Source organism: Roseomonas chloroacetimidivorans, assembly GCF_049629625.1.
In the GTDB taxonomy this organism is placed as follows: domain Bacteria; phylum Pseudomonadota; class Alphaproteobacteria; order Acetobacterales; family Acetobacteraceae; genus Roseomonas; species Roseomonas chloroacetimidivorans.
The window spans coordinates 165,180-222,030 of sequence record NZ_JBNBZS010000003.1 but is presented as its reverse complement, the minus strand read 5'-3'; the positions used below and the strand labels follow the sequence as shown (position 1 = coordinate 222,030).

The 56,851-nt window shown below is 69.2% G+C and carries 50 protein-coding genes and 1 other RNA gene (1 of these 51 running past the window's edge); 38 read left to right on the top strand and 13 right to left on the bottom strand.

Annotation, left to right across the window (positions count from 1 at the left end; all coding sequences use genetic code 11):
• Positions 1 to 97 precede the first annotated feature (97 nt).
• Entirely contained in the window at positions 98 to 1,702 is a 1,605-nt protein-coding gene (locus ACO1BU_RS03285) for a fumarate hydratase (protein WP_424134604.1), read from the top strand.
• Positions 1,703 to 1,775: 73 nt separating this feature from the next.
• Here ACO1BU_RS03285 and ACO1BU_RS03280 read toward each other — a convergent pair whose 3' ends face one another.
• The gene (locus tag ACO1BU_RS03280) at positions 1,776 to 1,970 is read right to left on the bottom strand and encodes a hypothetical protein (RefSeq protein WP_424134464.1); all 195 of its coding nucleotides are present in this window, start codon (positions 1,968 to 1,970) and stop codon (positions 1,776 to 1,778) included.
• Positions 1,971 to 2,243: 273 nt separating this feature from the next.
• On the opposite strand from ACO1BU_RS03280, the gene ACO1BU_RS03275 reads away from it, so the two are divergent.
• The 5 genes from ACO1BU_RS03275 to ACO1BU_RS03255 are packed head-to-tail and all read left to right on the top strand — an operon-like array spanning position 2,244 to position 5,872.
• A complete protein-coding gene (locus tag ACO1BU_RS03275) occupies positions 2,244 to 2,633 on the top strand; it encodes a RidA family protein (RefSeq protein WP_424134463.1) in 390 nt (129 codons plus the stop codon).
• Positions 2,634 to 2,643: 10 nt separating this feature from the next.
• A complete protein-coding gene (locus ACO1BU_RS03270) occupies positions 2,644 to 3,048 on the top strand; it encodes a VOC family protein (protein ID WP_424134462.1) in 405 nt (134 codons plus the stop codon).
• Positions 3,045 to 4,166 carry an alanine racemase gene (locus ACO1BU_RS03265; protein WP_424134461.1) on the top strand — a complete coding sequence of 374 codons (1,122 nt, stop codon included), beginning with the start codon at positions 3,045 to 3,047 and terminating at the stop codon, positions 4,164 to 4,166. Before ACO1BU_RS03270 ends, ACO1BU_RS03265 begins: the two co-directional genes overlap by 4 nt.
• 55 nt (positions 4,167 to 4,221) lie before the next feature.
• Positions 4,222 to 5,640 carry a class II fumarate hydratase gene (locus ACO1BU_RS03260; RefSeq protein ID WP_424134460.1) on the top strand — a complete coding sequence of 473 codons (1,419 nt, stop codon included), beginning with the start codon at positions 4,222 to 4,224 and terminating at the stop codon, positions 5,638 to 5,640.
• 13 nt (positions 5,641 to 5,653) lie between these two features.
• Positions 5,654 to 5,872, top strand: a complete 219-nt coding sequence (locus tag ACO1BU_RS03255) for a ribbon-helix-helix domain-containing protein (protein WP_424134459.1) — start codon at positions 5,654 to 5,656, stop codon at positions 5,870 to 5,872.
• 30 nt (positions 5,873 to 5,902) lie between these two features.
• On the opposite strand, the gene ACO1BU_RS03250 is transcribed toward ACO1BU_RS03255, so the two are convergent.
• The gene (locus tag ACO1BU_RS03250; RefSeq protein ID WP_424134458.1) at positions 5,903 to 8,737 is read right to left on the bottom strand and encodes an AsmA family protein; all 2,835 of its coding nucleotides are present in this window, start codon (positions 8,735 to 8,737) and stop codon (positions 5,903 to 5,905) included.
• Between the two features lie 236 nt (positions 8,738 to 8,973).
• Here ACO1BU_RS03250 and ACO1BU_RS03245 point away from each other — a divergent pair, with 236 nt between their 5' ends.
• The 24 genes from ACO1BU_RS03245 to ACO1BU_RS03130 all read left to right on the top strand — a co-directional run bounded on the left by ACO1BU_RS03245 (position 8,974) and on the right by ACO1BU_RS03130 (position 36,076).
• On the top strand, positions 8,974 to 9,747 hold the full coding sequence (locus ACO1BU_RS03245) for a TerB family tellurite resistance protein (RefSeq protein ID WP_424134457.1): 774 nt from the start codon (positions 8,974 to 8,976) through the stop codon (positions 9,745 to 9,747).
• Positions 9,748 to 9,757: 10 nt separating this feature from the next.
• Complete coding sequence (locus tag ACO1BU_RS03240) at positions 9,758 to 10,552, top strand: N-acetylmuramoyl-L-alanine amidase (RefSeq protein ID WP_481133208.1); 795 nt, start codon at positions 9,758 to 9,760, stop codon at positions 10,550 to 10,552.
• Positions 10,553 to 10,696: 144 nt separating this feature from the next.
• Complete coding sequence (locus ACO1BU_RS03235) at positions 10,697 to 11,638, top strand: ABC transporter substrate-binding protein (RefSeq protein ID WP_424134456.1); 942 nt, start codon at positions 10,697 to 10,699, stop codon at positions 11,636 to 11,638.
• A 155-nt stretch (positions 11,639 to 11,793) separates the two neighbouring features.
• An RNA gene (rnpB, locus tag ACO1BU_RS03230) (RNase P RNA component class A) lies at positions 11,794 to 12,194 on the top strand.
• A gap of 281 nt (positions 12,195 to 12,475) precedes the next feature.
• Positions 12,476 to 12,925: a division/cell wall cluster transcriptional repressor MraZ gene (gene mraZ / locus ACO1BU_RS03225; protein ID WP_424134455.1), complete on the top strand. Its 450-nt coding sequence runs from the start codon at positions 12,476 to 12,478 to the stop codon at positions 12,923 to 12,925.
• Positions 12,922 to 13,899, top strand: a complete 978-nt coding sequence (rsmH, locus tag ACO1BU_RS03220; RefSeq protein WP_424134454.1) for a 16S rRNA (cytosine(1402)-N(4))-methyltransferase RsmH — start codon at positions 12,922 to 12,924, stop codon at positions 13,897 to 13,899. Before mraZ ends, rsmH begins: the two co-directional genes overlap by 4 nt.
• Positions 13,896 to 14,873, top strand: a complete 978-nt coding sequence (ftsL, locus tag ACO1BU_RS03215; protein ID WP_424134453.1) for a cell division protein FtsL — start codon at positions 13,896 to 13,898, stop codon at positions 14,871 to 14,873. The genes rsmH and ftsL overlap by 4 nt, the downstream gene beginning before the upstream one ends.
• Positions 14,874 to 14,880: 7 nt before the next feature.
• Complete coding sequence (locus ACO1BU_RS03210; RefSeq protein WP_424134452.1) at positions 14,881 to 16,983, top strand: peptidoglycan D,D-transpeptidase FtsI family protein; 2,103 nt, start codon at positions 14,881 to 14,883, stop codon at positions 16,981 to 16,983.
• Positions 16,970 to 18,433, top strand: a complete 1,464-nt coding sequence (locus ACO1BU_RS03205) for a UDP-N-acetylmuramoyl-L-alanyl-D-glutamate--2,6-diaminopimelate ligase (RefSeq protein ID WP_424134451.1) — start codon at positions 16,970 to 16,972, stop codon at positions 18,431 to 18,433. The genes ACO1BU_RS03210 and ACO1BU_RS03205 overlap by 14 nt, the downstream gene beginning before the upstream one ends.
• A complete protein-coding gene (locus ACO1BU_RS03200) occupies positions 18,430 to 19,815 on the top strand; it encodes a UDP-N-acetylmuramoyl-tripeptide--D-alanyl-D-alanine ligase (RefSeq protein ID WP_424134450.1) in 1,386 nt (461 codons plus the stop codon). The genes ACO1BU_RS03205 and ACO1BU_RS03200 overlap by 4 nt, the downstream gene beginning before the upstream one ends.
• Positions 19,812 to 20,897: a phospho-N-acetylmuramoyl-pentapeptide-transferase gene (mraY, locus tag ACO1BU_RS03195; RefSeq protein ID WP_424134449.1), complete on the top strand. Its 1,086-nt coding sequence runs from the start codon at positions 19,812 to 19,814 to the stop codon at positions 20,895 to 20,897. Before ACO1BU_RS03200 ends, mraY begins: the two co-directional genes overlap by 4 nt.
• A gap of 5 nt (positions 20,898 to 20,902) precedes the next feature.
• Entirely contained in the window at positions 20,903 to 22,249 is a 1,347-nt protein-coding gene (gene murD / locus ACO1BU_RS03190; RefSeq protein WP_424134602.1) for a UDP-N-acetylmuramoyl-L-alanine--D-glutamate ligase, read from the top strand.
• Entirely contained in the window at positions 22,246 to 23,415 is a 1,170-nt protein-coding gene (locus ACO1BU_RS03185; protein WP_424134601.1) for a peptidoglycan glycosyltransferase FtsW, read from the top strand. Before murD ends, ACO1BU_RS03185 begins: the two co-directional genes overlap by 4 nt.
• 5 nt (positions 23,416 to 23,420) lie before the next feature.
• Positions 23,421 to 24,542 (top strand): undecaprenyldiphospho-muramoylpentapeptide beta-N-acetylglucosaminyltransferase, encoded by a 1,122-nt coding sequence (murG, locus tag ACO1BU_RS03180; protein ID WP_424134600.1) that lies wholly within the window; start codon positions 23,421 to 23,423, stop codon positions 24,540 to 24,542.
• Between the two features lies 1 nt (position 24,543).
• Positions 24,544 to 25,986, top strand: coding sequence for a UDP-N-acetylmuramate--L-alanine ligase (gene murC, locus ACO1BU_RS03175; RefSeq protein WP_424134448.1), 1,443 nt, complete (start codon positions 24,544 to 24,546; stop codon positions 25,984 to 25,986).
• Entirely contained in the window at positions 25,983 to 26,888 is a 906-nt protein-coding gene (gene murB, locus ACO1BU_RS03170) for a UDP-N-acetylmuramate dehydrogenase (RefSeq protein WP_424134447.1), read from the top strand. The genes murC and murB overlap by 4 nt, the downstream gene beginning before the upstream one ends.
• The gene (locus tag ACO1BU_RS03165) at positions 26,885 to 27,838 is read left to right on the top strand and encodes a D-alanine--D-alanine ligase (protein ID WP_424134446.1); all 954 of its coding nucleotides are present in this window, start codon (positions 26,885 to 26,887) and stop codon (positions 27,836 to 27,838) included. Before murB ends, ACO1BU_RS03165 begins: the two co-directional genes overlap by 4 nt.
• Positions 27,828 to 28,718: a cell division protein FtsQ/DivIB gene (locus tag ACO1BU_RS03160; RefSeq protein WP_424134445.1), complete on the top strand. Its 891-nt coding sequence runs from the start codon at positions 27,828 to 27,830 to the stop codon at positions 28,716 to 28,718. Before ACO1BU_RS03165 ends, ACO1BU_RS03160 begins: the two co-directional genes overlap by 11 nt.
• Complete coding sequence (ftsA, locus tag ACO1BU_RS03155) at positions 28,715 to 30,043, top strand: cell division protein FtsA (protein WP_424134444.1); 1,329 nt, start codon at positions 28,715 to 28,717, stop codon at positions 30,041 to 30,043. Before ACO1BU_RS03160 ends, ftsA begins: the two co-directional genes overlap by 4 nt.
• 58 nt (positions 30,044 to 30,101) lie before the next feature.
• Positions 30,102 to 31,676 carry a cell division protein FtsZ gene (gene ftsZ, locus ACO1BU_RS03150; protein WP_424134443.1) on the top strand — a complete coding sequence of 525 codons (1,575 nt, stop codon included), beginning with the start codon at positions 30,102 to 30,104 and terminating at the stop codon, positions 31,674 to 31,676.
• 222 nt (positions 31,677 to 31,898) lie between these two features.
• Positions 31,899 to 32,858: a UDP-3-O-acyl-N-acetylglucosamine deacetylase gene (gene lpxC, locus ACO1BU_RS03145; protein WP_424134442.1), complete on the top strand. Its 960-nt coding sequence runs from the start codon at positions 31,899 to 31,901 to the stop codon at positions 32,856 to 32,858.
• A gap of 181 nt (positions 32,859 to 33,039) precedes the next feature.
• Entirely contained in the window at positions 33,040 to 33,891 is an 852-nt protein-coding gene (locus ACO1BU_RS03140) for an outer membrane protein assembly factor BamD (RefSeq protein WP_424134441.1), read from the top strand.
• A gap of 20 nt (positions 33,892 to 33,911) precedes the next feature.
• The gene (recN, locus tag ACO1BU_RS03135; protein ID WP_424134440.1) at positions 33,912 to 35,588 is read left to right on the top strand and encodes a DNA repair protein RecN; all 1,677 of its coding nucleotides are present in this window, start codon (positions 33,912 to 33,914) and stop codon (positions 35,586 to 35,588) included.
• Entirely contained in the window at positions 35,585 to 36,076 is a 492-nt protein-coding gene (locus ACO1BU_RS03130; RefSeq protein WP_424134439.1) for a GNAT family N-acetyltransferase, read from the top strand. The genes recN and ACO1BU_RS03130 overlap by 4 nt, the downstream gene beginning before the upstream one ends.
• A gap of 7 nt (positions 36,077 to 36,083) precedes the next feature.
• Here ACO1BU_RS03130 and nfi read toward each other — a convergent pair whose 3' ends face one another.
• Positions 36,084 to 36,797 (bottom strand): deoxyribonuclease V, encoded by a 714-nt coding sequence (nfi, locus tag ACO1BU_RS03125; RefSeq protein WP_424134438.1) that lies wholly within the window; start codon positions 36,795 to 36,797, stop codon positions 36,084 to 36,086.
• Between the two features lie 85 nt (positions 36,798 to 36,882).
• On the opposite strand from nfi, the gene ligA reads away from it, so the two are divergent.
• Both ligA and ACO1BU_RS03115 read left to right on the top strand, forming a co-directional pair.
• Complete coding sequence (gene ligA, locus ACO1BU_RS03120; RefSeq protein WP_424134437.1) at positions 36,883 to 39,054, top strand: NAD-dependent DNA ligase LigA; 2,172 nt, start codon at positions 36,883 to 36,885, stop codon at positions 39,052 to 39,054.
• Positions 39,055 to 39,416: 362 nt separating this feature from the next.
• Positions 39,417 to 40,001 (top strand): hypothetical protein, encoded by a 585-nt coding sequence (locus tag ACO1BU_RS03115; protein ID WP_424134436.1) that lies wholly within the window; start codon positions 39,417 to 39,419, stop codon positions 39,999 to 40,001.
• Positions 40,002 to 40,164: 163 nt separating this feature from the next.
• Here ACO1BU_RS03115 and ACO1BU_RS03110 read toward each other — a convergent pair whose 3' ends face one another.
• The 3 genes from ACO1BU_RS03110 to ACO1BU_RS03100 form a co-directional block, all read right to left on the bottom strand.
• On the bottom strand, positions 40,165 to 40,416 hold the full coding sequence (locus ACO1BU_RS03110) for a hypothetical protein (RefSeq protein ID WP_424134435.1): 252 nt from the start codon (positions 40,414 to 40,416) through the stop codon (positions 40,165 to 40,167).
• Between the two features lie 192 nt (positions 40,417 to 40,608).
• Positions 40,609 to 41,016 (bottom strand): hypothetical protein, encoded by a 408-nt coding sequence (locus ACO1BU_RS03105; protein ID WP_424134434.1) that lies wholly within the window; start codon positions 41,014 to 41,016, stop codon positions 40,609 to 40,611.
• A 325-nt stretch (positions 41,017 to 41,341) separates the two neighbouring features.
• Complete coding sequence (locus ACO1BU_RS03100; protein ID WP_424134433.1) at positions 41,342 to 42,673, bottom strand: MFS transporter; 1,332 nt, start codon at positions 42,671 to 42,673, stop codon at positions 41,342 to 41,344.
• 210 nt (positions 42,674 to 42,883) lie between these two features.
• On the opposite strand from ACO1BU_RS03100, the gene ACO1BU_RS03095 reads away from it, so the two are divergent.
• Positions 42,884 to 43,516 carry a LysE family translocator gene (locus ACO1BU_RS03095; RefSeq protein ID WP_424134432.1) on the top strand — a complete coding sequence of 211 codons (633 nt, stop codon included), beginning with the start codon at positions 42,884 to 42,886 and terminating at the stop codon, positions 43,514 to 43,516.
• On the opposite strand, the gene ACO1BU_RS03090 is transcribed toward ACO1BU_RS03095, so the two are convergent.
• A complete protein-coding gene (locus ACO1BU_RS03090) occupies positions 43,433 to 44,425 on the bottom strand; it encodes a LysR family transcriptional regulator (protein WP_424134431.1) in 993 nt (330 codons plus the stop codon). The genes ACO1BU_RS03095 and ACO1BU_RS03090 overlap by 84 nt on opposite strands.
• A gap of 105 nt (positions 44,426 to 44,530) precedes the next feature.
• Between ACO1BU_RS03090 and ACO1BU_RS03085 the strand changes: the two genes are divergently transcribed.
• Entirely contained in the window at positions 44,531 to 45,181 is a 651-nt protein-coding gene (locus ACO1BU_RS03085) for a cupin domain-containing protein (protein ID WP_424134430.1), read from the top strand.
• A 43-nt stretch (positions 45,182 to 45,224) separates the two neighbouring features.
• Here ACO1BU_RS03085 and ACO1BU_RS03080 read toward each other — a convergent pair whose 3' ends face one another.
• Both ACO1BU_RS03080 and ACO1BU_RS03075 read right to left on the bottom strand, forming a co-directional pair.
• Complete coding sequence (locus ACO1BU_RS03080; protein ID WP_424134429.1) at positions 45,225 to 47,105, bottom strand: FUSC family protein; 1,881 nt, start codon at positions 47,103 to 47,105, stop codon at positions 45,225 to 45,227.
• Between the two features lie 80 nt (positions 47,106 to 47,185).
• Positions 47,186 to 48,955 (bottom strand): aminopeptidase P family protein, encoded by a 1,770-nt coding sequence (locus tag ACO1BU_RS03075; RefSeq protein ID WP_424134428.1) that lies wholly within the window; start codon positions 48,953 to 48,955, stop codon positions 47,186 to 47,188.
• Positions 48,956 to 49,136: 181 nt separating this feature from the next.
• Between ACO1BU_RS03075 and ACO1BU_RS03070 the strand changes: the two genes are divergently transcribed.
• Complete coding sequence (locus ACO1BU_RS03070; protein WP_424134427.1) at positions 49,137 to 49,502, top strand: DUF1127 domain-containing protein; 366 nt, start codon at positions 49,137 to 49,139, stop codon at positions 49,500 to 49,502.
• A gap of 143 nt (positions 49,503 to 49,645) precedes the next feature.
• On the opposite strand, the gene ACO1BU_RS03065 is transcribed toward ACO1BU_RS03070, so the two are convergent.
• Both ACO1BU_RS03065 and ACO1BU_RS03060 read right to left on the bottom strand, forming a co-directional pair.
• Positions 49,646 to 50,551 (bottom strand): 50S ribosomal protein L11 methyltransferase, encoded by a 906-nt coding sequence (locus ACO1BU_RS03065; protein WP_424134426.1) that lies wholly within the window; start codon positions 50,549 to 50,551, stop codon positions 49,646 to 49,648.
• Between the two features lie 31 nt (positions 50,552 to 50,582).
• Positions 50,583 to 52,832, bottom strand: a complete 2,250-nt coding sequence (locus tag ACO1BU_RS03060) for an ATP-dependent helicase (RefSeq protein ID WP_424134425.1) — start codon at positions 52,830 to 52,832, stop codon at positions 50,583 to 50,585.
• A gap of 77 nt (positions 52,833 to 52,909) precedes the next feature.
• On the opposite strand from ACO1BU_RS03060, the gene ACO1BU_RS03055 reads away from it, so the two are divergent.
• Entirely contained in the window at positions 52,910 to 53,863 is a 954-nt protein-coding gene (locus tag ACO1BU_RS03055; protein ID WP_424134424.1) for a bile acid:sodium symporter family protein, read from the top strand.
• Here ACO1BU_RS03055 and metF read toward each other — a convergent pair.
• On the bottom strand, positions 53,860 to 54,786 hold the full coding sequence (metF, locus tag ACO1BU_RS03050; RefSeq protein ID WP_424134599.1) for a methylenetetrahydrofolate reductase [NAD(P)H]: 927 nt from the start codon (positions 54,784 to 54,786) through the stop codon (positions 53,860 to 53,862). The two genes, ACO1BU_RS03055 and metF, sit on opposite strands and share 4 nt — an antisense overlap.
• Before the next feature lie 190 nt (positions 54,787 to 54,976).
• Here metF and ACO1BU_RS03045 point away from each other — a divergent pair, with 190 nt between their 5' ends.
• Positions 54,977 to 55,804, top strand: coding sequence for an MlaA family lipoprotein (locus tag ACO1BU_RS03045; protein ID WP_424134423.1), 828 nt, complete (start codon positions 54,977 to 54,979; stop codon positions 55,802 to 55,804).
• Between the two features lie 143 nt (positions 55,805 to 55,947).
• The gene (locus ACO1BU_RS03040) at positions 55,948 to 56,574 is read left to right on the top strand and encodes an MlaC/ttg2D family ABC transporter substrate-binding protein (RefSeq protein ID WP_424134422.1); all 627 of its coding nucleotides are present in this window, start codon (positions 55,948 to 55,950) and stop codon (positions 56,572 to 56,574) included.
• A gap of 149 nt (positions 56,575 to 56,723) precedes the next feature.
• Here the strand turns inward: ACO1BU_RS03040 and ACO1BU_RS03035 are convergent, their stop codons facing one another.
• A protein-coding gene (locus tag ACO1BU_RS03035; RefSeq protein ID WP_424134421.1) for a hypothetical protein crosses the window boundary here: on the bottom strand, positions 56,724 to 56,851 show its final stretch. Its footprint extends 625 nt past the window's final position; the window shows 128 of its 753 coding nt (coding positions 626-753); its start codon lies beyond the right edge, outside the window; its stop codon occupies positions 56,724 to 56,726.

The following is a 56,851-nucleotide window of genomic DNA, read 5'->3' as shown; positions in this document are numbered from 1 at the left end:
CCCCACGGGGGTGACGCCGGCCGCGACCCATGCTGGCGCGGAGGCGGATGCCGGCACCCCCACCTCCCAGCGCGGCGCGGGCTTCCTGTTCAGCCCGATGTTCCCGCTGGCAGAGGACACCACCCCCTACCGCAAGCTGGACATCCAGGGTGTCTCCACCATCGAGGTGGAGGGCAAGACGGTCCTGAAGATCAAGCCGGAGGTGCTGGAGCAGCTCGCCTTCCAGGCCTGCAAGGACGTCTCCCACCTGCTGCGCCCCGGCCATCTGCAGCAGCTCGCGAACATCCTGAAGGACCCCGAGGCGTCGGCGAATGACCGCTTCGTGGCGCTCGACCTACTGAAGAATGCGAGCATCGCCGCCGGCGGCAAGCTGCCCATGTGCCAGGACACGGGCACGGCCATTGTCTTCGGCAAGAAGGGCCAGCGCGTCTGGGTCGAGGGCGACGAGGAGGAGGCACTCTCCTATGGCGTCCACCGCACCTATACCGAGACCAATCTGCGCTACTCGCAGATGGCGCCGCTCACGATGTATGACGAGGTGAACACCGGCAACAACCTGCCGGTGCAGTTCGACATCTACGCTTCCCCCGGCGACTACCATGCCGATGAGTTCAGCCTGCAGTTCATCCTCAAGGGCGGCGGATCGGCCAACAAGACCTTCCTCTTCCAGCAGACGCGCGCGGTGCTGAACAAGCCGAAGCTGCTCGCCTTCCTGGAGGAGAAGATCAAGACGCTGGGGACCAGCGCCTGCCCGCCCTACCACCTGTCGATCGTCATCGGCGGCACCTCTGCCGAGACGAACCTCAAGACGGTGAAGATGGCCTCCACCCGCTATTACGACACGCTGCCGGAGAAGGGCAGCAAGGCGGGGCATGCCTTCCGTGACCGGGAGCTGGAAGCCGAAATCCACAAGCTGACGCAGAATATCGGCATCGGCGCGCAGTTTGGCGGCAAGTATTTCTGCCACGACGTCCGCGTGATCCGCCTGCCGCGCCACGGCGCCTCCCTACCCATCGGCATCGGCGTGTCCTGCTCGGCCGACCGGCAGATCAAGGCGAAGATCACACCCGAAGGCGTGTTCCTGGAGCAGCTCGAGACCGACCCGGCGCGCTTCCTGCCCGACCAGACCGAGGGCCTGGAGGAGAGCGGCGAGGTCGTGAAGATCGACCTGAACCAGCCGATGGATGCCATCCGCGCGGAGCTGTCCAGGCACCCCGTGAAGACCCGCGTGTCGCTCACCGGCACCATCGTCGTGGCGCGTGACATCGCCCATGCGAAGCTGAAGGAGCGGCTGGATTCGGGCCAGGGCCTGCCGGACTACATCAAGAACCACCCGGTCTATTACGCCGGCCCGGCGAAGACGCCGGAGGGTATGCCCACCGGTTCCTTCGGCCCGACGACGGCGGGGCGCATGGACTCCTATGTGGCGGAGTTCCAGGCGGCCGGTGGTTCGCTGGTGATGCTGGCCAAGGGCAACCGCTCCAAGGCCGTGACCAATGCCTGCAAGCAGTATGGCGGCTTCTATCTCGGTTCCGTGGGCGGCCCGGCGGCGCGTCTGGCGCAGGACTGCATCAAGAAGGTCGAGGTGCTGGAATATCCGGAGCTCGGCATGGAGGCCGTGTGGCGGATCGAAGTGAAGGACTTCCCGGCCTTCATCGTGGTCGATGACAAGGGCAACGACTTCTACGATGGGCTTGAGTAAGCAGCGAATCAGCCCCCATTATCCGGGGCAAGGGCCGGGGTTTTCCCCGGCCCTTTTGTTTTAGGGCGGGGGGTTAGCGACGCCGGAACCAGACCATCAGGTCATGGACGACCCACTCGACCTCCTCCACGGCATCCATCACTCCCAGGATGACGCGGTTGGCTCGGTCCACCCACAGCTCGACGCGGTCACCCCAGACGCTGTCCAGGCCCGGCTCACGCGCCGCAGCTTCGAGTCCGAGCCACAGATCCGCCTCTTGCTGTTCCATACACCGCTTCCGGCCGCTATGCGCTCGGATGAAGACGCACCCGGGCCAGCAAAGGTTGCTCGAGTGGAAGTTGTCTTGTTCGTGAGCCCCCCCCCCCAGAGGTGGCTCTGATCTTGATCTGGGCAGAGCGCTCCGCGGCGCCGGCCCGGTCCGGCACTTACCTGGCAAGGGGCCGAAGGACCGGCCATTGACCGCCTCCCCCCTTGCCTGCCATCAGCGCCACGCGCCGACGCACGCTTCCGCGCGACCACATGCCACCGCAAGGCCGAGACGATGCGACGCCTCATCTCCTCCGGTTCGTCCTTCGAGCGAGAGATCGGCTACTCACGCGCCGTGGTGGATGGGGACACGGTCTTCGTCTCTGGCACCACTGGCTACGACTACGGCACGATGACGATCGCGGAGGACGTGCAGACGCAGTGCGAGCAGGCCATCCGCAACATCGCCGCCGCCCTGGCCGAGGCCGGGGCCGGGCTGGAGGATGTGGTGCGGCTGCGCTTCATCGTGCCGGACCGGGCGGATTGGGAGCCCTGCTGGCCCGTGCTGCGCCGGTATTTCGGGGAGATCCGCCCCGCCGCTACCCTCATCCATGCCGGGTTGCAGACGGATGCGATGAGGATCGAGATCGAGGCCACCGCGCGCCTCCGTACCCGCAAGCCGTAAGGAGACACCGATGCGCTTCGCCGTGGACCGCCTGGATCACCTGGTCATGACCTGCCGCGACGTGGAAACCATGGCGAGCTGGTATCAGCGCGTGCTGGGGATGGAGCGGGAGGATTTCGGCCCAAGCAACCGGACCGCGCTACGTTTCGGCGGTCAGAAAATCAACCTACGCCCAGAGACGGCAACCCAGGAGGAGTGGTTCACTGGCCATTGGGCGGCGCCCGGGGGACATGACCTCTGCTTCATCGTGACAGTCATGGCCGAGGATGTGGTGTCGCATCTGAAAGATTGCGGCGTGACCGTCGAGCGGGGGCCGGTGGAGAAGGCCGGGGCGCTGGGGCCGATCATCTCCGTCTATTGCCGCGACCCCGACGGGAATCTGGTGGAAATTTCCTCCTACGGCGACCGCCTGTGAGCGAGACGCTCGACACGCCCCGGCTGCTGCTTGACCGGGCGAAGCTGGAAGCCAATGCGAAGAAGCTGCGCGATCGCGCGGCGGCGCTGGGGGTGACCTTCCGGCCCCATTTCAAGACCGCGAAATCCGTGGAAGTGGCGCTGATCTCCACTGGCGGGGTGCCGGGGCCGGCCACGGTCTCCACCATGAAGGAGGCGGAGGCACTGGCAGCCTCCGGTGCCTCCCGCGACATCATGCTGGCCGCCACCATCATCCCCGCCAGACTGCCACGGGCCGAGGCGGTGGTGCGGAATCACGGGGTCCGGCTGCTGCTGGTGGTGGACAGCCCGGAGATGGTTGGGCTGCTGGACTCCGCCGCCTCGGCGCCGAGCGAGGTGCTGGTGGAGGTGGATAGTGGCGAGCACCGCGCCGGCGCGCCGCCGGAAAAGGCGCTGGCCGTGGCGCGGGCCATCCATGGCTCGCGCAACCTGCGGCTGGCGGGTGTGATGACCCATGGCGGCCATTCCTACGGCACGAAGGACCTGGAGCGCATTGCGGACATCGCGGAGCAGGAGCGGGCCGCCGCGGTCGGCGCGGCCGAGGCGATCCGCGAGGCCGGGATGCCGGCGGAGGTGGTTTCCGTGGGCTCCACCCCTACCCTGCTGCATGCACGCCACCTGAAGGGCGTGACGGATGCGCGGGCGGGGGTCTCGCTCTTCTGGGACCTGGCGCAGATGTCCAAGGGCATGTGTGGCTGGGACGAACTGGCGCTCTCCGTTCTCTCCACTGTCATCGGGCACAACCGGGCGACCAATGCGCTAATCCTCGATGCCGGGGCGCTTGCGCTGTCCAAGGATATCTCGGCCAACACATTCGCCCCGGGCACGGCTTATGGGACGCTGGCTGATGCTGAGACCGGGGCGGCGCTGCCGCTGCATGTCACCATTGTCCACCAGGAGCATGGGACGGTGCCGCTGCCAGATGAATCCTGGTTCGCGCGCTTCCCGATCGGCTCCCGGGTGCGGGTCTATCCCAATCACGTCTGCATGACCGTGGCCGGCGGATATGGCGCCTATGACGTGCTGGATGGGACGGGGCAGCGAGTCGGGCGGTGGACGCGCGTCGATGGCTGGCACTGAGGCTTTGTTCCCCGGGGGCTAGGAACCGGCCCGCGGGCTGCCCAACTCGCGACACATGGCGAACGCTGAACAGACCCGCACCGAAACCGACTCTCTCGGTACGATCGAGATCCCGGCCGAACGGCTTTGGGGACCGCAGACCGAGCGGGCCCGGCGATTGTTCCGCATCGGCTCGGAGCATTTTCCCCCCGCGCTGATCCGGGCGGTGGGCCTGCAGAAGCAGGCCGCCGCCGAGGCGAACAAGGCTCTTGGCGAATTGCCGGCCGAGATCGCCGACCCGATCATTGCTGCTGCCCGGGAAGTGGCCGCGAATGAGCGGGATGCCGACTTCCCCCTGCCCGTCTGGCAGACCGGCTCGGGCACCCAGACCAACATGAACGCGAACGAGGTCATCTCTAACCGCGCGAACCAGATGCTCGGCCAGCCGCTGGGGAGCCGGAAGCCTGTGCATCCGAATGACCATGTGAACCGCGGCCAGTCCTCGAACGACAGCTTTCCGACGGTGATGCATGTGGCGGCCGCCGAGGCCGTGACGCGCCGGCTGATCCCCGGGCTGGAGGTGCTGCATGCCAGCCTCGCCCGCCGGGCGCAGGAATGGGGCGATATCGTCAAGCTCGGGCGCACCCATCTGATGGATGCGGTTCCCGTCACGCTCGGCCAGGAATTCGCGGCCTGGGCGGGCATGGTGGAGGCCGATATCGCGCGGGTGAAGGCGGCGGTGCCGGACCTGCTGCAACTGCCGCAGGGTGGCACGGCGGCGGGCACGGGGCTGAACACCCATCCCGATTTCGCCCGGGCCTTCGCGGAGCGGATGGCGGCGCTGACCGGCCTGCCCTTCACGGCGCATCCCAACCCCTTCGTCGGCATGGGCGCGCATGACGCCTTCGTGGCGCTTCAGGGCGCGATGAACACCGTCGCCGTGTCGCTGAACAAGATCGCCAATGATGTGCGCCTGCTCGGTTCCGGCCCGCGCGCCGGCTTCTCGGAGCTGGTGATCCCGGCGGACGGGCTTTCCTCCTCCATCATGCCCGGCAAGACCAACCCGACCCAGGCGGAGGCCATGACCATGGTGGCGGCCCAGGTGATGGGGAACACCACGACCGTCACCATTGCCGGCACCCAGGGGCATCTGGAGCTGAACGTCTTCAAGCCCGTCATCATCCAGGCCGTGCTGCAATCCGCGACGCTGCTGGGCGACGTGGCCGAGAGCTTCGCGCACAACATGGTGGAGAAGCTGGAGCCCGCCCGCGACCGCATCGCCGAGAACCTGGCGAAGTCGCTGATGCTGGTGACGGCGCTGAACCCGAAGATCGGCTACGACAAGGCCGTGAAGATCGGGAAGAAGGCCCTGGCGGAGAACCTGACCCTGCGCGATGCCGCGGAGCAGCTTGGCTTCGTGAAGCCGGAGGATTTCGACCGCTGGGTGCGGCCGGAGGAGATGACCCGCCCCGGCGCGACCCTCGCCGGGGGCTGATAGCCCCTTTTCTATGGCAGGGCATCTCGTCAAGCGCTCCTTCACCCTGGCCGGTCACCGAACCTCCGTGGCGCTGGAGCCCGAATTCTGGGCCGTGCTGGAGGAAGAGGCTACGCGCCGCGGCGAGCCCTTGCTCCGCTTGGTCGCCGCGGCCGACGCCGCCCGCGACGACCCCACCCTCCCCCTCGCTTCGGCTCTGCGCGTGCTGGCCCTGGGCGTCGCACGGCGCTGATCCCGGGGCTCGAAGGCGTAGCTCCCGGGGTCAGTGCTCCGCCCGCCAGCGCAGCCAGGCCGAGAGATCCGGAACACGGCGGATCTGGGAGGCAGGACCGGTCAGGCGGATTCCGACCTCGGGCACGGGGTCGGCAGGCTTTTCCGTAACGGTGAGGTCCAGGGCGGCACGGGCGGCGTCCAGTTCGCCGCGCAGGTTCAAGGCGACGCCGGAGGCAGCGGCAGTGCCCTCGGTCAGGGTAGCGCGGCCGGCGGTGAGGCTGGCGCGGAGCGAAAGAGCATCGAAGGTGGTGGTGCCGTCCTGTAGCGCGGCGCGGAGGGCGGCCTCGTCCCCGGCAGTGGCCGCGCGGCCGGCGGCGGCGGCGTCCAGGCCGACCAGTGTCCCGTGGCGGGCAGTCAGCGCCGCCTCGCCGGACAGCGTGGCAAGGAGGGCGGCAGGGCTGCTGCCGACGGCTTCAAGACGGGCATCGGCATCGGCTTCCCCGGTTGTCAGGTTCAGGGGCAGGTCGAGGAGCGGGCCGGTAATTGCAGCGTTGCGCAGATTGGCCGAGAGGGCGACACGGGGCGTCTCGCCCGTGCTGGCGAAGGTCAGGCTTCCACGCAGCGCGCCATTGCTCAACACAGCCTCGATCGCGTCCAATGTCAGGATGCCGGCGTTAAGGCGCAGTCGGGTGCGCAGATCATGCAGGGTCGGCAGGCCGAGCGGGTCGAGCTGGGTGGCCGAAAGGGTCAGGTCGGCATCGGCGGCGCGTAGGGCAGCGATGGGCAGGGGGTTGCGGCTGCGCCAGTCAAAGGCGGGCAGCATGACGGTTTCGGCGGCAATGCGACCGGTCAGGCGCGGACGAGCATCGAGCGCAAGGGCGAGCTGACCGCTGGCGCGCAGCGCACCGGCCACAAGGTCGAAGCGTTCGGCCGTGACGCCCTGGGGACCAGCGGAAAGCGCGGCAACAAGTGAGAGCGAGCCTTGGCCGATCCAATCCGTGAGCGAGGCACCGAGCGTGTCGTTCAGAAGACGCGGGGCGCCTGGATGACGAAGGGTGACATTGCCGCTGCCGCGGTTACCCGGGATGTCGAGCGTGCCGGCGGCCTCAAGCCGGGCCTCGCCCAGATCAGCGCTGCCCTGGATCGCGAGGGCCTCGGGCGGGCCATTGCCCGTGGCCCGCAAGGTCAACGCCTCATTGGCCAGGCGCGTGCCGTCGGGCCAATTGCCGGGCAGCAGGGTCGCGAGAGGGCGGGCGCTGGGGGTGGAAAGCTCCAGCGTGGCATCGGAAAGGCGCGGACTGGGGCCGAGGAGCGCCGTGCCGGAGGCCACGAGATCGGCCCCGGCGAGCTGGCCGGCGAGGCGACGCAGGGTGAGGCGGCCATTCTCCAGCGCGGCGTCCAGGGAGGCGCGTTCCAGCGTGGCACCGCGCCAGTTGGCGCGCTCAGTGGCCAGGCGGAGATTGGCATCGATCGCGCCGAGAAGACGGCTGGCCGTGGGCCAGTCCAGCCCGGGCCGGAGCCAGCCTTCCAGGTCCAGCGTGTCGAGGGTGAGGCCGAGGCCAAGAGCAGGGCGGTTGCCGAAGCGCAGCACTCCGGCCCCCGAGATGCGGGTGCCGTCGAGGGTCGCGGAGAGTTCGGGGACAGCGACCGAGCCAGGTTCGAGAACGAGGCGGGCCCGTCCCTCCCCCCGGCTTGGCCGGTTGGGGGCGAGCCAGCCGGCATCGAAGCCGAGCGAGGCGCCGAGAGCGTCGATCGTCCCCCGCAGGTCGGTGCCGGAGAAGCGAAGGCCGGCCTCCAGCCGCTCGCCTGCCGTGGCGCCGTTCAGTTCCACATTCGTGTTGCCGGCGAGGATGGCCGACACGTCGGAGAGGGTCAGACGTTCGGCGTCACGGGAGACTGCAGCGCGCAAACGACGGAGCGGAACGCCGCGGAAGGTGGCCGCCTCGGCGGAAATATCCAGGCCGATAGGCAGCGTGGGCCGGCGGCCGCGCAGGGCGGCCAGCCAGGGGTCGAGATCCAGCCGCCCGGCAGTCAGCGCGGCATCCAGGCGCGGCGTGGGGGAGAGGCGGAGCGTCAGGGCGCCGCGGGCGGGGCTTCCCGCGATGTCCAGGGTCAGATCGTCCGCGGCCAGGAGGTCGGAGGCGACTGTCATGCGGCCGCGGGCACGGAAAGGGCCGGGCGGGCCGGGAATGAGGAGGGAGAGGTCGGGGCCGGAGGCCTCCATGCTGCCCTCCAACGTACCATCCGGCGTCAGCACGCCGCGCGTGGAGGCGGAGGCGTTGCCCATCGCCACCCGAAGGTCGAGGGGGGTGTAGCCGTCATAGCCCGGACGGCCGAGATTGCCCTCGAAGCGCCATTCCAGCCCACCCCAGGCGAAGCGCCCCTCGGCGTGAAGGCCCTGGAGAGCGTCACCGGCGGTCAGCCGGGCCTGGACCGCATCCAGCCGCACACCGCCGATGATAAGGCGGCTGTCCACCAGCTCCGCCGAGAAGCCGGAAAGGCTGTAGGGGAGGAAAGCGGCGTCGGAGGGAGGCCAGGGCACGCGCAACTCGGCGCCGACAATCGCCATTTCCCGCGGGGCGACCCGGCCGAGGAGGAGGGCGCCACCATCCAGGCGCAGGCGCAGGGAACGGGCGGAGAAGGCGAGGCTGTCGCCGGCGGCGCCGAGAATAACGCCTTCGGCCTCGATCACCGGATAGGGCAGCAGGCGGAGGCGAACGGGGCCATGCAGGGTGACAGGGCGACCAATGCGGTCGGAGGCAAGCTCGGCCAGCTGGTCGCGCCGCACGGTCCAGTCAGTAAAAAGTGGGGCGGCGTAAAGGGCGGCGAGAAGCAGGACCAGGAAAATGGCCAGGGCACCGCCGGCGATCAGGAGGCGACGCATCTCAGCCTTCCCGGCGGGGACCACGGCGGGCGCATTTCGCGCTGCCCCGTGCCGTTCCGTTCATGCCCCCGTGCCCGGACAAATGACCTCCACACCGCCGGGGATGCCCCGATTCCCTCGCGGGCGACCATGCTTGAGGCGAAGCCGGGGGGCAAGGAAGCGCGGCGCTTCCGGCCGGGCCCGATTCGGGGCATAGGCTCCGGCATCTCGCTGAACGGAGTGGCCTAGGCCTGAACATGGGTTTCTGGGGCAAGATCATCGGCGGCGCGGTCGGGTTCGCCATGGGCGGGCCGGTCGGCGCCATGCTGGGCAGCGCTCTGGGGCATGCGGCCGACGAAGGTACGCTCGGCAAGGCGATCCCTGGGCTGGATGGGGCGCAGGTCGCGGCCATGATGGGCTCGCGCGAAAGCCTGTTTGCCGTGTCGGTTGTGGTGCTCTCGGCGAAGCTGGCTAAATGCGATGGGCCTGTGCAGCGGTCGGAAATCGACGCCTTCAAGCTGATGTTCCGCATTCCGCCGGAGAGCCTGAAGGAAGTGGCGCAGCTTTTCGATCGGGCGCGCGAGACCCCGGAAGGGGCGGAACCTTTCGCCGACCGCCTGGGCGCTGCCTTCGCCGATGACAAGAAGGTGCTGGAGGATGTGCTGGGCGCGCTGTTCCGCATCGCGGAGGCGGACGGTCCGGTGAACCGTGCGGAAACCACCTTCCTGGCCGGGCTGCATTCCCGCATGGGGCTGGACAGCGCAGCCTGGAACCGGGCCCGGCATGGGCAGCCAAACCCGGAGAACCCAAGGCTGGAGCCGCAGGGGCCCGACCCCTATGCGGTGCTTGGGCTGACGCGCGGATGTTCTGACGAGGAAGTGCGCGAAGCCCGCAGGCGCCTGATGCTGGAGAACCATCCGGACAAGCTGATGGCCAGGGGCGCGCCGGCCGAAGCCGTTGCGCAGGCCTCTGGCAAGGTGGCCGACATCAATGCGGCATGGGACCGGATCAAACGGGAGCGCGGGCTGTGAGGCAGAAAACGTGACAGCCCGTCGCGGCCCCCTGCCCGGCCAGCCCGGAGCGCGGCGCAGCGCGGCCGCCGTGCCGCCGCTGGTTCCGAACGAGGCCGGGCTGGCGATCACCGATCTGCCCAGCCCGAACCAGGACGACCGGCCCGAAGGCGTGCCGATCGACACTCTCATTCTTCACTACACGGATATGGAGACCGGCGAGGCGGCCATCGCGCGGCTGCGCGACCCCGTGGCGCGGGTCTCCTCCCATTATGTGGTGGAAGAGGACGGGCGGATCTTCCGGCTGGTGCCAGAGAAGCGCCGGGCTTTCCACGCCGGGGTGTCGCACTGGCGCGGGCATGACCTGCTGAATGCGCGCAGCATCGGGATCGAGGTGGTGAATCCCGGCCATTCCTGCGGTTATCGCTCCTTCCCCGCCCTGCAGATGGCGGCGCTGGCAGATCTGTGCCTGGACATCCTGGCGCGGCATGCCATCCCCGCGCGGAATGTGGTGGCACATAGTGACGTAGCGCCGGACCGAAAGCGTGATCCCGGGGAACTGTTCGACTGGCGCGGACTAGCCTCGCTCGGGATCGGCCTATGGCCGGAGGGGGTGGATGGCGGTGACCTTTCCCCTGTGCCGGGCGGCATGGAGCGCGCGGCGGAGCTGCTGCGGCGGATCGGCTATCCAGTGGATCCGGCGCGGCCGGATGTGGCCCTGATCGCCTTCCAGCGACACTGGCGGCAGGAGGAATGCGGCGGGCGAGCCGATGCCGGCACGCTCGCCCGGCTGGAGGCTGTGGTGGCGCTGGCCGAGGGCGGCTGAGGCCGGTTCCGGCAGGCCATCGGGGGCATGGAAACAAGCGTCCTGCCGGGGCGATCCAGCGCAGCATAACCTTCTGCTTTCCTGGAATATTTCGCCCAAAAGCCTCCCTTTCATAGGGATCCCTGCGCGGGACAGGATGGAGGCATGACGCAAATGCCCTTTCCCCGCCGTTCGCTCCTCCTGGCCTCGGCCGGCCTGCTTGCCACACCGGCCATCACCCGCGCCGCGCCGCCCGCCCTGCGGGTCGGCAACCAGAAAGGTGGGCTGCGCTCGCTGCTCGATGCCTCCGGCGCCGCCAAGGACCTGCCATTTCCGATCGAATGGAGCGAGTTTCCGGCCGCGGCGCCGCTGCTCGAAGCCCTGTCAGCCGATGCGCTGGATGTGGGAACGATGGGCGACCTCGCCTTCCTCAGCGTCTTCGCCTCCGGGGCGCCGCTCCGCGCCTATGCCGCGACGCGGGCAGACCCGAAGTCCCAGGCCATCCTGGTACGAGGCGACTCGGCGTTCCGCAGCCTGGCGGATCTCCGGGGCAAGCGGGTGGCCGGCAATCGCGGCGGCTGGGGGCAGTTTCTCGTCCGCGCCGCCCTGAAGCGGGCGGGGCTGGAAGCGGGAGCGGTCGAGCATGTCTTTCTAGGGCCTGCGGAGGCAGCGCTTGCCTTCCGCTCCGGCTCGGTTGACGCCTGGGCGATCTGGGAACCCTATGTCTCGATCGAGGTGGAGCGCTTCGGGGCGCGGGTGTTGCTGGACGGCACCGGGCTGACACCCACCATCAGCTTCCTGGCCGCGCATGAGAACGCCCTGCGCAACCGTCGCCCCCAACTGGCCGAGTTGATGCAGCGGCAGCGGGCCGGCTGGGCCTGGGCGGATGGCCATATCCCGGAATACGCCGCCACCAATGCCCGGCTGACCCGGCTGCCGGAGGATGCGGTGCGGCGCGCCTTCAATGTGCAGCGCACGCGGGCCATTCCATTGGATTCCGAGGTGGTTGCCGAATTGCAGGATGCGGCGGATCGATCGGTGGAGTTCGGGCTGCTGCGGGAACGGCTGGATGTGACGCGCGCCCTGGATACCGGTTTCGCGCTCTGAGGCGATTCGCGCGCCGGAGCCTTCATCGCGCGGGCTCCGGGCGCTCACGGGCTGGGCGGCCTCGCCCTGCGCCGGGCTGGCTGCTCAAGGGTCCGTGAGCATTTTGGCACCCCGGCGGCTTGACCCCGATTCCGCCGAGTCGCATATCGCTTCCGCCAGACGGCCGGGCGACCGCTGCCAGCCCCGAAAGGGGCGGTGGAGGAAAGTCCGGGCTCCACGGGAAAACGGTGCCGGCCAACGGCCGGCGGGGGCGACCCCAGGGACAGTGCCACAGAGAACAGACCGCCCACACCGCTGAAAAGCGTTGCGGGCAAGGGTGAAACGGTGGGGTAAGAGCCCACCGCGCCCCTGGCGACAGGGGCGGCACGGCAAACCCCACCGGGAGCAAGGCCGAATAGGGATGGCCGGAGAGGATTCGCGAGAATCCGTCGCCAGGGGCTTTCCCGCCCCGTCATCCGGGTTGGCCGCGAGAAGTCCCTGGTGACAGGGACTCCAGAGGAATGGTCGCCCGGCCCGCAAGGGCCGACAGAACCCGGCTTACAGGCCGTCTGGCATTTTCCTACGATTTTATCTTAGAAAAATCGGGTAACTCCCTGATAACCCAGGGAGTACGCTGCGTTGCTTGTGAGCAACACTCCGTCGGCTCACTGCAATCATGCTTGTTGGCCCATCCTGGCCCATGTTATCCCACGGCATCCCGCAAGGGCCCGGACCTGAGGGGGGCGAGGGGCTGGCGGGATGGTCGGGTGAGCCGGTGGGGTCGGGGGGCCTCACCGGCCCATTCAAAGGGGAACCATAGTCGCCCAGAGCGGCCGCGAGGGGGCGGACGTCCAGCGGATGACCCATTTCATGGGCGCCTTTACGGGGAAGCTGGACAAGAAGGGACGGGTCTCCGTCCCGGCGTCCTTTCGCTCCGCCCTGGAACGCCTGGGAACGCTGGAGCTGGTTCTGCGCCTTTCGCACCGCGATCCCTGTGTCGAGGCCTGGCCGCTTCCGACCTTCGAGACAATGGCCAGCGGGCTCAACCAGCTCGATGTCTTCTCCGACGCGCATGACGACCTGTCTCTCGCGCTTTTTGCCGATGCCTTCCCGATGCGACCGGATGGGGAGGGCCGCGTGGTGCTGCCGCAGGAGATGATCGAACATGCCGGGCTCACCGAGGCCGTGACCTTCGCCGGACGCGGCAATTCCTTTCAGCTCTGGGAGCCGGAGGCGCTGAAGGCGCGCCTGGCCGCCGCGCGCGAGCGGTCCCGTGCCCTGAGCGTGCCGGCTGCGGTGCGCGCATGAGCGAGCATCCCTCCCCCATGGTCGCGCCTGACCCCACCGAGGGAGGCCACGTGCCGGTGATGCTGGCGGAGGTGCTGGCGACGCTCGCCCCCCGTGACGGCGCCACCTATCTCGACGGCACCTTCGGCGGCGGCGGCTACAGCGCCGCCATCCTCTCGGCCGCGAACTGCACCCTCTATGCCGTGGATCGCGACCCCGACGCGATCGCCCGCGGCGCCAGCCTGGTCGCGCGCTTCGCCGGGCGCCTGCACCTGGTGGAGGGGCGCTTCGGCGACATGCTGGACCTGATGGCCGCGCGCGGCGTGGCGGAGCTGGACGGCGTGGTGCTCGATCTCGGCGTGTCCTCCTACCAGATCGATCAAGCGGAGCGTGGCTTCTCGCTGCGGACCGACGGGCCGCTCGACATGCGGATGGAGAAGTCCGGGCCCACCGCCGCGGAACTGGTGAACACCCTGCCGGAGCGTGAGCTGGCCGACCTGCTCTGGGAGCTTGGCGAAGAGCGGTATTCGCGGCGGATCGCGCGCAAGATCGTCGCAGCGCGGGGCGATGCGCCCTTCGAGACGACGCTGCAGCTTGCCGAGGCCATCCATTCGGTGATGCCTCGCGACCCCTCCGGCATGGACAGCGCCACGCGGAGCTTCCAGGCGCTGCGCCTGAAGGTGAATGACGAGCTGGGCGAGGTAGAGCGCGGGCTGGAGGCAGCGGCGAAGCTGCTGGCGCCCGGCGGCCGGCTTGTCGTCGTCTCCTTCCATTCGCTGGAAGACCGGATCGTGAAGCGTTTCATGCGCGACGCGGCGGGGCGGGCTCCGGGCGCGTCGCGCTTCGATCCGGCATCGCTGCGAAATGTCGCAAAACCGGCGGAATTCCGCCTGCTGACCACCACCGCTCTGCGACCTTCTCAGGCAGAGTCCCAAACGAATCCACGCGCGCGGTCTGCCCGGCTGCGCGCCATCGAGAGGCGTGCCGCCGCATGATCCGCCCGCTCACCTTCCTCTCGCTCGTCGCCGCCGCCGGGGCGGGGCTTCACCTGTATTCGGTGAAGCACGAGGTCGCAGAACTCGAGAAGACGCTGCGTGAGACCGTGCGCCACACCGAGCAGGCGCGCGAGCGCACGGCCGTGCTGCGCGCCGAATGGGCCCTGCTGAACGAGCCGGAGCGGCTGCGTGCCGCCGCGACGCGCAACCTGCCGCTGGAGGTGATGCAGACCAGCCAGTTCGTGCGCGCCAGCGAGTTGGAGCGTCGCCTGCCGCCGGCCGTTGCCTTTGCGGGAGCACCGAGCCTCTTCGCACCGATCAAGGGGGAGCGCGCTGGCGAAGTGGCGGTGGCCTCCGCTCCGGCGGAGACGGCTCCTGCGCCGGCAGCCGCGGCGGCCAATGCGGCCCCGCGCACCACAACGACGCCCATGGCGGCGAATGCGAGTGCCCTGGCCGCCGCCGCGACCGGCGCGGTGGCGCGGCTGGCACAGGCCGTGGCGCCCGCCGCCCAGGCGGCCTCGCGCGCCCCCGTTCAGACCGCTGCCGCGTCGCGCCCGGTGCCTGCGGCGGTGGAGCATGCGCCGGTTGCCGAGCGTTCCGTGGCCGAGCGCACGACACCGGCCCGGGTGACGCCATCCCATCAGCCGCAGGTGGCCGCCCTGCGGGCGGCGGAGCCGCGCGCCACCGAGGCCCGCGCCGAAGTCAGCGTGGCCGAGGCATCCCGGCCCGCGCGCCGGCCCGTCCGGCCAGCCGAAACCACGCGGGTGGCCGAGCGCGAGGTCGATCGCGGCATGAACCTGGCCGCCCCGCCGCAGAGGGCCGCGCTGCTGCGGACCGCCATGCATCTGCGTAACCCGGCCCCGCCAGCGGCGGAGATGCCGGTCGCCACGGGCTCCCTGCTCGGCGGGATCGGGCGGCCGACGCTGGCTCCGCCCGTGCCGGTGGCGAGCGCCAGCGCCGCGACGCTCCGCTGAGGCTGGAATGATCGATCCCGCCGCTCCCGATCCGAACGCCACGATCGCCTACCACCTGCGCGAGCCGGTCCGGGCTGCGCGGGTGGCCGATTACCGCGCCACGCGCACAGGTCAGCCCGACCTGGCGCGCCGCGCGGTGCTGGAGAAGAGCCGGGGCCGTCTGGTGCTGGCCGCGGCCGGTTTCGGGATGCTGTTCGGGGCGGTGGCGCTAAGGTTGACCTTCGCGACGGTGCTGGACCCGCGGGAGCCGCGGCGGATGCCTCGCGAGGTGGCCTCGGCGCCCGCACCTGAGCCGGTGACGAGCCGCGCGACGATCACGGACCGCAACGGGGAGATCCTGGCAGTCTCGCTGCCGGTGACGGCTCTCTATGCCAATCCCCGGCAGATCGAAAATCCGGAGGAAGTGGCCACGCGCCTGTCGCGCGTGTTGCCGCAACTCGAACGGGATCGACTGGTCGGGCGGCTCTCCGGCAACCGGCAGTTCTCCTACATCGCCCGCGCTCTGACCCCGCGGGAGAAGCAGTTGGTGAACGACCTGGGCATCGCCGGGTTGTATTTTGAGGAATCGGAGCGCCGCTATTACCCGCAGGGCCGGGCGGCCGTGCATGTGCTGGGCAATGTGGACGTGGACGGCACCGGCCTTTCGGGCATGGAGCGCTACCATGACGAGCGGCTGCGGGCGCGGCCGCAGGAGCCACTGCGGACCTCCATCGATATTCGCGTGCAGCTCGCGCTGCGTGACGCGGTGGAGAAGGCGATCCAGGACTTCTCAGGCATTGGCGGCGCGGGGGTGGTGCTGGACATCAACACGGCCGAGGTGATGGCCATGGTCTCCCTGCCCGATTACGATGCGGGGGATATCGGGGCGGCCACGCCGGAGCAGCGCTTCAACCGCGTGACGGTGGGCACCTATGAGCCCGGTTCGACCTTCAAGCTGCTGACCGCCGCTGCCGCGCTCGAATACGGCACGGCGAATGTCTACACGAGCAGCTTCGACGCCTCGCGCCCGATCCGCTTCGGCCGCTTCACCATCACGGACTACAAGGGCAAGAACCGCTGGATCACCTTCCCTGAGGTGCTGGCCTACTCGTCCAATCTCGGCGCCGCCCATATGGCGCAGACCTTCGGACCGCAGCGGCAGCGCGAGTTCCTGCAGCGGATGGGCATGCTGTCGCGCCAGCAGATCGAGATCACCGAGACGGCGCTTCCGATGGTCCCGCCTGCCAGTGGCTGGAAGGAGATCAACATGTTCACGATCTCCTATGGCCACGGCATCGCGGTAACGCCCCTGCATGTGGTGACCGGCATTTCCGCCGTCGCGAATGGCGGTATCCTGCGCCAGCCGACTTTGCTGGCCCAGCCACCCGGCACGCGGCGCGAGGGCGTGCGCGTGATCAGCGAGCGCACATCCGAGACCATGCGGCGGCTGATGCGGCTGGTTGTGACGGATGGCTCGGGCAAGGGTGCGAATGTTCCGGGCTATTTCGTCGGCGGCAAGACGGGCACGGCACAGAAGACCGGGCCGCGCGGCGGCTACCTGCCCAACAAACGCATCGCCGCCTTCGTCGGCGCCTTCCCGATGAACGCACCACGCTATGCGCTCTACGTGATGGTCGATGAGCCAAACCCGAACGCGAAGTCGCATGGCTATGCGACGGCGGGCTGGGTGGCCGCCCCGGCGGCGGGCACTGTGATCTCACGCATCGCTCCCGTGCTCGGCCTGGTGCCGGAGGATCCGCAGAATCCGGAGATTGTCGCGGCCACCAGCATTCCACTGCAGCCCGGACGGCCCACGCCACGTCCGACCGCCTCGGCGACTCCGGCCGTGCGTCCGGCCGCGCGTCCCGCCGCAACGACCACCCCGCCCGCCATGCCGGGACGCCCGGTCACGACACCGGCAGTCTCGCCGCGTCCGGCCGTGCCGCAGACGGCGCCCGGCGCGCCAACCCTTTCGGCGCCCGTGCCGCTGCGGGTGACGGAGCTGGAGGTGATGCGGCAGCAAGCGGTGAGCAGGGTCCGCTTCTCAATGGCGGCCCAGGCGGCGACACTCGATCCGCCAGCCGTCTCTGATCAGGCATCACGGATGCCTTCGAGCCATGAGGCTCGATGAACTCATGGCCCGGCTGAATGCGATCACCACGCGTTTCGATAGCCGGCCCGAGATCACGGGACTGACGGCGGATAGCCGGCAGGTTGTGCCCGGCGCGCTTTTCGCGGCGCTGCCGGGGGCGCGCACCGATGGGCGCGCACATATCGAGGAGGCCGTGCGCCGCGGCGCGGCGGCGGTGCTGGCGCCGGAGGGAACGGAGTGGCCGCCGGGCGTGCCGCCACGGCCACTGATGACCGCGCCCGATGCAAGGCGGGCGTTGGCGCTGATGGCCGCGCGCTTCCACAGCGTGCAGCCCGGCACCGTGGTGGCCGTGACCGGCACCAACGGAAAGACGAGCACGGCGGATTTCCTGCGGCAGATCTGGGCGGATGCAGGCTCGCGCGCGGCCTCGATGGGCACGCTGGGGCTGGTGGCCGATGGATTTCCGCCCGGGCCTTCGCTGACCACACCCGATCCGATTTCCCTGCACGCCACCCTGGCCGCGATCGCACGTGCCGGGGTGACGCATGCCGCGCTGGAGGCGTCCTCCCACGGTCTGGACCAGCGGCGGCTGGACGGGGTTGTGCTGGCGGCGGCCGGCTTCTCGAACCTGACGCGCGACCACCTGGATTACCACGGGGATATCGATAGCTATCGCCGCGCGAAGCTGCGGCTATTCGACACGCTGCTGGAGAGCGGGCGTCCGGCGGTCGCGAATGCGGATATGGACGCGGCGACGCTGGCGGCCATCCGCAGCATCGCGGCGTCGCGCCGGCTGCGGCTGTTGACGGTGGGCGAGGCCGGGTCTGATCTCCGGCTGTTGCGCCACACGCCGCAGGCGGATGGGCAAGAGCTGGAGCTTTCTGTCTTCGGACGGCGCGAGACGGTCCATCTGCCGCTGGTCGGGCGGTATCAGGCGGACAATGTGCTGGTGGCGGCGGCGCTGGCGGTGGCCACGGGAATGGCGGGCGATCGCGTTCTGCGCGCCCTCCCCCATCTCGCCGGCGTGCGCGGGCGCATGGAGCTGGCGGCGCGGCTGCCCAACGGGGCCGCGGTCTATGTCGATTACGCGCATACTCCGGATGCGCTGGAGCGGCTGCTGGCGGCGCTGCGGCCGCATGCGGCGCGGCTGCATGTGGTGTTCGGCGCGGGTGGCGACCGTGACCCCGGCAAGCGGCCCTTGATGGGTGCCGCGGCCGCTGCGCATGCGGACCGGGTGGTGGTGACCGATGACAACCCGCGCAGCGAGGATCCGGCGGCGATCCGCGCGGCAGTGCTGGGCGCATGCCCCGGAGGGATTGAGATCGGCGGGCGCGAGGCGGCCATTGCCGAGGCCATGGCGGCCCTTGGCCCCGGTGACGTGCTGGCGGTGGCTGGCAAGGGGCATGAGAGCGGGCAGACCATTGGCGGGGTGACGCATCCCTTTGACGACGTGGCGGTGGTGCGGCGCCTCGCGGGGACCGGGGCGTGAGCGCCGTCCTGTGGGATTCGGCCTCGCTGCGTCAGGCGACAGCCGGGGTGGTGCCGGACGGCGTGGCCGTCTCGGGCGTTTCCATCGACAGCCGTGGGGTCGGCCGGGGTGAACTGTTCATCGCGCTGCGCGATGTGCGGGACGGGCATGACTTCGTGGCCGACGCGCTGGCGCGCGGGGCGGGCTGCGCGATGGTGGATCGCGACCTGACCGTGGATGGCCCGCTGCTGCGCGTGGACGATACGCTGGCGGGGCTGACGGCGCTGGGGGCGGCTGGGCGGGCGCGCTCCCCTGCCCGCTTCGTCGCGGTGACGGGCAGCGTGGGCAAGACCAGCACGAAGGAAATGCTGGCGGCCGGGCTTTCCGCGTGCGGGTCCGTGCATGCGGCCGCGGCCAGCTACAACAATCATTGGGGCGTGCCCCTCACCCTTGCCCGGATGCCGGTTTCCGCCGAATTCGGCGTGATCGAGATCGGGATGAACACGCGGGGCGAGATCGCGCCGCTGTCGCGCCTGGCGCGGCCGCATGTGGCGGTGATCACCACCATCGCGCCGGCGCATCTCGGGCGGCTGGGCTCCATCGAGGCCATCGCGGAGGAGAAGGCGGATATCGTGCTCGGGCTGGAGCCGGGCGGGGTAGCGGTGCTGCCGGCCGAGGCACCGCAAGCCGCGCTGCTGCGCCGGCGAGCGGAGGCAGCCGGAATTGGTGTTGTCTCCTTCGGCGAAGGGCAGGATACGGAGGCGCGGCTGACCGGCTGGCGGGGCGGCGCGGATAGCCAGTCCTTCCAGGTGGTGCTGGGTGACAGGGAATATGCGGTGTCGCTGCCCGTCCCCGGGCGGCACATGGCGATGAATGCCGTCGCGGCTATGGCGGCGGCGCGGGCGCTCGGGGCCGATCCCCAGCGCTTCGCGGAAGGGCTGGCGGGGTTTGCCGCGCTGGCTGGGCGGGGGGCGCGCGTCGCGATCCCTGTGGCGGGCGGCACGGTGCTGCTGCTCGATGAATCCTACAATGCGAATACGACCTCCATGCGTGCGGCCCTTGCCGTCCTGGCGGCTCAAGAAGGAATGCGGCGCGTGGCCGTGATGGGCGATATGTTGGAACTGGGTAACGAGGGCGTCGCGATGCATGCGGCGCTTGCGGCCGATGCCGCGGCAAGTGCGGATCTGGTCTTCACTTGCGGGCCGCAGATGGCGGCGCTGCATGGGGCGCTGCCGGCCGGGAAGCGCGGGGCGCATGCGGCGGACAGTGCGGCGCTGGCGCCCATCGTAGCGGATGCGCTGCGCGCGGGCGATGCCGTGCTGGTGAAGGGATCGCTGGGCAGCCGCATGGCGGCCGTCGTGCGGGCGATCAAGGCGCTCGATGTGCCGGGAGCGGCGGCATGATCCCGGCGCTGCTTGCCGGGCCCGGCGATCTGATCATCTTCAACCTGCTGCGCTATGTCACCTTCCGCGCGGGCGCGGCCTGTCTGACGGCGCTTGTGCTCTCCATGGTCTTCGGGCCGGCGGTGATCCGCTGGCTGCGTGGCTTCCAACGCGGCGGACAGCCGATCCGCGAGGATGGACCGGCGCGGCACCTGGTGGAGAAGAAGGGCACGCCCACCATGGGCGGCGTGCTGATCCTGCTGGCGCTGACGGCTTCCACCCTGCTCTGGGCCGATCTGCGGAACCCGATGGTCTGGGCCGTGCTGGTCCTGACCCTGGGCTTTGGCGCGCTGGGCTTCGCCGATGACTGGCTGAAGGTGACGAAGCGGAACACAAAGGGCGTTTCCGCCCGCGGGAAGCTGGTCGTGCAGTTCGGGCTGGGGCTGATCGTCGCCGTCTTCATCCTTTGGTTCCTGCCGCCCGGGCTGAATGACAGCCTGACCCTGCCGGTCTTCAAGGAGGTGATGATCCCCTTCAGCTTCTTTTTCCCGCTGGTGGGCATGCTGGTGATGGTCGGCGCCTCCAATGCGGTAAATCTGACGGATGGGCTAGACGGGCTGGCCATTGTGCCGGTGATGATCGCTGCGGGCGTGTTCTCACTGATCGCCTATCTGGTCGGGAATCGCATCTTCGCGGATTACCTGCAGCTGCATTTCGTGCCGGGCACGGGCGAGTTGGCGGTGTTCTGTTCGGCGCTGATCGGCGCGGGGCTGGGCTTCCTGTGGTTCAACGCGCCGCCCGCAGCGGTGTTCATGGGCGATACCGGCAGCTTGGCCCTGGGCGGCGCCCTGGGCGCGGTGGCCGTCGCGACCAAGCATGAGGTGGTGCTGGCCATCGTGGGCGGCGTTTTCGTGGTGGAGACGCTGTCGGTCGTGATCCAGGTCTTCTGGTTCAAGCGCACGGGGCGACGGGTCTTCCTAATGGCGCCGTTGCACCATCATTTCGAGAAGAAGGGATGGGCGGAACCGACCATCGTGATCCGGTTCTGGATCATCTCGATGATCCTGGCCCTGATCGGCCTTTCCACCCTGAAGATCCGGTGAGCGTCATGACGCCCTTCGCCGGACAGCAGATCGCGGTGCTCGGCCTGGGACGGGCCGGGCTGCCGGCGGCGCTGCGGCTGCGCGAATGGGGGGCCGAAATCACGGCCTGGGATGACGGCGAGGCGGCGCGGGACGCGGCTGTCGCCGCCGGGCTGGCCGTGGCGCGGCCGGAGAGCTTCGATCTGCTGATGATCTCGCCGGGCATCCCGCATCGTGGCCCGAAGGCGCACCCTGTGGCGCTGCGGGCTGCCGAGATCGGCGCGCCGATCCTGTGCGATGTGGAGTTCCTCTTCCGCGCCGTGCGGGCGGCAGGCAGCCGCGCGCGCTTCATCGGCATCACCGGCACGAACGGCAAGTCCACGACGACCGCGCTGCTGGATCATATCGCCCGCACAGCCGGGATGGTGGTCGCAACGGGTGGCAATCTCGGGCCGGCGGCGCTGGACATGCCGGTGCTGCCGGATGATGGCGCCTATATCCTGGAAATGTCCTCCTATTCCGCGGAGCGGCTTGACCGCACGCGCTTCGATCTGGGGGCACTGCTGAACCTCTCCCCGGACCATCTCGACCGGCATGGGGATATGGCCGGCTATGCGGAGGCCAAGGCGCGGGTGCTGCTGGGCAGCGACCTGGCCGTATTCGGCATGGATGATGCGGAAACCCGCGCCGTGGCAGCCGCCCATGCCGGGCGCGTGCTGCCGATTTCCCGCACCACCCCTCAGCCCGGTGGCATCTGGGCCGACGGCTCCCTTTTGCGGGACGATCTCGGTGTGATTGCCGATTTGTCCGAGGCGCTGGCGCTGCCGGGCATCCACAACGCGCAGAACGCCGCCGCCGCGGCGGCCCTGGCCTGTGGGCTGGGCGTCGCACGCGAAACAGTCTCGGCCGCGCTGCTCAGCTATCCTGGCCTGCCGCACCGGCAGGAGCGCGTCGGCGCCATCGGCGGCATTGCCTTCCTGAATGACAGCAAGGCGACCAATGCCGACAGCACGGCCTATGCGCTTGCCTGCCATGATCGCGTGGTCTGGATTGCGGGCGGGGTGCCGAAGGCCGGAGGAATCGTGCCGCTGGCCCCCTATTTCCCGCGCATCGCGCAGGCACTGCTGATCGGCCAGGCGGCGGAGGAATTCGCCACGACCCTCGCCGCGCATGGCGTGCCGCACCGGATCGTCGGAACGCTGGAGGCCGCCGTGCCAGCCGCCCTTGAGGCGGCGCGGGCAACCGGGAGCGGCGCCGTGCTGCTCTCCCCGGCCTGCGCCTCCTTCGACCAGTTCCGTAGCTTCGAGGCGCGGGGCGATGCCTTCCGCGCCCTCGTTGCCCAGCTTTCCAACCGTGAAGCGGAGGCCGCCTGATGGCCCTGTCGCGCGCCGATACATCCATCCTGGGCCGCTGGTGGTGGAGCGTGGACCGCTGGACCCTGGCGGCGCTGCTGACCCTGGTCGGCTTCGGATATGTCATGGTGCTGGCGGCGGCGCCGGCGGTGGCGGAGCGCATCGGCGCCTCCTCCCGCAACATGTTCTTCGTCAAGCAGGTGCTGTTCCTGGGCGGCGCCTCCGCGGTGATGGCGGGCGTTTCGCTGCTCAGCCCGAAGGGAGTGCGGCGTGCCGCGCTTCTGGGCTTCCTCGTCGCACTGCTGTTGACCATGGCAACGCTGGTGATCGGCGCCGAGGTAAAGGGCGCGCGGCGCTGGCTGAACCTGCCTCTGCTTGGCTCGCTGCAACCCTCCGAATTCCTGAAGCCCTGCTTCGCGGTGGTCGCGGCCTGGCTGATCTCGGAGGCCAAGATGGCGGGGCGCCGGGGCTGGATGGCCTGGGGAATGGCGCTCGGCCTCTATGGCCTGGTGGCGCTGGTGCTGCAGCGGCAGCCGGATATTGGGATGCTGCTGGTCGTCAGCTTCGTGTTCTTCACCCAGGTCTTTGTCGCCGGAATCAATCTGGCGATCGTGTCGATGCTGGGCGGCCTTGGCGTCGGCGGCATTGTCGGCGCGTATTTCCTGTTCGACCACGTTCATAAGCGCATCAACCAGTTCCTCTATGGCGAGGGCGGCAACAGTTATCAGGTGGATGTGGCGCTGGAGGCCTTCGGGGCCGGCGGGCTGATGGGCGTCGGCCCCGGCGAGGGCCGCATGAAGAACGTCCTTCCCGATGCCCATGCCGACTTCGTCTTTGCGGTCATGGGCGAGGAGTATGGGCTGGTGGTTTGCCTGCTGGTCCTCGCACTGTTCACCTTCATCGTGGTGCGCGGGCTGGCTCGGCTCCTGGCGGAGACAGACCTCTTTGTCATCCTGGCGGCCTCCGGCCTGCTGGCGCAGTTCGGGTTGCAGTCCTTCATCAACATGGCCTCCTCCCTGCACCTCATCCCGACGAAGGGGATGACGCTGCCCTTCGTTTCCTATGGTGGCTCGTCCGTCGTCGCCATCGCGCTGGGCATGGGCTTCCTGCTGGCGCTGACGCGTCGGCGGATGAATCGGGCGGAGGAAGGCGCGGCCCCGCTCGGCGCGACCGGGGGCATCCGGTGAGGGGCCTGGGGGTTCGGTCCATCATCATCGCCGCCGGCGGAACGGGCGGGCATTTCTTCCCGGCCGAAGCCCTGGCAGCCGAGCTGATCCGGCGCGGCGAACGGGTGGCGCTGATGACCGATGCGCGCTCCTCCTCCTATGCGAGCCCGGTCTTCGCCAATGCGGAGCGTTTCGTGCTGAAGGGCTCGGGCCTGGCGGGGCACGGGGTTCTGGGCGCGGCGCGCGGGGCCCTGGCACTGGCGCGCGGCACGCTGGAAGCGCGGCGCCTGTTGCTGGATCTGAATCCTTCGGCGGTGGTCGGCTTCGGTGGCTATCCCTCGGTGCCGCCGGTCGTGGCGGCGCGGCTGCTTCCGAAGTCGCGCCGCCCGGCGGTGGTGTTGCATGAGCAGAATGCGGTGCTCGGCCGGGCCAATCGGAGTCTGGCAGGCGGAGCTGACCTGCTGGCCTTGTGCTTCGAGGGCACGCGGCGCGTGCCGGAAGGAGTGACGGCGGAAGTTCTGGGCAACCCGGTGCGTCCGGTTATCGCGGCGCTGCATGGCCAGGGCTACGCGCCTCCGCTGGAGGTGCTGCGGATCCTCGTGATCGGCGGATCGCTGGGCGCACGGATCTTCGCCGATGTGGTGCCGGCGGCAATCGCCTCCCTGCCACCGGAAATGAGGCGGCGCATCGAGGTGGTGCAGCAATGCCGGCAGGAGGATCTGGACCGGACGCGCACCGCTTATGCAACGGCCGGTGTCCGGGCGGAGCTGGCATCCTTCTTCACCGATATGGACGCACGCTACCGGGCGGCGCATCTGGTGATCGCGCGAGCCGGAGCCTCCACAGTGGCGGAGATCGCCTGCGCAGGCCGTCCGAGCATCCTGGTGCCCCTGCCCCACGCCATCGACGACCATCAGAGCGAGAACGCCCGTTCTCTTTCGGATGCCGGTGCGGCGGAATTGATGTTCCAGGCCAGCTTCACACCAGAATCCCTTGCCACATCGCTGAAAAAAGCTCTTCAGGCGCCGGAAAGCCTGGACGAGTCGGCCCGTGCTGCGGCACTTCTCGGAAGACCGGATGCAGCCGAAAGGCTGGCGGACCGGGTCCAGTCACTTGTGGCCGTCCAGCCCCTCGGGAAAGCAGTCTGACATGCGCGCGCTGCCGCTTAATATCGGCCCTATCCATTTCGTCGGCATTGGCGGCATCGGCATGTCCGGCATCGCGGAAGTGCTGCACAACCTGGGCTACCAGGTGCAAGGCAGCGACATCGCGGAGGGCTACAATGTCGTCCGCCTGCGGGACGCGGGAATTCCCGTCTCCATCGGGCACGATGCCGCGAATCTGGGCGACGCACAGGTGGTCGTCATCTCCTCGGCGGTGAAGCGCGACAATCCCGAGGTGCAGGCGGCGCGGACGCGCTTCCTGCCGGTGGTGCGGCGCGCGGAGATGCTGGCCGAGCTGATGCGGCTGAAATGGTCGATCGCCGTCGGCGGCACCCATGGCAAGACCACCACCACCAGCCTGGTCGCGGCGGTGCTGGAAGCGGCGAAGATCGACCCGACCGTCATCAATGGCGGCATCGTGAACGCCTATGGCACCAACACGCGCCTGGGCGCGGGCGAATGGATGGTGGTGGAAGCGGATGAGAGCGACGGTTCCTTCCTGAAGCTGCCCGCCGTGGTCGCGGTGGTGACCAACATGGATCCGGAACATCTGGACCATTGGGGCACGGCCGAGAACATGAAGGAGGGATACGCCCAATTCGTGGGCAACATTCCCTTCTACGGCTTCGCGGTGCTCTGCGCCGACCATCCGGAGGTGCAGGCGATGATCCCGCGCCTCTCCGATCGCCGTCTTATCACCTATGGCTTCTCCCCCCAGGCTGATGTGCGGGCGGAGCGGGTGATCACCGACCGCATGGGCGCCACCTTCGACGTGGTGGTGCAGGATCGTGTCAGCCGCCGTTCCCGCGCCTTCAAGCCTTTCCGCCTGCCGATGCTGGGCCAGCACAATGTGCTGAACGCCCTGGCCGCCATCGCCATCGGCGTGGAGATGGAGGTGCCGGAGGAGACGATCCGCATGGCGCTGGCGGGCTTCAAGGGCGTGAAGCGCCGCTTCACCCGGGCGGGCGAGGCTGGTGGTATCACCATCATCGATGACTACGGCCACCACCCCGTGGAGATCGCGGCGGTGTTGAAGGCCGCGCGCCAGGCCGGCGCGCGCGACGTGATCGCGGTGGTGCAGCCGCACCGCTATTCCCGCCTGGACGCGCTGTTCGACGAGTTCTGCACCTGCATGAACGATGCGGGCACGGTGATCGTGGCCGATGTCTATGCCGCCGGGGAGCAACCGATCGAAGGGCGCGACCAGGACGCGTTGGTCGAGGGCCTGCGGGCGCATGGGCATCGCAGCGTCGTGCCGCTGCCGAGCCCGGACCATCTGGCGGAAATGGTGCATGCGATCGCGCGGCCAGGCGATTACGTGGTCTGCCTGGGCGCCGGGAACATCACGAACTGGGCGCATGCGTTGCCTGAGCAACTGGCCGAGCTGCAGGCGAAGAGCGGCCCGCGACGGATTAAGGGCGCGGCATGAGCGCAGCCGTCCACATGACGGCGGAGAGCCCCCTTCCCGCCCTGCGCGGCCGCGTGCAGGCCGGGGCGGTGCTTGGGCCCGTGACGTGGTTCCGCGTGGGCGGAACCGCGGACTGGCTTGTGAGGCCGGCGGATGTGGATGACCTGCTGCGCCTGCTGAGGCGGGCGGAGGCGCCGATCACGGTGATCGGCGCTGCCTCCAACCTGATCGTGCGGGATGGCGGGGTGCGGGGCATCGTGCTGCGTCTCGCCCGCGGCTTCGCCGATGTGGTCGTGGAGGCAGATGGCGTTGTTGCGGGCGCGGCGGCGCTGGACGCGACCGTTGCCGAGCATGCGGCGGCGGCGGGACTTTCGGGACTGGAGTTCCTCTCGGGCATTCCCGGCAGCATCGGCGGCGCGGTGGCGATGAATGCCGGCGCCTATGGGGCCGAGATTGCTGACGTGTTGGACTGGGCGGAGATCGCGACAATGGATGGGCTGCTGCGCGTGCGCGCGGCCGATCTGCGGCTTTCCTATCGCCGGTCGCAGCTTCCGCCGGGCGGGGTGGTGGTGCGGGCGCGCTTCCGTGCCGTGCCTGGCGATAAGGACGCTATCGCGGCCCGCATGGCGCAGATCCGCGAGAGCCGCGAGGCAACGCAGCCCGTGCGGGCGCGCACCGGTGGCTCCACCTTCGCCAACCCGCCGGGGCACAAAGCCTGGGCGCTGATCGATGCCGCGGGGTGCCGCGGCAAGGTCCTGGGTGGCGCGCAGGTGAGCGAGAAACACTGCAACTTTCTCCTGAACACCGGCGACGCCACGGCGGCGGATCTGGAAGGCCTGGGCGAGGCGGTGCGTGCTGCCGTGCTGGCGCATTCCGGCATTTCGCTGGAATGGGAGATCAAGCGCATCGGAGAGCCCGCATGACGCGCGTGACAGTCCTTCTGGGCGGCATGTCCAACGAGCGGGAAGTCTCGCTCTCCTCCGGGCGTGAGATCGCCTCGGCGCTGCGTGAGGCAGGATATGAGGTCACCACGCTCGATCCGGGGCCGGATCTGGGCGCGGTCGTGGCCGGGCTTACGGCGTCCCGGCCGGATGCCGTGTTCAACGCACTACATGGCCGCTTCGGCGAGGACGGCTCGATCCAGGGCGTGCTGGACTGGATGGGCATTCCCTATACGCATTCGGGGCTGCGCGCCTCGGCGGTGGCGATGGACAAGGCGGCGGCGAAGGCGGCCTTTGCTGCGGCCGGGCTGCCCGTGGCGCCGCACCGTCTGCTCGATGCGGGCGCGCTGGCCGAGGCCGATCCCTTTCCCCTGCCCTATGTGGTGAAGCCGCTGCGCGAGGGTTCTTCGGTTGGCGTGTACATCCTGCGCGACGGCGACAACCGCCGCGCGGAAATCGCCGCCACCTGGCAGTGGGGCGAGATCATCGCGGAACCCTATATCCCCGGCCGCGAACTCACCGTGGCGGTGATGGAGGACCGGCCGCTGGCAGTGACGGAAATCGACACCAGCCGCGCCTTCTACGACTACGACGCCAAATACGCGGATGGAGGTTCGCGCCATGCCATCCCGGCGCCGGTGCCGGATGTCGTACGGGACAGGGCTATGGAGGTCGCGGTCGTGGCCCATGCTGCGCTGGGCTGCCGGGGCATCACCCGGTCCGATTTCCGCTGGGACGACTCCCGGCCGGGAACGGAGGGTCTGGTCCTGCTGGAGGTGAACACCCAGCCCGGCATGACACCCACCTCCCTCGTGCCGGAGCAGGCGGCCTATCGCGGAATCTCCTTCCCGGAGCTCTGCGCGTGGATGGTGCGCCAGGCCCGGCATGACGGGCTGGACCGCGCCCCAAAGGGGATGCGCGATGCCGCGTAAGCTGACGGCCGGTGTGCGGGCGAGGCCGGCACCGCCCGAGCCAAAGCGGCCGAGCCGGCTACGGCTCTGGCTGCGTCGGCGCAAGCCGATGCTGCGCCCGGCCGCGAAGGTCGGCACGGTGGCGCTGCTGCTCGGCGTCGGCGCCGTCTGGGTCGCCAGCCTCGATCCCGCGAGCAAGGTGGCAGCGATGGTGAACGGCGCCGCGGCCGATCTCGGCGCGCGGATCGGTGGATTGGTGGTGACGGAAGTGAGGGTGGAGGGCGCGCGCAACACGCCCCCCGCCCTGCTGCGTCAGGCGCTTTCCGTAAAGGTCGGTGATCCCATCCTCGGCTTCGCGCCAGAGGTCGCGCGGGAGCGGCTGGAGAACATCGCCTGGATTGAGGAGGCGCAGGTGCAGCGCAACCTCTCCGGCCTGATCCTGGTGACGGTGAAGGAACGGGCGCCCTTCGCGATCTGGCAGAACAACGGGCGCTTCGCGATCGTGGACCGCGAGGGGCGGACGGTGGCGACCGACCGGCTGGACGCGTTCGGGCCGCTGCCGCTGATCGTGGGCGCCGGTGCGGAGAAGACCGCGGCCTCCCTCTACGACCTGCTGCGGGAAACGCCGGACGTGCTGGCCCGCACCCAGGCCCTGGTGCGGATCGGCGAGCGTCGCTGGAATTTGCGCCTGCACAGTGGCACCGACGTGCTGCTGCCCGAGGGGCATGAGGAAGCGGCGATACAGCGCCTGGCGGAGTTGCATCGACAGAACCAGCTCCTGGACCGCCCTCTGCAAACGGTGGATCTGCGCCTGCCGGACCGGCTGGTGCTGCGCCCCGCGGCCGCGCCGGAGCCCGCGACCCCCGCCGTGGCGCGGGCGCGGGCCGGGAGGAACGGGTGAACGCCGTTCCGCGCCCGCCGGAAGATCCGGCGCCGGGCGTCGGGCCAGGGCCCGCCTCGGGGCCGGGCACGCCGCCACGGGCACGCCACCCGCGCGCGCGGGCCAGCACCTTCGGCGTGCTGGACATCGGCAGCACCAAGATCGTCTGCATCATCGCCCGGGTGGAGTCGGACGGCTTCCCCCGTGCGCTAGGCTATGGCTGGCAGCGCGCCCATGGCGTGAAGGGCGGCAATCTGGTGGACCTGCAGGCCGCCGAGCGCGCGATCCGCGCGGCGGTGGCCCATGCCGAGGAAATGGCGGAGATCAAGCTCTCCGGCATCATCTGCAATCTTTCCTGCGGGCAGCCCGAAAGCCGGATCCAGCATGTGCAATGGGTCATCGGCGGCCGCGCCGTGACCGAGGCCGACCTGCGCGCCATGGTGGCCGAGGGCCGCCGCCGCACGGCGGAGGAAGGCCGGGAGGCCGTCCATGCCTTGCCGCTGGGCTTCACGCTGGATGCCACCCCGGGCGTCTCCGACCCGCGCGGCATGATCTGCGAAAGCCTGGGAATGCGGCTGCACATCGTGGATGCCGCCTCCGCCTCGCTGCGCAACCTCGGCACGGGGCTCGCGCGCTGCGACCTGGAGGTGGAGGAGCCGGTTTCCGCCCCCTATGCCGCCGCGCTCTCCACCCTGGCCGAGGACGAGCGGGAATTGGGCGCGACGGTGATCGACATGGGCGGCGGCACCACCTCGCTGGCGGTCGTGCATGAAGGCGTGCTGCTGCACACCGCCCAGGTTCCGGTGGGCGGCTGGCAGGTGACGAACGACCTGGCGCGCGGCCTCTCCACGCCGCTCGACCAGGCAGAGCGGCTGAAGACCATGCATGGCAGCATGATCGGCACCATCGAGGACGAGCGCGAGATGCTCTCCCTCTCCCAGCTCGGGGAGGATGGGGAGATCCTGTCGCGCGTGCCGCGGGCGCAGATGCTGGCGATCATCCGTCCCCGGGTGGAGGAGACGCTGGAGCTGATCCGGGACCGGCTGGCCGAGGCGAATCTTCGGCCGGAGACAGGATCGCGCGTGGTCTTGACAGGTGGCGCGAGCCAACTCGTCGGCGTGCGGGAAACGGCGGCGCGGATCCTTGGCCGGCAGGTCCGGCTGGGGCGGCCGCAGCCCGTGCGTGGCCTGCCCGATGCCTTTCTCGCCCCTGGTTTCGCGACGACTTTGGGGCTGGTCGCCTGGGGCGCGGGCGAGGGCCGGCCTACACTGGAATTCGATTACGCTTCACAGGGATCGCGAAGCGTTTTCACGCGTTTCGTCAATTGGCTCCGGGACCGTGTGTGATGCATAAGGGCTTGGGGGCGATTCGTATTCATCGCGTCTTCGAAGGGGGCCTTTCACGATGACGCTGAACCTGACCATCCCGCGTCAGCAGCACACGGATTTCACGCCGCGGATTACGGTCATCGGCGTCGGCGGCGCCGGATGCAACGCGGTGAACAACATGATCGGCATGGGGCTCGAGGGGGTCGAGTTCCTTGTTGCCAATACGGACGCCCAGCAGCTGGTGGCCAGCCGCGCGGAGCGCCGCGTGCAGCTCGGCCCGCATCTGACGCAGGGCCTGGGCGCCGGCGCCAAGCCTGAGATCGGGCGCGCGGCGGCGGAAGAAGCCACCGAGGACCTCGCCCGGCATCTCGAAGGCGTGCACATGATCTTCATCACCGCCGGCATGGGCGGTGGCACTGGCACGGGGGCTGCGCCGGTGATCGCGCGCATGGCGCGCGAGCGCGGCGTGCTGACGGTCGGCGTTGTGACCAAGCCTTTCGACTTCGAGGGCCCGAAGCGCCGCCGCGCCGCGGATCAGGGTCTGGAAGACCTGCAGCAGTATGTCGATACGCTGATCGTCATCCCCAACCAAAACCTGTTCCGAAAGGCCAATGAGCGGACGACCTTCGCCGAGGCCTTCAAGATGGCCGACGACGTCCTCTACATGGGCGTGCGCGGCGTGACCGACCTAATGGTCAATCCGGGCCTCGTGAACCTGGACTTCGCCGACATCCGTACGGTCATGGCCGAGATGGGCAAGGCGATGATGGGCACCGGCGAGGCCGAAGGCGATGATCGCGCGGTGAAGGCCGCCGAGGCCGCCATCAGCAACCCGCTGCTGGAGGACACCTCCATGCGCGGCGCCCGTGGCGTGCTGATCAACATCACCGGCGGCTACGACATGACGCTGTTCGAGGTCGATGAGGCCGCGAACCGCATCCGCCGCGAGGTGGACGAGGATGCGAACATCATCTTCGGCTCCTCTGTGGACGAGACGCTGAACGGCCGCCTGCGCGTCTCCGTGGTCGCCACTGGCATCGACGCGGCGGAGAGCCAGGCCGCCGCGGCGCAGGCCGCCGAGCCGCAACGCGTGGTCGCCATCGGCGGCGGCGCTCCGGTCGCAGCGGGCGGCCCCACCCCGCAGAACATCCCCGGTGCCCCGCAGGCCCCGGGCATGCGGCCGGCCAGCCTCGTGCCGCCGGGCGCCGCCCGCCCGGCTTCGATGGCCGGTGCGCCGCGCCCGGTCGCCATGACCCCGGCTGCCGCTGCCCCGTCGGCGCCAGTCGCGGCTCCTGCCCCGGGTGCCGGCCCGCGCCTGCCCATGGGCGTGCGCCGTGCGGCGACGATCGAGACCGGTGGCATGCCCGTGGCGGAGCCGGTGGAGCAGCCGGTGCAGGCTGTGGCCCCCGTGCCGGCGCCGAACCTGCACGCCGCCCCGGCCCCGCGTGTTGCCCCGGCCCCGCAGGCCGCTGCGCCAACGGGTGGTCTGGGCGGCATTTTCCGCCGCGCCACCGGGATTGGCGGAATGCGCCGTGTGCTGCCGGACCAGGCGGAGGCCCCTCAGGCGGCCGCCCCATCCGCTCGCCAGCAGCCGCAAGAGGACCAAATGGGCCTCGATATCCCGACCTTCCTGCGCCGCCAGGGGAACTGAAGACAGACGGGTCCGCACCCCAACGGGCGCGGACCGGTTCGACGAAGGGCCTCGCCGGGTATCCGGCGGGGCCCTTTGTCGTTAGAAAAAGATAATGCAAACAGCAGCTTAGAGCGAAATACGGAGAAACAAGGCTTGACTGGAATCGACCATGCTGCGGTGCGACGTTGCGTCGTGCCGGAGCGTTGATCCCGGCACGGAACGGCTTTGCAGGGTTCTCCCATGGACGGCTTCTTCCCGATCGGCACGGCCCGCGCCCGGACACTCAAGTCCGTGATCGGCTGCGTCGGTGTCGGCCTGCACTCGGGCGCCCGCGCCACGCTGACGCTGCGCCCCGCCGAGGCCGGGTTCGGCATCGTCTTCCGCCGCACCGATCTCGGCGTCGAGATTCCAGCCCTCTATGACCAGGTGACCGACACCCGCCTTTGCACCGCCATTGGCGAGGGCGCGGCGCGGATCGGCACAATCGAGCATGTGATGGCGGCCCTGGCCGGCTGCGGCGTCACCGACGCGGTGATCGAGGTGGACGGGCCGGAAATCCCGATCCTCGACGGCTCCGCGGCTCCCTTCGTTTTCCTGCTGGACTGCGCCGGGCTGGTGGACACCACCGCCCCCGCCCGCATCATCGAGGTGCTGCGGACGGTACGCGTGACCGAGGGCGAGGGCCCGAACGCGGCCTGGGCCGAGCTTTCCCCCGGCGAAGGGCCGGGCCTGCAGGCGGCGCTGAACATCGATTTCGGTGCGACCGCCATCGGGCAGCAGGAGCTGGCGCTGCGGGTGACGGAGGATAGCTTCCGCACCGTGCTGGCCGATGCCCGCACCTTCACCATGGCCGAGGATATCGCGCGGCTGCGCTCGGTCGGCCTCGCGCGCGGCGGGTCGCTCGCCAATGCCGTGGTGGTCGATGGACCGCTGGTGGTCAATCCAGGCGGGCTTCGGCATGCCGACGAGTTCGTGCGCCACAAGCTGTTGGACGTGGTGGGCGATCTGGCCCTGGCCGGGGCCTCGCTGCAGGGCCGGTTCCGTGGGCACCGCTCGGGCCATGCGTTGAACAACCGGCTGTTGCGCGCCCTCTTCGCCGATGACCGCGCTTGGCGCTTCCTGGGCGAGGAAATCGAGGTCCTTCCGGCTGTGGCAGGAGGGGCTACAGCCCGCCTGCCGATGGCGGCCGCGCCGGCCTGAACGGCAGCAAGGGCGCCGGGCAGTTGTGCTGTCCCGGCCGGCCCCGCCTTCCCAAAGAGCATCACCTGACCATTGCCGGCTTTGTCGGTCTCGGGCACGGCGCTCAGCGTTCCCCTTTTGTGCCGACCGGCCCTTCGCCCTATGTCGCGCCGCCGTCTGCCCGTGCTATAGAGCCGCCGCCATGACGATCCGCCGCATCGCGATCCTTCCCATCCTGCTCGCTCCCCTCGTGCTGGGTGGCTGCGAGAGCCTCAATTTTTGGGACGGCAAGCAGAGCAGCTTGCGCCCGCGCGGCGCGAGTTATGCCGACATGTCGCCGGAGGCCGTCTATGCCGCCGGCCTCGAGGCCCTGAAGGCTGAGCGCTACACCCAGGCCGTCGAGCTGTTCGATGCGGTGGAGCGCGACCATCCCTATTCCACCTGGGCCACCAATGCCCGGCTGATGAGCGGCTATGCCGAGTATTCCCGCAACCGCTACACTGAGGCGCTGGGGCAGCTCGACCGCTTCATCCAGCTCCACCCCGCGCATCGCGACATCGCCTATGCCTATTACCTGCGGGCGCTCTGCTACTACGAGCAGATCGCGGATGCGCAGCGCGATCAGGCCGGCACCGAGACGGCCATGGCGGCGCTGCAGGATGTGGTGAACCGGTTTCCCAACTCGACCTATGCCCGCGACGCGCGGCTGAAGATTGACCTTGCCCGCGACCACCTGGCGGGCAAGGAGATGAATATCGGCCGCTTCTACGAGGCACGGCATCTTTACGCCGCGGCCATCGGGCGATTCCGCAACGTGGTCGAGAACTTCCAGACCACGAATCACACGCCTGAGGCGCTGCACCGGCTGACCGAGATCTATCTGGCCCTGGGGCTGAAGGAAGAGGCGCGAAAGACGGCCTCCGTGCTCGGGCACAACTATCCCGGAAGCCCCTGGTACCAGGACAGCTATGCCCTGTTGGTCGAGGGCGCGCCTCCGGCGGAAGGCGAGACGCGGCCGGGCTTCTTCCAGCGCGCAATGAGCGCGGTTTTCTAGAACAGGCGCGTAGAGCGGGCGTGCTCGCCTCCCTCTCCATCCGCGACGTGGTGCTGATCGAGCGCCTGGACCTGAATTTCGGTCCGGGCCTCTCGGTGCTGACCGGCGAAACCGGCGCGGGCAAGTCGATCCTGCTGGACAGCCTCGGGCTGGCGCTCGGCCAAAGGGCCGAGGCCGGGATGGTGCGCGCCGGGCAGAGTCAGGCTGGGGTGGTGGCCGTCTTCACCCCGCCCGCCAACCACCCCGCCCATGCCTTGCTGACCGAACAGGGAATCGAGGGCGAGGACCAGATCGTGGTCCGCCGCATCGTGACGGCTGACGGGCGTTCCCGGGCCTTCGTGAATGACGAGCCGGTGGGCGTGGCCCTGCTGCGCCGCCTTGGTGCGCTGCTCGTGGAGGTGCAGGGGCAGCACGATCAGGTTGGTCTGGCCGACCCGGCCACTCATGGCGGGCTGCTGGACGCCTTCGGTGGGCTTGAAGCGCGGCGCAACGCGGTGGCCGAAGCCTATCGCGCCTGGCGCGGCGCGGAGCGGGCCCTGAAGGAGGCGCAGGAGGCCATCGCCGCCGCCCAGCGCGACGAGGAATGGCTGCGCCATGCCGTGCAGGAGCTGTCCGACCTTGCCCCGATCGAGGGGGAGGAGGACGCGCTGGCGGCCGAGCGGCAAGGGCTTCAGGGCAGCGAGCGGCGGGCGGAGGCAATCGCCTCGGCACTGTCCGAGCTGCAGCCGCGGGACCGACGGGGCGGCGGGGCGCCCGCGGCAGCGCTGCGGAATGCCGCACGCGCCCTGGAACGGCTGACGCCGCCGAGCGAGGAGGCCACCACCGCCCTGACCGCCCTGGCCGCGGCGCAGGATGCGCTGGCCGAGGCGGAGAACGTGCTGGAACGGCTGGCGAGCGATGCGGCGCCCGATCCGCGCCGGCTGGAGACGGTGGAGGAGCGGCTTTTCGCCCTGCGCGCTGCGGCGCGGAAGCATGCGGTGGCCGTGGTCGACCTGCCCGCGCATCTGGCGGGGCTGAAGGAGCGTCTGGCCAATCTCGATGCCGGAACGGGCCGCGTGGCGGCGCTGGACGCGGCGGCGCGGGAGGCAAAGGCCGCCTATGTGACCGCGGCCGGAGCCCTGACGGCGGCGCGACGGGAGCATGCTGAGAAGCTGGAGAAGGCGGTGGTGCGCGAGCTGGCGCCCCTCAAGCTGGACCGGGCGCGGCTGCACATCGAGATCGCACCGCGCGAGGAGAGCGCCTGGGGTCCGGATGGCCAGGACCGGGTGACCTTCCTGGTCACGACCAATCCCGGGCAGAAGCCGGGGCAGTTGGCGAAGATCGCCTCGGGCGGTGAACTGTCCCGCCTGATGCTGGCGTTGAAAGTGGTGCTGGCGCGCGGCTCGCCGGTGCCCACTCTGGTCTTCGACGAAGTGGATAGCGGCATTGGCGGTGCCACTGCGGCAGCGGTGGGCGAACGGCTGGCGCGGGTGGCCGAGCGGCTGCAGGTGCTGGTGGTGACCCATTCGCCCCAGGTGGCGGCACGCGGCAACCGGCATTTCCAGGTGGCCAAGGGCGTGCGCGGCGACCGTGCGGAGACGCGCGTGACACCGCTGGAGCCGAAGGCACGGCGCGAGGAAATCGCGCGGATGCTGGCAGGCGAGAAGGTGACCGAGGCCGCGCGGGCGGCCGCAGACGAGTTGCTGGCACTGGATTGACAGATGAGGGCGGCCTGATCCGGGTCGCCGTCGCGGCCGATGCCGAGCCGCTGGCGGCGATGCTGCGGGATCTGAACGACGAACCCGGGCTCCACCCCGAGCGCATCACGCCGGAGGGAGTAACGCGCGACCTGATCCAGGATTCACGCGCGATCGTGCTCGTGGCGCTCTTGGCCGGCGAGCCCTCCGGCTTCGCGGTAGCCCATCCCTTCTACGACAGCGGCGCCAGCCGCTGGGGGCTTGTGGTCAGCGACCTCTATGTGATGCCCCAGGCACGCCGCCGCGGTCTGGGGCGCGGGTTGATCGGCGCGCTGGCCGCCGAGGCCAGGCGGAAGGGCGGATCCTATCTGTGGTGGGACGCGGATGAGGGCGACGAGTTGGCCCTGAGCTTTCACCGCGCGCTCGGGGCTGAGGAAGCGCCGACCATCGGCTTCCTGCTGGAAGGCGCGGCCTTCGACACTTGCGTGGACACGGTCTCCCCGACCTGAGCCGCGCTCAGAGAAGCGTCTCCCCCTCCCCGGCCGCGCGGCGCGCCGCGCCAGCCAGCTTGTCGGCCAGGCGGGTGGGTTCAGGCAGGCGGTAACCAGTCAGCCAGTCCATGACATGCCGCACCGCCGTCTTCTGGGAGACGCGGTGGCCTGTGGAGACGAAAAGCGGCTGCACACCGCGCTTGGACCGCAGCGCCGTCGCGATCTGGCGCCCCTTCCAGACCAGGGGCGCGGTGCTGCCGGGCTCGCTGCCCAGTTCATCCTCTACACGGCCGACCAGGATGGACTTGGCGACGCCGATGGTCGGGATGTCCAGCACCACCCCGAGATGGGTGGCGATGCCGCAACCGCGCGGGTGGCTGATGCCGTGTCCATCCACGAAAATCAGCTCCGGGCGGGCGGGCAGCTTTGCCACAGCATCCAGCACGAAGGGGATTTCCCGGAAGCCGAGAAAGCCAGGAATGTAGGGAAAAGCGGGCACGCCCTCCACGAGGCCGGTCGCGATGGGGCGCGACCTGGCCTCGGCGCCCAGCAGCACGGCCATTGCGCGCACCCGGTCCGGAGCGCCTCTTGCGGCGCCGGCGCAGTCCACGCCGGCGACATGACGGGGAGCGCGGGCGAGGCGATCCGCCGCTTCGGCGCGGGCGGCGATCGCGTGCTGGGCCGCCCGGGCGGCCTCAATATCCGGGGGGCGGACCCAGTCCGGTGGAATGGCGCTCATGTTCCGAGAACGCGCAAGGACCACAGCGGGTGGTGATGGCAGGGCCTCTGGCGCGGTGGGCGGAGGCGCGGCTATCTCGGGAGCAATGCCGAACGCCGCCCCTTCCCCTGCCCTGCCCCCCGAGGACCTGACCGAGGCCGAGGCCGCGCGGGAACTGGAACTGCTCGCCGCCCGGATCGCCGAGGCGAATGCCGCCTATCACGTCCATGACGCGCCCATCATGTCGGACGCGGAGTATGATGCGCTGTTCCGGCGGAACCAGGCGATCGAGGCGCGCTTCCCCGATCTGATCCGGGAGGACAGCCCATCCCGCCGCGTGGGCGATGCGCCGGCGGCGGGCTTCGCGAAGTCGCGGCACGGCACGCCGATGCTGTCGCTCGATAACGCCTTCGCGCCAGAGGATTTCGCCGAATTCGCCGCCCGCATCCGGCGCTTCCTGGGCCTGTCCGCCGAGGAGGTGCTGAGCTTCGTCGCGGAGCCGAAGATTGACGGCCTCTCGGTGAACCTGACCTATGAGGATGGCGTCTTTGCCCGCGGCGCGACACGCGGCGACGGCATGGTGGGTGAGGATATCACCGAGAACCTGAAGACGCTGGACGAGCTGCCACGCAAGCTGAAGGCGCCGTTCCCCGACCGGATTGAGATCCGCGGCGAGGTCTTCATGACCAAGCCCGACTTCCTGGCCTTCCACGCCGAACAGACCAGGCTATTCGAGGAGCGCGAGCGGCGGCGCGAGGCCGGGGAGAAGGTGGGCGAGGCTGTCCGCATTCCCGTCAATCCTCGCAACGCGGCAGCGGGGTCGCTGCGGCAGCTCGATCCCAAGGTGACGGCGAAACGGCCCCTAAGGCTCTTCGCCTATGCCCAGGGCGCCTCCTCCTCACCGGTGGCGGAAACGCATTGGGACTATCTGGAGACGCTGCGCCGCTGGGGGTTCCAGGTGAATCCGCTTTCCGAGCGGTTGCGCGACGAACACGCGGCGGCGGATTTCCAGGCGAGCATGGCGGAACGCCGGGCAGGGCTCGACTACGACATCGACGGCGTCGTCTACAAGCTGGACCGGCTGGACTGGCAGACCCGGCTGGGCTTTGTCGGGCGGGCGCCGCGCTGGGCCATTGCCTGGAAGTTCCCGGCCGAGCGCGCGGTGACCAAGCTGCTGGAAATCCAGATCCAGGTCGGCCGGACGGGCGCGCTGACGCCGCGCGCGGTGATGCAGCCCGTGAATGTGGGAGGCGTGATGGTGCAGCACGCCACCCTGCATAATGAGGACGAGGTGGCCCGCCGCGACGCCCGTGTGGGCGATACGGTGGAACTGCAACGCGCGGGCGACGTGATTCCGCAGATCATCCGGGTGGTCGATCCGGACCGGCCCGATCGGGGGCCGCCCTGGCAGCCCCCGACCGCCTGCCCGGAATGCGGCAGCCCCGCCATCCGCCCGGAGGGCGAGGTGGTGCGCCGCTGCACCGGCGGCCTGATATGCCCGGCGCAGCAGGTGGAGCGGCTGATCCACTTCGCGTCCCGCAACGCGATGGATATCGAGGGGCTGGGGATCGAGAACATCGTGCTGCTGCACGAGGCGAAGCTGGTCACGACGCCGGCCGATATCTTCCGGCTGAAGAACCATGTCGCCACCCTGCGGGGATGGAAGGGCTGGGGCGGCAGCGCGAGGGGGGAGTCGAAGAAGGTCGCCAATCTCCTCGCCGCCATCGAGGCGCGCCGGATGCCGAGCCTGGAGCGCTTCATCTTCGCCCTGGGCATTCGCCGCATCGGTGAGCAGAACGCGCGTCTCCTCGCCCGGCACTACCACACGGCCGAGGCATGGCGGCAGGCGATGCTGGACGCGCGCATCGTGGGCAGCGAGGCGCGGGAGGATCTGGGCGGCATCCAGGGCATCGGCCCAGCCATCGCGCAGGAACTCGTCGCCTTCTTCTCGGAGAAGCGGAATGTCGATGCGCTGGACGATCTGCTGCGCGAGGTGACGCCAGAGCCGGCTGAAGCGGTGGCCGAGGGCGCACTGTCCGGCAAATCCATCGTCTTCACCGGAAGCCTTGAGACCATGACGCGGCAGGAGGCCGAGGCGCGAGCGGAGGCGCTGGGAGCAAAGGTGGTGAAGTCGGTCTCGAAGAAAACAGATTTCGTCGTCATCGGCGCCGATGCCGGATCCAAGGCGAAGAAAGCTGCGGAACTGGGATTGACGACACTGACCGAGACACAATGGCGAGAGATGGCGGGCTTCACAGCCCCGGAAGGCGCGGGCTGATCTCTCTTTCGGTCCTTGCCCCCTCCGGCGCCTGCTATGCGGGACCCAGCGGCATCGCCCCGGAGCTGTCAGACCCAGCAATACCCATCCGTGCGGCTGACCTTCCGCAACCTCGAATGGCGGCCGGCCAGTTTTGCCCCGCTTGGCCGCCCCGCGGCTTGCTCCGACTGTCGAGCAACAGCGCGACACTCCGAAACAAGTGGCTTTAGGCAACCTCCTGTAACTCTCCGCAACGCCCGGAACCGCTGGATGTGGCCCATTAGGCACACAAGCCAATGCTCCGGCCGGGTCACAGAGTCGTGGGGAAAACTTTTGAGAACTTCACCGTAAATGGACGCACGCCGATCTTAAGGTGCCATAGCGTGAATAACTTCCAAGTTCCTAACCATGCTGAGCTTTCCTCAGGGCCGACCTCCGCAGGGGCGCCCGCCGGGCAAAGCCCCGCGATCGAAACCGGCCAAGCTGCCCTGCTTGCGGAACTGAAGGCCACCTTCGACCGCATCCTGACAACGATCGATGGCGATCAGGCTGCGACGCGCCCTACGGCTGCTCCCGGCGGAAAGCCTGTCGATGAGACCGATGCTTCCGACACCCCAGGCGTGGCGGAGATCAAGCGGCTACTCAAGCTCCGCGCGAACCGCCGCCGCAAGACGGTGGGCGAGTTCTTCGAGTGGCCGGCCTGGGACATGCTTCTGGATCTTGCTGCGGTGCGCGCGGAAGGCGGGCATGTGTCCGTCTCCTCTGTCTGCATTTCCTCGGGTGCTCCGCAGAGCACGGCGCTGCGCAAGCTGGCAGCGCTGGAAAATGCGAAACTCGTGCGGCGCTATTTCCACGGGCCGGACCGGCGGCGGGTCTGCATCGCCTTGACCGACGAGGCAGCAGAAATGGTGAATGCGGCGCTCCGTGAGGAAGCCGCATTCTACCAAGGGTTCGCCTCCTCCCGGTGAACAGATTCCCTCCGGGGTAAGCGCAACCTCGCGGACCTTCCGACGTTGCTCGGGCAAGAGCAAAGCAACCAAGCGACAACGAGGCGAGCCGTCTGGCGGGATCATCCCGCCAGACGGCTTTAGCGATTCAGGGTAGGGTGAAGAAACGCGCGGAAGCGCCTTGTCAGACGGCGGGCTCCGGCATGCGGAGGGCCAGCACACCGTCCTCGGCCATCGCGGCCATCATCTGAAGAACGAGGGGAATGCTGCTAACTCGCGGCCCCTGAAACAATGCGCGGTCCGGGCGCCATGTGCAGACCACCCGTCCGTTCCGGTCCTGGATCACCAGTTCCCAGGCGCCATCCACAGCATAAGCAGAGGCCCTCATCGGCTGCCCGCGATAGGTAAAAGGACAGGTGAAGTGCGACTGACGCATGCGGCCTCGGGCGTTTCGTGGCCGCATTCTGCTCCATAGAGCCCGTCACAGGGTCATCACTTCAGCGATGTTACGCAGAGCAATAAAGAATCAGTTCAAACTGTCTTCTGCGGCCCACTCCCGGAGGGCCAGCGGAGCCGTGCGACAATTTCGTCGCCCGAGGCATCGTTCCGCCCGCCGGGGTATGTGAGCTCAGGCGACGGCGAGGATGTCGCCCGGCGGTTCCTGCGCCTCGTTCCGCATCAGGGTGAGGCCGTCCTCAATGGCCTGAAGTTCCGCCAGTGCTGAGGCCATGTCGCCAAAGCTCGCCAGGATGCCCCCGGTGACGGGATGGGTGAGGTAAAACCCGGTGAAGCTCCGCTTGAGCTGCCAGTTCGCCTCGCCCGGCGCGACAAACATGTCCTCCCTGGAGGAGGGGGTCGTGACGGCCACATACATGGCGCCATCGGCGGCCGTATGCGCTTCGGCGCGATACAGGTCCCCCGTCGCCTGAGAGCGAGCCTCCGCCCAGCTCCTGACCTGCGCAACCTCGCTGAGCGTCAGGCCGGGCACCGAAGGCTGGCTTTCGCCGGACCACTCGATCGGCTGGAACAGGGACATGGGGGGAACCCTTTGGGTTTCGATGATGCACCAGGCCTTGGTCGCTGCTTCCGCGCCCTCAACCCTGCCTGCGCCGGACTCCGCCGCAGACACGCTATGGTTGCATCACGAAGACGCGAAATCAAAGGAAGTTTACAATGTCAACTGCTCCATTTTGATTGTCAAAATGGTTCTAAGGACCGGGAAGGTGGGCGCAGAACGACCTGAGATGCCGCGCTCTTCCCCGGGCTGCCCCGGACCGCAGGAAAGAAAAGCGCCGGAAGCCATAGGCCTCCGGCGCTCTATCAGATCAGGTCTTACCGGGAGGTGAGCCTCCCGGGAGGGATCAGCGCAGCGCAGGCTCCGCGGCTGGCGCCGCCAGTTCCTCCGTGGCGGCAATGCGCGCCGTGCGGGCAGCGTTCCAGGCCAGTGCCACCATGCCCACCAGCACCACCGCGACCACATAATGAGCGGCCGCGTGGCGGTTCGCTGTCATCAGCAGGGACACCACCAACGGAGTGATGCCGCCGAAGATCGCGTAGGCGACGTTGTAGGAGAAGGAAACACCCGTAAAACGGGTAATGGCCGGAAAGGCATGCACCATCACATAGGGCACCACGGTGATGATGCCGACACAGGCGCCCGCCAAGGCATAAAGCGGCAGCAGGTTCGAGGTGTCCGCCTCCACGCCGTAGAACAGCGCATAGGTCGCGGCGATCAGGGCGAGGCTGCCGACCATACCAACGCGCAGCGCGCCGAAGCGATCCAGCAGAGCGCCCACGATCACGGCCATCACCGTCAGGCAGAAGGTCGCGGCGACATTGGCCTGCAGCGTCACGGCCGGGGTCAGGGCGTGCAGCTTCTGGAACAGCGCGGGCGTCATCAGGATCAGCACCACGATGGCTGCAGTCAGCATCCAGGTCACGAGCATGGAAATGATGACCGAGGTGCCCTGGCCGCGCAGCATGGTCTTCAGCGGCATCTCGCGGGCCGTGCCGGCGCGCTGGCGGATCGCCTCGAAAACCGGCGTCTCATGCAGCCAGCGGCGCAGATACATGGCCACCAGGCCAAAGATGCCACCGGTGATGAAGGGGATGCGCCAGGCGAACTCCACCACCTCCGCCGGCGTGTAGGCGGTGTTGATGGCTGTGGCCATCAACGAGCCCAGCAGGATACCGCCGGTCAGGCCGCCCGTGAGCATTCCGCAGGCCACGCCGACGCGGCGGGCCGGAACATGCTCCGAGACGAAGACCCAGGCGCCCGGGGCCTCGCCGCCGATGGCGGCGCCCTGGAGCATGCGCATGACCAGCAGCAGGATCGGGGCGGCAACGCCGATCGAGGCATAGGTCGGCAGCAGGCCCATGATCAGGGTCGGTACCGCCATCAGGAAGACCGAGAAGGTGAAGACGCGCTTACGGCCGAACAGGTCGCCGAAATGCGCCATGACCACGCCGCCCAGCGGGCGGGCCAGATAGCCCGCGGCGAAGATGCCATAGGTCTGCACCTGTTGCAGCCAGTCCGGCATCTCCGCGGGGAAGAAGAGCTTCCCGATGGCCGCAGCGAAGAAGACGTAGATGATGAAGTCGTAGAACTCGAGCGCACCGCCCAGCGAGGCGAGGAAGAGGGTGCGGGCGTCCTGTCGCGTGAGCTGTCGTGTGGCGGTGCTTGGGTGGTCCATCGGGGTCCAGTTCCGGAAATCGGGCCAGCCAAATAGAAGGTTTCGCCCGGCCATGCTGCGGCGCAATATTGCGTCGCACCAGGGCTGCCACCATCACCGATCCGGCAGGCGAGCCATGTGCTGCGGGCGGAGGGCAGCATCAGGGCCGTTGATGCGTGGGATCAGAAGAAGGCGTTCGACTGGACAAGCCCACAGGGTCAGGATTTGGCCATGCCCATCGATCCCACCCTCCTCCTTGCCTGCGTCCTGGCCAGCATCGTGGTGGCGCTGGCGCCTGGGCCGGACATGATGTTTGTCCTCGGCCAGACCCTGGCCGGGGGGACGCGGCGGGGCTGGGCGGCGGCCCTGGGCATCTATTGCGGCGCGACCATGCATATCCTGCTGGCCTCGCTAGGCGTCGCGGCGCTGCTGGCGGCCGAACCGGCGCTGTTCAACACGCTGCGGCTCGCGGGCGGGGCCTATCTGCTGTGGCTCGGCATCCAGTCGCTGCGCGCGGCCTGGGCCGGGGCGCCCGTGGGCGCGCCATCGGGAAAGGCGGTGCGGCGCGTGCTGCTTCAGGGCGCGCTGACGAATCTGACGAACCCGAAGGTGGCGCTGTTCTTCCTCGCCTTTCTCCCGCAATTCGTATCGACCGCCCCGGGACGCGCGCCGGAATGGGCGCAGATGCTGATCCTGGGGCCCGTCCTGCCCCTGGTCTCCGTGCCGGTCTTCGCCGCGATTATCGCCGGGGCGGCCAAGGCGGCCGGAATGCTGTCGCGCTCAGCCGGAGCCGCGCGTTGGCTCAACGGGGTGGCTGGGGCGATCTTCATCGGGCTCGGGACAAGGCTGATGGTCAGTCGCTAGCTGTTCCTTCCCCTCCCCGGCCTCGGCCAGATGCCGGGCGAAATAAGCCGAGATGAGGTCGAAGACGGCCCGCACATGGGGAAGGCCTTTCAGCCGGGCATGCGTCAGAAGCCAGATCTCTGCGGGCGGCGGAACATCCGGAGTGAAGCAGCGCACCATCTCCGGATCCGCCCGTGCCAGGAAATCGGAGGCGAAGCCGACCGCCAGCCCACTCCTGATGCTCGCCAGAAGACTGGGAACGGAGTTCTGGCGGATGATGACCGCTTCCTCCGGAAAGTGGTCCCGCGCCCAATCGAGAAAGGTGTAGCCGGTGATCCGGTTGTCCATCCCGACCAGGACGTGGTGCCTGAGGTCCTGGACATGGCGCGGGATCCCGTGCCGCGCCGCATAGGCGCGGCTGCAATAGAGGCTCCACCTGTCATCGGCGATCTTCCGGCCGTGCAGCCCCGCCTCTGTCGGCCGGCTGCCGGCCCGCAGGGCGATATCCGCCTCCCCGCGTGAGAGATCGAGGCGCCTGTCGGAGGTGGCAAGTTCGATCCGGATGCCGGGATGCGCCGCCTTCAGCTTCCGTACCAGATCCGGCATGAAGCGGCTGGCGAAGGCCTCATTGGTGGTCAGGCGCACGGTTCCGGAAAGCTGCCGGCGCTGCGCCAAGGCGCCGTCGAAAAAGGCGCGTATGGCGCGGTCAGCCTCCCGGGCCGGATCGAGAAGGGCATGGCCTGCCTCTGTCAGGACATAGCCCTCCCGCCCCTTGTGGAAGAGCTCAAGGCCCGTGGCTGTCTCAAGCGCGGCGATGCGGCGGGACACGGTGCTCTGGCTGACCTTGAGCCGCCGCCCGGCCGCGAGTGTCGTGCCGGTTTCGGCGACAGCCAGGAAATGGCGGAGATCGTCGTAGCAGGGCTCGGCCATGATTATGCAATTCTGCTGAATGCCTCGGCAGGAACGGTGTTTGAGCCGACCACCCCCGGTCCCCTAGACGGCATGCATCCAGACGTTGGACCGGAGGAACGAAACTTGTCCAGGCCGCTCATCGCCCCGCATACGTCCATCACCAATGCCTACAACAAGGAAACCTTCGTCTTCACCGATCCGGTGGAGCGGGCCGACCTGGCCCGCTTCGACGTGATCCTGGCGGAAGGCGGAACGGGCGGCGGCAATGCCGTGCCGCATATCCATCCGAATGCCGACGAAACCTTCCTCGTTCATTCCGGACGGGTGAAAGTCGTGATCAATGGGATCGAGCATTTCGGCGAGGCGGGCGAGACGCTCGTCGTGCCGCGCGGCCAGCCGCATTTCTTCGCCAACGCCCATGCGGGCGAGACGCACCTGACCGTAAGCTTCTCGCCCGGGCAAAAGCATCTGCGCTTCTTCCTGAATCTTGCGGCCATGACCGCAGTTTCGCCGCGCTGCTTTTCGCCGCAGGGCGATGCCAGGCTGCTGCCGATGGCCCTCGCGCTGCATGCCTATGCTGGCCATCTCTATCTCGCGGATCGGCCGGTGCCGGTGCAAAGGGCACTCTTCGCGGTTCTCGCGCCCATCGCCCGGCTTTTGGGGCACCGGATGCTGGTGCCGCCCGAGGGCGAGGTGCGGATTTCTCCTGAGGCGATCGGACACAGCCCGGTGCCTGGTCACGAACCGGCGCAGCCGGCCTGGGCGAGTTCCTGAACACCGCCTGTGCGCCAGGCCGCCTGGCTCGCGGATCCCGGCTTCAGGCCAGCAGGCGGCGGCAGGCGCGCAGGGCGCCGGCGGCGTCGCGCAGTACCGGCTCCGCAGGTCCTGCGGCGGGCAACAGGGCTTCGAGCCGCGCGGCGGTGCCCGGCGGATCCGCCCGCATCCCGGCCAGGGCCTGGAGGGCATCGGATATGACCGCGCTCGCCCCGGCCTCCAGCGACGGATTAGCCAGCAGAGCGCGTAAACGCAGGATGGCAGCGCCCAGATTATAGGCCGCCAGCAGGCCGCCGCCGGGGACGGGATCGGGACCGATCGCCCGCTCGATGTGAAGGCCAAGGCGGAGCAGGCCGCGGCTGGCGCGGGCAGTGGCTTCGCCGGAAGCCACGGGGCGGCGGGCCAGCGCCGCCAACTCGTCGCCCACTGCACGGGTGGCACGCGCGGCGCGGCGGGGTGCGCGGGAGGGCAGCAGAGCGCCGGCGCCGGAGACGAGACCCGCGGCCAACATCAGCGCCGCAGCCTCGTTCAGGATGATGGCCCGGTCCGTCACGGCGGGCAGCACGGCCTGACTGGCCAGCATGAAGCACATATTGGCGTCCAGGGCCGGACCCATCATGCGCCGGCTGGCCCGTGCCAGCCCGCCCAGCAGGATAAAGGGCAGGACCGAGAGGATCAGCCCGGCCTGCGTCGTGACATGCGGCTGGACGAGGAAGCGGTAGAGGAGCGCGGCCAGAACTCCAATGGCAACGCCCGTCGCCATGACCGGCGCTGCCTTACGGGCCGAAGGCAGCGAGCCGAGCACCATCGAAAAGATGCAGACGCCGAGCGCTGCCAGTTCCGCCTGCGCCCAGCCGGAGACGAGGCCTAGAAGGGCGGCCAGGGCGGTGGCGGTACCAGCGACCAGACCCGTCTCAGCTGCCAGCCGGAGATCGGCGTGCGGGGCGAGAAGAATGGCCTTGCGATGGAAGGAACGGGCGTCGGCGGCTGGCGTCTCCTCCGCGAAGGCGGCCTCCGCGCGCAGCAGGCGGTGCAGCGGCTCGGCCAGGCGAGGCTCGGCGTCGAGGCGGGCAAGGATCGCGGCGCGCGCCCTCTCGTCGGGAGCGCTCGAGAGTTCCTCCAGCGCAGCGGCCAGGGCCTGGGTGCCAGGCCCGCGATGGCGTTCCAGCCCCAGCACCTGCGCCGTCGCCATCACGCCCAGGGCGGCAACGGCCAGGGAGTCCACATGGTGCAGGCGGCGATAGCCCTGCGCCGAGCCGGCGGAGACGAGGCCGGCCTCCGCCTGGGCCTGGGCGAGTTCGCGCAGCATCCGCCGTTCCTCCGCCGCGGCCTCCTCCGGTGCCAGGCCTCGCAGCATGGTGGCGGAGAAGGCCAGCACCTCCCGCGCCAGGCTACGGAGGCGGGCGTAGAAGGCGCGTCGCGGGGCATCAGGCGTCCAGAAGCCTGTGACGAGGGTGACGGTGACGACGCCGATCAGCGTGCATTCCACGCGGGACACCGCGAGGGCGGCCGCGTGATGCGGGTGCAGGACGGAGGGAAGAATGACAACGGCGGCCGTCATGCCCGACATCAGCGCGCCATAGCCGTGCACGCCGCGCAGGAGCTGCACGAGCGCCCCGTTCATCGCGACCCAGACCCCGAGCAGCAGAAGCAGGATGACCGGATCGCCGATGAGGTGGATCAGGGTGAAGCCGACGGCAGCGCCAAGCAGCGTACCCAGGATGCGGAAGGCAGCCCGCTCCAGCAGCAGGCCGCGCGCGGATTGGGAAACCACCCAGACCGGCATCGCCGCCCAATAGGCGTTGCCGGTGTGCAGCAGGGTCGCGATGGCGAAGGCGAGCACAGCGGCCAGGGCAAGGCGGAGGCCATGGGCGAGGCCCGCCCGGTCAAGTCCGAGCCGGGTGCCGAGCGAGTTGCGGAACATGCCTCCTGCCTAACCCCATCCCCTCGGGCCAGGAACCACGCGCAGCTGGAGGCTGCCCCGCGATGCGGGGCGGGAGTGCCTCAGAGCGGCGCGCAAGCGGCGTGCAGCCACTCCGCCGCAGGACCATCGAGGCTCGGGCCGACCTCCACCAGGATCCGGGCGTGATAGGCGTCCAGCCAGGTACGCTCGGTGCGGTCCAGCGCCCCGACATCGATCAGCGCACGATCGAAGGGGACGAGGGTCAGGGTCTCGAAGTGCAGCCAGCGCTTTGGGCCGGATTGCGCGACGGGCCGGACAAGAAGGAGATTTTCCAGCCGGATGCCATAGGCACCGGGCAGGTAGAAGCCAGGCTCGTCGGAGAGGATCATCCCCTCCTTCAGCGGAATGTTGGCTGCGGCGCGGGAGAAGGCGGCGGGCCCCTCATGCACGGAGAGGAAGACGCCGACGCCATGGCCGGTGCCGTGGTCATAATCCAGCCCGGCCTCCCAGAGTGGGCGGCGGGCGATCGCATCGAGATGCGGGCCGGCAACGCCTTCCGGAAAGCGCGTCGAGGCCAGGGCCATCATGCCGCGCAGCACGAGGGTGTAGCGGGTGCGGAGTTCGGCGGGCGGCTCGCCGGGGCCGGTCCAGAGCGTACGGGTGATGTCCGTGGTGCCGTCCAGGTACTGCGCGCCGCTGTCCAGCAGGAAGGGCTCGTTCGGGTTGATGGGACGGTTGCTGGCCTCGGTGGCGCGGTAGTGGATGATCGCGCCATGCTCCCCGGCGCCGGCAATGGCGGGAAAGGATTCGGCGCGGAAGCGGTCTTCGGCCTGGCGGAAGGCGAGCAGCCGGTCGGCAGCCGACATCTCGGTCAGTCCGCCCTTCGGCGCCTCAACCGCGAACCAGTGGAGGAAGCGGATCATGGCGCGGGCGTCGCGGTGATGGGCGGCACGGGCCCCGGTACGCTCCGCCTCGGTCTTGCAGGCGCGCGGCAGCCGGATGGGATCGGTTCCGGCCGCGACCATGGCCCCTTCGGCGCGGAGTGTGTCGGCGAACCAGGCGGGGGTGCCTTCGGGGTCGATGCGGACCGTCCTTCCCTTCAGGGCACCAAGCGCCCCCGGCAAGGCTGAGCGGGGCTCGATGGAGACGGCATTGCCCAGCGCCGCGCGCAGGGCCGGGCCGGCCTTGGCAGGTTCCATGAACAGGGTGACGCTGGCGTCGCTGCGCAGGATCGCAAAGGCAAGGGCCAGCGGTGTGTGATCAAGGTCGCCGCCGCGCATGTTCAGCAGCCAGGCAACGGAATGGGCGTCGGCCAGAATCACGGCGTCCTGCCCGGCCTCGCGCAACTCCCTGGCGATGGCCTCGCGCTTCTCGGCGGCGGAGCGGCCCGCGAACTCCTCGGGCCAGGGCTCGGCGGGTGCTGTGGGGGCGGCGGGACGGTCGGCCCAGATGGCGTCCAGCGGATTGGCGGGCAGCGGAACCAGGATGGCACCGGAAGCGGCGAGCCGGTCCAGCGCGGCCTGGGGGTGCAGCCAGGGATCATAGCCGATGCGCTTGCCGGCCGCGTGATCCTTGAGCCAGGCGGCGGGGGGCTCCTCAGTGATGTGACGGCGTTCCCAGAGGGCGGGATCGGTCTGCTGCGCGACCTGGGTGGTGTAGCGACCATCGGTGAAAACGGCCGCGCGGTCGGGCAGGACAATGGCCATGCCGGCCGATCCGGTAAAGCCGGTGAGCCAAGCCAAGCGCTCGCCGGAAGGGGGAACGTATTCGCCGAGATATTCGTCGGAACGCGGGACAATGAACCCATCCACCCCAGCGCGCGCCAGTTCGGCGCGGAGGGAAGCGAGACGGTTTTGTGTCCGTTCGGTCACGAGATGGTTAATCACGACATGATTCCCCAAGTTTCCATGCATTCAGCGCATATCTCAACCACATGAAGAACGCGCCATCTTCTTGCGTGATGCGACCATATGGGCAGCACGAGAGGCCGCCGGGCAGCGGGAACATGGGTTCCCGCGCGATAGGTAGCCCCCCACACACGGACGACACACGATGAACCCCCGCATCTCCCAGGTGCAGAATCCCGCGCCGATGATGCCCTATCCCGCCAGCAACCAGCAGGTCTCCGCAGCGGAACTTCTGCGTCAGGCGAACGAGGCCCGCAATGCCGCGGCCAGGTCCGGCCTGAAGCGCCTGGTCGCCCGCTTCGCCGCTTGGCTGGAGCGTCGCCGCGCTGAGGCTGAGCTGAATTCCCTGACCGACCGCGAGTTGGCCGATATTGGCCTGACCCGCGCCGAGATCCCCTTCCTTCTGCGCGGCGGCATGATCGACGCCGGGCAGCAGATGGTGGTCGCACCCCAGCCCGTGCTGGCGCCCGCCCCCGCGAATGACCGGTTCGGCGGCCGCGCGGCGGCCTGACGAACCCAGGCAAGAATCACCGGGGCGGCGAGCTCCCCCCCTCCCCCGCCGCCCTGATGCCCGGCCCGCTTGGCGCCGCCTTCCCCCCGAGGCGCCAATGCGGGCCGGTGCTGTTTTTGGAACCCAGCCCTCGTTCCCAGGCTTCAGCCGGGCTTGCGCAGGACCAGCGTGGTCCAGGGGCCGAGATTCAGCCGACGCTCCAGGCGTAGCCCGCCGCGGCGATGGGCGGCGAGGACCATATTGGCCTGGGTGCCGAGAAGGCCCGCCAGGATCGCGGTGCCACCGGGCCGCAGATGGCGGGCAAGGTCGCGCGCCATGGCGCAAAGGGGCCGGGCCAGGATATTGGCGAAGACCAGGTCGTATTCGCCCTTCGAGACACCCGGATTCTTCCAGCCATCGGCCAGGACGGAGCGCACCAGGCCCTTGAGGCCGTTCATGGCCGCGTTCTGATTCGCGACGCGCACGGACCAGGGCTCGATATCGGTGGCGAGCACCCGACGGTGCAGCGCGCTGGCGGCGGCCATGGCCAGGATGCCGGAGCCGGCACCGAGATCGAGCAGGCGGAGCTGGTCCTTCGGCAGCTTCCGCATGCGGCGCGACACCGCCTCGAAGGCGATCAGGCAGCCGCGGGTAGAGGCGTGCTCGCCAGAGCCGAAGGCGAGGCCAGCATCCAGCTTCAGCACGGTGCGGCCCCAGATCTTGCGGTCCGGCAGATGGGTCGGGCGGATCAGGACGCGCCCGCCGATTTCCTGTTCCGGAAAGGCCTGGGCAGTGCGGGCGAGCCAGCCCTCGGAGTCAACGGGGGCTCGCTGCACCTGAAGATCCAGCCCGGTCATCAGCCCGACCAGGGCCAGGGCGGCGGTGAGGTCATCCTCCTTTGCCCCTTCCTCCCGCACGCCTTCCACGCGCCAGGTGTCGGTGGGCTCGTCGAGGAAATAGGCGACGCTGCGGCAGACGCGCTGGAGCGCGGCCTCCACGGCCGGCACGGCCTCCTCCGGCAGGGCGTCCAGCCAGATGGTTTCCAGGTTCTGCGCGTGGCGTCGCGACATCAGGCGCGCCTCCAAACAAACAACATGTCGTTCAGGCCTTCTCCACGAAGCTGTCGAGGACGCGCTTCTGGCCCGCCTTCTCGAAATCCACTTCCAGGCGGTTATCCTCGACCGCCGTGACGCGGCCATAGCCGAATTTCTGGTGGAAGACCCGCTGGCCCACCCGCATGCCATCCGCGCGCGCCGGGCGCTCCTTCACTTCCCAGGACCCGGCCTCGATCACCCGGGCCGGGCGCTGGGAGGAAATCGGGAACTGGCCGGAGAAAACGGTGGGTGCGTTGACCATCCGGGCGCGCTGCGCGGCGCCACTGCCCTCGCGTTCGATCTGGTCGGGCGGTAGTTCGTCGAGGAAACGGGACGGGATGGCGGCGGACCAGTTTCCGTAGACCCTGCGGTTCGAGGCGTGGGAGATCACCGCCATCTTCCGCGCGCGGGTAATGCCGACATAGGCCAGGCGCCGCTCCTCCTCGAGCGACTTGGTGCCGCCCTCATCCAGCGCGCGCTGATGGGGGAAGAGACCCTCCTCCCAGCCCGGCAGGAAAACAAGGTCGAATTCCAGGCCCTTGGCGGCGTGGAGCGTCATCAGCGAGACGCGCTCACCCTCGGCATTCTCGTCATTCTCCATGACGAGGGCGACATGTTCGAGGAAGCCTTCCAGCGTCGCGAATTCCCCAATGGCGCGCACCAGCTCCTTCAGGTTCTCCAGCCGGCCAGGGGCCTCGGCGGATTTGTCCTGCTTCCACATCTCCGTGTAGCCGGACTCGTCGAGCATGGTGGCGACGGCCACCACATGCCCTTCCTTCGCCATCAGCGCGCGCCAGCGATGAAAGCCGTCGAATAACTCGCGCATGGCGGCGCGGGGCTTGGCGCGCAGGGCCTCGGTGCGGGCCAGGCGCTCGGCGGCGATAGCCAGCGGAACGCTCTGCTCCCTTGCGCCGAGATGCATCTGTTGCAGCGCGCCGTCGCCGATGCCCCGCTTGGGTGTGTTCACGATGCGCTCGAAGGCCAGGTCGTCGCTGGGCTGATGCAGCACGCGCATATAGGCCATGGCATCGCGCACCTCGGCCCGCTCATAGAATTTCAGGCCGCCGATGACGCGATAGGGAATTCCGAGCGTGATCAGCCGCTCCTCGAAGGAGCGCGTCTGGAAGCCGGCGCGGACAAGGATGGCGATCTCGCCCAGCGGCACACGCTTGCGCTGGGCTTGCTCGATCCGCTCGCCGACCATGCGGGCCTCCTCATCGGAGTCCCACAGCGACACCACGCGCACCTTCTCGCCATCCGCATCATTTCGGCCGGGCCGCAAGGTCTTGCCGAGGCGGCCCTCATTCTTCGCGATCAGATGCGAGGCGGCGGCGAGAATGGGCCGGGTGGAGCGGTAATTGGACTCCAGCCGCACGATCCTGGCGCCGGGGAAATCCTTCTCGAAGCGCAGGATGTTTTCCACCTCCGCGCCGCGCCAGGAATAGATGGACTGGTCGTCATCACCCACGCAGCAGATGTTCTTATGGCCCTGCGCTAGCAGGCGCAGCCACAGATACTGCACGGTGTTCGTGTCCTGGTACTCGTCGACCAGGATGTAGCGGAACATGCGATGATACTGCGCCAGCACATCGGGCTGGGTGCGCAGGATCTCCGTCATGTGCAGCATCAGGTCGCCGAAATCGGCGGCGTTCAGCGCCTTCAGGCGGGACTGGTAACCCTCATAGATCTGGCGCGCCTTGTTGTTCGCGTAGTCACTGTCCTCCGCGGGCGTCACGCGGGCCGGCGTCAGCCCACGATCCTTCCAGCGCTGGATCACGGCCATCATGCCCTGGGCAGGCCAGCGCTTCAGGTCCAGCGCGGCCGCATCCATCACCTGCTTGAGCAGGCGCATCTGGTCGTCTGTGTCGAGAATGGTGAAGGAGCTGCTCAGGCCGACATATTCAGCGTGGCGGCGCAGCATCCGCGCGCAAAGCGCGTGGAAAGTGCCGAGCCAGAGCCCCTCGGCCGGGCGGCCGAGGATGGCCGAGACGCGCTCCCGCATCTCCTTTGCCGCCTTGTTGGTGAAGGTAACGGCCAGCACCTGGTTGGGGAAGGCCCGGCGGGTCATCAGGATATGGGCGAAGCGAGTCGTCAGGACGCGCGTCTTGCCGGTGCCGGCGCCGGCCAGCACCAGCAGCGGGCCATCGACGGTCTCCACCGCCTCGCGCTGCTCGGGGTTGAGCTTGGCGAGGTAGTCGGACCCGGGAACGGGCAGCGACCGGGGATCTTCGGAGGGGGGCTGGACTGGTGGGAACACAGGGGCGGCTATAGAACGGGACGCGAACCCGCGCCAACCATTCAGCCATCAAGCGGCGCGGAGAGGGGTTCCGCCGCTTGCCGCTCCGCCTTGCCCTGGAATGGTTTGCGCGGCACGGGGGCGTGCTGCTGGCGGCCGGAATTTTCGCGGGGCTGCTCACGCCGCCCCTGGCCGCCGCGATGCGGGATGTCGTGACGCCCTCGGTGGCTGGCCTGACCACCCTGGTGCTGCTGCGGATCGATCCGGCGCAGGTGCTCGGCTATCTGCGCCGGCCTGTGCTCGTTACGGCGCTGCTGGCCTGGGTGCTGCTGGCCAGCCCTGTGCTGGCCTTTGCCGTAGCGAGGCTGACCGGACTGGATCCGGCCCTCGCGGCGGGGCTGGTCATCATGGCGACGGGTCCCGCAGCCATCTCCTCTCCCGCCTTCGCGCGGATGGTAGGGCTGGATGGGGAGGTGTCGCTGGTCGTGGCGGTGCTGTCCACGCTGCTGGTGCCCTTCACCGCGCCACCCCTGGCCCTGGGGCTGCTGGGCATCGATCTCTCCATCTCCGTCCCTGCGCTGATGGGCCGCCTGGCGCTGCTGGTCGGCATGCCGCTGGCACTGGCCGTGCTGATCAGGCGAATGACACCGCCCGTGGTGCTGGATCGCTGGGGCAAGGCCGTGGACGGAACCGTGGTGCTGCTGGTCGTGATCTTCGGATTCGGGATCATGGACGGGGTGCTGGCGCGGCTGCTGGCGGCGCCGGGCTTCGTGCTGGGGGGCGCGGCGCTGGCCTTCGGAGGATCCTTCGCGCTGAACGCGGCGGCCGCGCTGGCCTTCCGGGCTGCGGGGCAGCCACTGGGGCTGACGGCAGGGCTGCTCTCAGGCAACCGGAACACGGCGCTGTTCTTTGCCGTGCTGCCGGCCGCGACGGACCCAAAAATCCTGCTGTTCTTCGCGCTTTGCCAGTTCCCGCTGTTCCTGACGCCCTTCCTGCTCAGGCCGTTCTACCGGCGGCTGAACAGGAAGGACCCAGGCCGGACTATCGGCTAGGCCTGCGGCCGCGCCCCGAGGATATGCGCGATCGCATAGGTCAGGTCCGGCCGGTTCAGCGTGTAGAAGTGGAACTCGTCCACGCCATTGGCCTGAAGAAGCCGCACCTGCTCGGCCGCGACGACCGCGGCGACCATGCGGCGGGTCTCGGCGTCCTCGTCCAGCCCCTCGAACAGCTTGCCCATCCAATCCGGCACCCCGGCGCCGCACATGGCCGAGAACTTCTTGATCTGGGCAAAATTCGTCACGGGCAGGATGCCCGGCACGATCGGCATGGTGATGCCGGCCGCATGGGCGCGGTCAATGAAGCGCAGGAAGGTCGGGGCGTCGAAGAAATACTGGGTGATGGCCCGCGTCGCGCCCGCATCGATCTTGCGCTTGAGGTTGTCCAGATCGGCCTCGGGCGAAAGGGCGGTCGGGTGGACTTCGGGATAGGCGGCCACCGAAATCTCAAAATCGGCGATGCGCTTGAGGCCGGCAACCAGATCGGCGGCATAGGCATAGCCCCCGGGATGGGGCTCATAGGTCGCCTGGCCGGTCGGCGGATCACCGCGCAGGGCGACAATGTGCCGCACTCCGGCCTCCCAGTAGCCGCGGGCCACCTCGTCCACCTCTTCCCGCGTCGCGCCCACGCAGGTCAGGTGGGCGGCCGGGGTCAGGCTCGTTTCCCGCAGGATGCGGGTGACGGTGGCATGGGTCCGGGCCTGGGTGGTGCCGCCCGCGCCATAGGTGACCGAGACGAATCGCGGCCGCAGCGGTTCCAGCCGCTGGATGCAGGACCAGAGCTGGGCCTCCAGCGCCTCGGTGCGCGGCGGAAAGAACTCGAAGGACAGGAGCGGCGCCGGCATGGCCGTCAGCGAGGGCAGCGCGCCCACGCGGGGGCCGGACAGCCAGTCCTGGAGTGTCTTGGCGGGGTGCGACATCTCGTTCATCGGGGGTGTCATAGAGCAGATGCGCCAGGACCAAAACGGCATAGTGGCCACCCGCCACCCCGCTGCCATCCTTCGCAGGCTGCGGGTGGGGTTACGGGGTACCTGGGGCCAGAGTGGGCGGCATACTCCACGGCGCCCTCGGCAGGTGCTAAGGCATGGCGATTCTGGATTCAGCCTGACCATGTGTCCTGCCACCTCCCCCTCCGCCCGCCTGCTGGCGGCTACTCTCGCCCTGGGCCTGCTCGGCGGTGCCCTTTCCGGCTGCGCCACGCGCCCGCCGGCCGATGATCCAGAGGCGCTGGAGGAGTTCCGCGCCACCAACGACCCGATCGAGCCCTGGAACCGGGCCATGTACGACGTGCATCAGGCGATCGACACGGCGGTGCTGCGTCCGGTGGCCGTGGGCTACCGCGCCGTGCTGCCCGCGCCGGTGCGGACCGGCGTCTCCAACGTGCTGAGCAACCTGCGCAGCCCGGTGGTCCTGATGAACGACGCTCTACAAGGCGAAACGCAGCGATTCGGCACCACGCTGGGCCGCTTCCTGCTGAACAGCACCCTCGGCCTGGGCGGCATCCTCGACGTGGCCAAGGATTTCGGCCTGCCTCCGCATACCGAGGATTTCGGCCAGACCTTCGCCGTGGCGGGGGTGGAGGAAGGGCCGTACCTCTTCGTCCCCATCCTGGGCCCGAGCAACCCGCGTGACCTGCTGGGCTTTGGTGCGGGCATCGCGGCCGACCCCTTCACCTGGTTGACCTTCGGCAACCGCGACCTGGTGGACACGCTGAATTATGTCCGCGCCGGCGCCACCGTGGTCAGCACGCGGGAGTCCCTGCTGGATACGCTGGACGATGTGCAGCGCACCAGCCTGGACCCCTATGCCACGCTTCGCAGCGCCTATCGCCAGATGCGGGCCCGGGAGATCGCCAACACCCCGTCCGCCCAGCCAGCCGCACCGCAGGGCCTGGGTTCCGGGCTAGGAAACGCGACGCCCGCCTCGCCCCAGCCCTGAGCAGTAGCCGGCCCCAGCCGATGGGAACGGAACCGATCCCCGGGGCGTTGAGGCAACGATGTCCCACCCCCAACTGGGGCGCAATCGCCCGGCGCGACGCGCCGGCCTGCGCACTGAACAGAGAAAACGAGAACGCTGATCCGATGATTGAACGACGCACCCTCCTGGCCGCTGGCGCCGCGCTCTTGCTTGCGCGCGCCCTGCCCGCGCAGGCGCAGACCGTGGACTCCTCCCGCGCCGCCACCTTCATCCAGTCCACGGGCCAGGAGCTGGTGGCCGCCATCAACGGTCGTGGGTCCGTGGCGCAGCGGCGGGAACAGGTGGCCGCCATCCTGCGCCGCGCGGTGGATGTCGACGGGGTCGGCCGCTTCATCCTGGGCCGCTGGTGGCGTCAGGCCACGCCGCAGGAGCAGGCGGACTACATGCGTCTTTTCGAGGAGACGCTGATCCATAATCTCGCCGCCCGGTTCGGCGAATACCAGGGGGTGCGTTTCTCCCTCGGCCGCAGCCAGCAGCGGACAGAGGACGATACCCTGGTGAACACCATCATCGAGCGGCCGAACCAACCCGCCTTCTCGCTGGACTGGCGCGTGGGCGAGGTGAACGGCCAGCCCCGCGTGGTGGATGTGATCGCCGAGGGAACCTCGCTGCGGCTGACCACGCGCAGCGAATATTCCGCCGTGATCAGCCGGAATGGCGGGCGGGTTTCGGCACTGCTGGATGCGATGCGGAACCAGGTGGCGCAGCTGGCGGCGCGCGAGGGGCGCTAGTCCCCGGCCGGGGCGCCTTCCTGCCGTCGGAAGTGCTGCCTTTCAAGCTGCCAGAGCGGGCCGGCGCCGTGTTGGCGTCGGCCATGTCTCCGTCCGCCGGAGCGGATTGCCGCGGGGCGGCTCTCTCTGTTGATCAGTAAGTCTGCCCTTCAGGCAGTGCCGAAGTCGCGCGGCATCATCCGCTCAACAACCTGCCCCTTGCTGAAGCCCGCGGTCATGCTGACTCCCCCCACCCGCCATTCCGCATAACTCTCGGTGGCCTCGCTGCTGGGATAGA

Coding starts and splice junctions, on each gene's coding strand:
- ACO1BU_RS03285 (WP_424134604.1), top strand. CDS start 98: ATGTTCCCGCTGGCAGAGGACACCACCCCCTACCGCAAGCTGGACATC.
- ACO1BU_RS03280 (WP_424134464.1), bottom strand. CDS start 1,970: ATGGAACAGCAAGAGGCGGATCTGTGGCTCGGACTCGAAGCTGCGGCG.
- ACO1BU_RS03275 (WP_424134463.1), top strand. CDS start 2,244: ATGCGACGCCTCATCTCCTCCGGTTCGTCCTTCGAGCGAGAGATCGGC.
- ACO1BU_RS03270 (WP_424134462.1), top strand. CDS start 2,644: ATGCGCTTCGCCGTGGACCGCCTGGATCACCTGGTCATGACCTGCCGC.
- ACO1BU_RS03260 (WP_424134460.1), top strand. CDS start 4,222: ATGGCGAACGCTGAACAGACCCGCACCGAAACCGACTCTCTCGGTACG.
- ACO1BU_RS03255 (WP_424134459.1), top strand. CDS start 5,654: ATGGCAGGGCATCTCGTCAAGCGCTCCTTCACCCTGGCCGGTCACCGA.
- ACO1BU_RS03250 (WP_424134458.1), bottom strand. CDS start 8,737: ATGCGTCGCCTCCTGATCGCCGGCGGTGCCCTGGCCATTTTCCTGGTC.
- ACO1BU_RS03245 (WP_424134457.1), top strand. CDS start 8,974: ATGGGTTTCTGGGGCAAGATCATCGGCGGCGCGGTCGGGTTCGCCATG.
- ACO1BU_RS03235 (WP_424134456.1), top strand. CDS start 10,697: ATGACGCAAATGCCCTTTCCCCGCCGTTCGCTCCTCCTGGCCTCGGCC.
- mraZ (WP_424134455.1), top strand. CDS start 12,476: ATGACCCATTTCATGGGCGCCTTTACGGGGAAGCTGGACAAGAAGGGA.
- rsmH (WP_424134454.1), top strand. CDS start 12,922: ATGAGCGAGCATCCCTCCCCCATGGTCGCGCCTGACCCCACCGAGGGA.
- ftsL (WP_424134453.1), top strand. CDS start 13,896: ATGATCCGCCCGCTCACCTTCCTCTCGCTCGTCGCCGCCGCCGGGGCG.
- ACO1BU_RS03210 (WP_424134452.1), top strand. CDS start 14,881: ATGATCGATCCCGCCGCTCCCGATCCGAACGCCACGATCGCCTACCAC.
- ACO1BU_RS03205 (WP_424134451.1), top strand. CDS start 16,970: ATGAGGCTCGATGAACTCATGGCCCGGCTGAATGCGATCACCACGCGT.
- mraY (WP_424134449.1), top strand. CDS start 19,812: ATGATCCCGGCGCTGCTTGCCGGGCCCGGCGATCTGATCATCTTCAAC.
- murD (WP_424134602.1), top strand. CDS start 20,903: ATGACGCCCTTCGCCGGACAGCAGATCGCGGTGCTCGGCCTGGGACGG.
- murC (WP_424134448.1), top strand. CDS start 24,544: ATGCGCGCGCTGCCGCTTAATATCGGCCCTATCCATTTCGTCGGCATT.
- murB (WP_424134447.1), top strand. CDS start 25,983: ATGAGCGCAGCCGTCCACATGACGGCGGAGAGCCCCCTTCCCGCCCTG.
- ACO1BU_RS03165 (WP_424134446.1), top strand. CDS start 26,885: ATGACGCGCGTGACAGTCCTTCTGGGCGGCATGTCCAACGAGCGGGAA.
- ACO1BU_RS03160 (WP_424134445.1), top strand. CDS start 27,828: ATGCCGCGTAAGCTGACGGCCGGTGTGCGGGCGAGGCCGGCACCGCCC.
- ftsZ (WP_424134443.1), top strand. CDS start 30,102: ATGACGCTGAACCTGACCATCCCGCGTCAGCAGCACACGGATTTCACG.
- lpxC (WP_424134442.1), top strand. CDS start 31,899: ATGGACGGCTTCTTCCCGATCGGCACGGCCCGCGCCCGGACACTCAAG.
- ACO1BU_RS03140 (WP_424134441.1), top strand. CDS start 33,040: ATGACGATCCGCCGCATCGCGATCCTTCCCATCCTGCTCGCTCCCCTC.
- nfi (WP_424134438.1), bottom strand. CDS start 36,797: ATGAGCGCCATTCCACCGGACTGGGTCCGCCCCCCGGATATTGAGGCC.
- ligA (WP_424134437.1), top strand. CDS start 36,883: ATGCCGAACGCCGCCCCTTCCCCTGCCCTGCCCCCCGAGGACCTGACC.
- ACO1BU_RS03110 (WP_424134435.1), bottom strand. CDS start 40,416: ATGCGTCAGTCGCACTTCACCTGTCCTTTTACCTATCGCGGGCAGCCG.
- ACO1BU_RS03105 (WP_424134434.1), bottom strand. CDS start 41,016: ATGTCCCTGTTCCAGCCGATCGAGTGGTCCGGCGAAAGCCAGCCTTCG.
- ACO1BU_RS03100 (WP_424134433.1), bottom strand. CDS start 42,673: ATGGACCACCCAAGCACCGCCACACGACAGCTCACGCGACAGGACGCC.
- ACO1BU_RS03095 (WP_424134432.1), top strand. CDS start 42,884: ATGCCCATCGATCCCACCCTCCTCCTTGCCTGCGTCCTGGCCAGCATC.
- ACO1BU_RS03090 (WP_424134431.1), bottom strand. CDS start 44,425: ATGGCCGAGCCCTGCTACGACGATCTCCGCCATTTCCTGGCTGTCGCC.
- ACO1BU_RS03080 (WP_424134429.1), bottom strand. CDS start 47,105: ATGTTCCGCAACTCGCTCGGCACCCGGCTCGGACTTGACCGGGCGGGC.
- ACO1BU_RS03070 (WP_424134427.1), top strand. CDS start 49,137: ATGAACCCCCGCATCTCCCAGGTGCAGAATCCCGCGCCGATGATGCCC.
- ACO1BU_RS03065 (WP_424134426.1), bottom strand. CDS start 50,551: ATGTCGCGACGCCACGCGCAGAACCTGGAAACCATCTGGCTGGACGCC.
- metF (WP_424134599.1), bottom strand. CDS start 54,786: ATGTCGCACCCCGCCAAGACACTCCAGGACTGGCTGTCCGGCCCCCGC.
- ACO1BU_RS03045 (WP_424134423.1), top strand. CDS start 54,977: ATGTGTCCTGCCACCTCCCCCTCCGCCCGCCTGCTGGCGGCTACTCTC.
- ACO1BU_RS03040 (WP_424134422.1), top strand. CDS start 55,948: ATGATTGAACGACGCACCCTCCTGGCCGCTGGCGCCGCGCTCTTGCTT.